The 57671-nt window shown below is 61.8% G+C and carries 56 protein-coding genes and 1 tRNA gene (2 of these 57 only partly in view); 20 read left to right on the top strand and 37 right to left on the bottom strand.

Translation table 11 applies throughout. The features are described 5' to 3' along the window. The 4 genes from AAA989_RS11890 to coxB form a co-directional block, all read right to left on the bottom strand. Positions 1-49, bottom strand: the beginning of a protein-coding gene (locus AAA989_RS11890) for a cytochrome c oxidase system small membrane protein (protein ID WP_338243834.1). It extends 77 nt beyond the left edge of the window; 49 of the gene's 126 nt are visible here — the first part of the coding sequence; it begins with the start codon at positions 47-49; its stop codon lies beyond the left edge, outside the window. After that, on the bottom strand, positions 46-960 hold the full coding sequence (locus AAA989_RS11885) for a heme o synthase (RefSeq protein ID WP_338243832.1): 915 nt from the start codon (positions 958-960) through the stop codon (positions 46-48). The genes AAA989_RS11890 and AAA989_RS11885 overlap by 4 nt, the downstream gene beginning before the upstream one ends. Positions 961-1038: 78 nt before the next feature. Continuing rightward, the gene (ctaD, locus tag AAA989_RS11880; RefSeq protein WP_338243830.1) at positions 1039-2760 is read right to left on the bottom strand and encodes a cytochrome c oxidase subunit I; all 1722 of its coding nucleotides are present in this window, start codon (positions 2758-2760) and stop codon (positions 1039-1041) included. A 41-nt stretch (positions 2761-2801) separates the two neighbouring features. Further along, positions 2802-3929 (bottom strand): cytochrome c oxidase subunit II, encoded by a 1128-nt coding sequence (gene coxB / locus AAA989_RS11875; protein WP_338243828.1) that lies wholly within the window; start codon positions 3927-3929, stop codon positions 2802-2804. A gap of 182 nt (positions 3930-4111) precedes the next feature. Between coxB and pyrE the strand changes: the two genes are divergently transcribed. From pyrE to ruvX, 8 genes are read left to right on the top strand one after another with little or no spacing between them, the layout of a single operon-like run. After that, entirely contained in the window at positions 4112-4690 is a 579-nt protein-coding gene (gene pyrE, locus AAA989_RS11870; RefSeq protein ID WP_338243826.1) for an orotate phosphoribosyltransferase, read from the top strand. Beyond that, positions 4687-5751, top strand: coding sequence for a serine hydrolase domain-containing protein (locus AAA989_RS11865; RefSeq protein WP_338243823.1), 1065 nt, complete (start codon positions 4687-4689; stop codon positions 5749-5751). The genes pyrE and AAA989_RS11865 overlap by 4 nt, the downstream gene beginning before the upstream one ends. A gap of 36 nt (positions 5752-5787) precedes the next feature. Then, entirely contained in the window at positions 5788-6528 is a 741-nt protein-coding gene (locus AAA989_RS11860; protein ID WP_338243821.1) for a pyridoxine 5'-phosphate synthase, read from the top strand. Further along, positions 6525-6938, top strand: a complete 414-nt coding sequence (gene acpS / locus AAA989_RS11855; RefSeq protein WP_338243819.1) for a holo-ACP synthase — start codon at positions 6525-6527, stop codon at positions 6936-6938. The genes AAA989_RS11860 and acpS overlap by 4 nt, the downstream gene beginning before the upstream one ends. Continuing rightward, positions 6935-7792, top strand: a complete 858-nt coding sequence (lepB, locus tag AAA989_RS11850) for a signal peptidase I (RefSeq protein WP_338243817.1) — start codon at positions 6935-6937, stop codon at positions 7790-7792. The genes acpS and lepB overlap by 4 nt, the downstream gene beginning before the upstream one ends. Before the next feature lie 5 nt (positions 7793-7797). Then, entirely contained in the window at positions 7798-8946 is a 1149-nt protein-coding gene (locus AAA989_RS11845) for an AI-2E family transporter (protein WP_338243815.1), read from the top strand. 52 nt (positions 8947-8998) lie between these two features. Next, positions 8999-10096, top strand: a complete 1098-nt coding sequence (locus AAA989_RS11840) for a DUF3089 domain-containing protein (RefSeq protein ID WP_338243813.1) — start codon at positions 8999-9001, stop codon at positions 10094-10096. Further along, positions 10072-10557, top strand: a complete 486-nt coding sequence (ruvX, locus tag AAA989_RS11835) for a Holliday junction resolvase RuvX (RefSeq protein ID WP_338243811.1) — start codon at positions 10072-10074, stop codon at positions 10555-10557. The genes AAA989_RS11840 and ruvX overlap by 25 nt, the downstream gene beginning before the upstream one ends. Positions 10558-10567: 10 nt before the next feature. On the opposite strand, the gene AAA989_RS11830 is transcribed toward ruvX, so the two are convergent. From AAA989_RS11830 to argH, 7 genes are all read right to left on the bottom strand, one after another. Further along, complete coding sequence (locus AAA989_RS11830) at positions 10568-11467, bottom strand: transposase (RefSeq protein ID WP_338243810.1); 900 nt, start codon at positions 11465-11467, stop codon at positions 10568-10570. Further along, on the bottom strand, positions 11455-12423 hold the full coding sequence (locus tag AAA989_RS11825) for a hypothetical protein (protein WP_338243808.1): 969 nt from the start codon (positions 12421-12423) through the stop codon (positions 11455-11457). The genes AAA989_RS11830 and AAA989_RS11825 overlap by 13 nt, the downstream gene beginning before the upstream one ends. 11 nt (positions 12424-12434) lie before the next feature. Next, entirely contained in the window at positions 12435-12590 is a 156-nt protein-coding gene (locus AAA989_RS11820) for a hypothetical protein (RefSeq protein ID WP_338243806.1), read from the bottom strand. 135 nt (positions 12591-12725) lie between these two features. Then, entirely contained in the window at positions 12726-13505 is a 780-nt protein-coding gene (locus tag AAA989_RS11815) for a precorrin-2 dehydrogenase/sirohydrochlorin ferrochelatase family protein (protein WP_338243804.1), read from the bottom strand. Beyond that, on the bottom strand, positions 13505-14770 hold the full coding sequence (gene lysA, locus AAA989_RS11810; protein WP_338243802.1) for a diaminopimelate decarboxylase: 1266 nt from the start codon (positions 14768-14770) through the stop codon (positions 13505-13507). Before lysA ends, AAA989_RS11815 begins: the two co-directional genes overlap by 1 nt. A 9-nt stretch (positions 14771-14779) precedes the next feature. Then, positions 14780-15022, bottom strand: coding sequence for a hypothetical protein (locus AAA989_RS11805; protein WP_338243800.1), 243 nt, complete (start codon positions 15020-15022; stop codon positions 14780-14782). Further along, positions 15019-16395, bottom strand: coding sequence for an argininosuccinate lyase (gene argH, locus AAA989_RS11800; protein WP_338245519.1), 1377 nt, complete (start codon positions 16393-16395; stop codon positions 15019-15021). Before argH ends, AAA989_RS11805 begins: the two co-directional genes overlap by 4 nt. A gap of 19 nt (positions 16396-16414) precedes the next feature. On the opposite strand from argH, the gene AAA989_RS11795 reads away from it, so the two are divergent. Next, entirely contained in the window at positions 16415-17020 is a 606-nt protein-coding gene (locus tag AAA989_RS11795; RefSeq protein ID WP_338243798.1) for a TlpA family protein disulfide reductase, read from the top strand. Here the strand turns inward: AAA989_RS11795 and AAA989_RS11790 are convergent. Then, positions 16942-18204, bottom strand: a complete 1263-nt coding sequence (locus AAA989_RS11790) for an FAD-dependent oxidoreductase (protein WP_338243797.1) — start codon at positions 18202-18204, stop codon at positions 16942-16944. The two genes, AAA989_RS11795 and AAA989_RS11790, sit on opposite strands and share 79 nt — an antisense overlap. 79 nt (positions 18205-18283) lie before the next feature. Here AAA989_RS11790 and AAA989_RS11785 point away from each other — a divergent pair. Continuing rightward, positions 18284-18359 (top strand) — tRNA-Val (locus tag AAA989_RS11785). A gap of 414 nt (positions 18360-18773) precedes the next feature. Here the strand turns inward: AAA989_RS11785 and AAA989_RS11780 are convergent. The 6 genes from AAA989_RS11780 to AAA989_RS11760 all read right to left on the bottom strand — a co-directional run bounded on the left by AAA989_RS11780 (position 18774) and on the right by AAA989_RS11760 (position 23669). Further along, positions 18774-19814 (bottom strand): sodium:calcium antiporter, encoded by a 1041-nt coding sequence (locus AAA989_RS11780; RefSeq protein ID WP_338243795.1) that lies wholly within the window; start codon positions 19812-19814, stop codon positions 18774-18776. 100 nt (positions 19815-19914) lie between these two features. Continuing rightward, complete coding sequence (locus AAA989_RS11775; RefSeq protein ID WP_338243793.1) at positions 19915-21270, bottom strand: APC family permease; 1356 nt, start codon at positions 21268-21270, stop codon at positions 19915-19917. A gap of 103 nt (positions 21271-21373) precedes the next feature. Next, positions 21374-21757 carry a CHRD domain-containing protein gene (locus AAA989_RS16430; RefSeq protein WP_353527209.1) on the bottom strand — a complete coding sequence of 128 codons (384 nt, stop codon included), beginning with the start codon at positions 21755-21757 and terminating at the stop codon, positions 21374-21376. Positions 21758-21827: 70 nt separating this feature from the next. Then, entirely contained in the window at positions 21828-22247 is a 420-nt protein-coding gene (locus AAA989_RS11770; protein ID WP_338243791.1) for a hypothetical protein, read from the bottom strand. Positions 22248-22319: 72 nt separating this feature from the next. Continuing rightward, positions 22320-22622 (bottom strand): hypothetical protein, encoded by a 303-nt coding sequence (locus tag AAA989_RS11765; protein WP_338243789.1) that lies wholly within the window; start codon positions 22620-22622, stop codon positions 22320-22322. Positions 22623-23123: 501 nt separating this feature from the next. Then, entirely contained in the window at positions 23124-23669 is a 546-nt protein-coding gene (locus AAA989_RS11760) for a recombinase family protein (protein ID WP_338243788.1), read from the bottom strand. Between the two features lie 185 nt (positions 23670-23854). Between AAA989_RS11760 and AAA989_RS11755 the strand changes: the two genes are divergently transcribed. Beyond that, positions 23855-24874 (top strand): ComEC/Rec2 family competence protein, encoded by a 1020-nt coding sequence (locus AAA989_RS11755; RefSeq protein ID WP_338243786.1) that lies wholly within the window; start codon positions 23855-23857, stop codon positions 24872-24874. Next, positions 24856-25962 (top strand): endonuclease NucS domain-containing protein, encoded by a 1107-nt coding sequence (locus AAA989_RS11750; RefSeq protein ID WP_338243784.1) that lies wholly within the window; start codon positions 24856-24858, stop codon positions 25960-25962. Before AAA989_RS11755 ends, AAA989_RS11750 begins: the two co-directional genes overlap by 19 nt. A gap of 397 nt (positions 25963-26359) precedes the next feature. Here the strand turns inward: AAA989_RS11750 and AAA989_RS11745 are convergent, their stop codons facing one another. From AAA989_RS11745 to AAA989_RS11715, 7 genes are all read right to left on the bottom strand, one after another. After that, the gene (locus tag AAA989_RS11745; RefSeq protein WP_338243782.1) at positions 26360-27544 is read right to left on the bottom strand and encodes a tyrosine-type recombinase/integrase; all 1185 of its coding nucleotides are present in this window, start codon (positions 27542-27544) and stop codon (positions 26360-26362) included. A gap of 434 nt (positions 27545-27978) precedes the next feature. Next, complete coding sequence (locus AAA989_RS11740) at positions 27979-28275, bottom strand: nitrile hydratase accessory protein (RefSeq protein WP_338243780.1); 297 nt, start codon at positions 28273-28275, stop codon at positions 27979-27981. Further along, positions 28272-28928, bottom strand: coding sequence for a nitrile hydratase subunit alpha (gene nthA, locus AAA989_RS11735; protein ID WP_338243778.1), 657 nt, complete (start codon positions 28926-28928; stop codon positions 28272-28274). The genes AAA989_RS11740 and nthA overlap by 4 nt, the downstream gene beginning before the upstream one ends. 1 nt (position 28929) lies before the next feature. Further along, on the bottom strand, positions 28930-29601 hold the full coding sequence (gene nthB / locus AAA989_RS11730; RefSeq protein ID WP_338243777.1) for a nitrile hydratase subunit beta: 672 nt from the start codon (positions 29599-29601) through the stop codon (positions 28930-28932). A 771-nt stretch (positions 29602-30372) separates the two neighbouring features. Beyond that, complete coding sequence (locus tag AAA989_RS11725; protein ID WP_338243775.1) at positions 30373-30978, bottom strand: hypothetical protein; 606 nt, start codon at positions 30976-30978, stop codon at positions 30373-30375. A gap of 508 nt (positions 30979-31486) precedes the next feature. Continuing rightward, positions 31487-32425: a 1-phosphofructokinase family hexose kinase gene (locus tag AAA989_RS11720; RefSeq protein ID WP_338243773.1), complete on the bottom strand. Its 939-nt coding sequence runs from the start codon at positions 32423-32425 to the stop codon at positions 31487-31489. A gap of 28 nt (positions 32426-32453) precedes the next feature. Next, positions 32454-35120 carry an HAD-IC family P-type ATPase gene (locus AAA989_RS11715; RefSeq protein WP_338243771.1) on the bottom strand — a complete coding sequence of 889 codons (2667 nt, stop codon included), beginning with the start codon at positions 35118-35120 and terminating at the stop codon, positions 32454-32456. A gap of 325 nt (positions 35121-35445) precedes the next feature. Between AAA989_RS11715 and otsB the strand changes: the two genes are divergently transcribed. Both otsB and AAA989_RS11705 read left to right on the top strand, forming a co-directional pair. Further along, a complete protein-coding gene (otsB, locus tag AAA989_RS11710; protein WP_338243769.1) occupies positions 35446-36978 on the top strand; it encodes a trehalose-phosphatase in 1533 nt (510 codons plus the stop codon). Beyond that, positions 36975-39389: a glycoside hydrolase family 65 protein gene (locus AAA989_RS11705; protein ID WP_338243768.1), complete on the top strand. Its 2415-nt coding sequence runs from the start codon at positions 36975-36977 to the stop codon at positions 39387-39389. Before otsB ends, AAA989_RS11705 begins: the two co-directional genes overlap by 4 nt. A 49-nt stretch (positions 39390-39438) precedes the next feature. Here AAA989_RS11705 and AAA989_RS11700 read toward each other — a convergent pair whose 3' ends face one another. Both AAA989_RS11700 and AAA989_RS11695 read right to left on the bottom strand, forming a co-directional pair. Continuing rightward, positions 39439-40920, bottom strand: a complete 1482-nt coding sequence (locus AAA989_RS11700) for an L-lactate permease (protein ID WP_338243766.1) — start codon at positions 40918-40920, stop codon at positions 39439-39441. A gap of 4 nt (positions 40921-40924) precedes the next feature. Beyond that, a complete protein-coding gene (locus AAA989_RS11695; RefSeq protein ID WP_338243764.1) occupies positions 40925-41935 on the bottom strand; it encodes a 2-hydroxyacid dehydrogenase in 1011 nt (336 codons plus the stop codon). A gap of 297 nt (positions 41936-42232) precedes the next feature. Here AAA989_RS11695 and AAA989_RS11690 point away from each other — a divergent pair, with 297 nt between their 5' ends. After that, a complete protein-coding gene (locus tag AAA989_RS11690; protein WP_338243761.1) occupies positions 42233-43726 on the top strand; it encodes a phospholipase D-like domain-containing protein in 1494 nt (497 codons plus the stop codon). Between the two features lie 68 nt (positions 43727-43794). Here AAA989_RS11690 and AAA989_RS11685 read toward each other — a convergent pair whose 3' ends face one another. Then, positions 43795-44226, bottom strand: a complete 432-nt coding sequence (locus tag AAA989_RS11685; protein WP_338243759.1) for a YidH family protein — start codon at positions 44224-44226, stop codon at positions 43795-43797. A 117-nt stretch (positions 44227-44343) separates the two neighbouring features. Here AAA989_RS11685 and AAA989_RS11680 point away from each other — a divergent pair, with 117 nt between their 5' ends. Then, entirely contained in the window at positions 44344-44712 is a 369-nt protein-coding gene (locus AAA989_RS11680; RefSeq protein ID WP_338243757.1) for a PRC-barrel domain-containing protein, read from the top strand. Between the two features lie 4 nt (positions 44713-44716). Beyond that, positions 44717-45229: a hypothetical protein gene (locus AAA989_RS11675; protein WP_338243755.1), complete on the top strand. Its 513-nt coding sequence runs from the start codon at positions 44717-44719 to the stop codon at positions 45227-45229. Between the two features lie 22 nt (positions 45230-45251). On the opposite strand, the gene AAA989_RS11670 is transcribed toward AAA989_RS11675, so the two are convergent. Then, positions 45252-46094: a hypothetical protein gene (locus AAA989_RS11670; protein WP_338243753.1), complete on the bottom strand. Its 843-nt coding sequence runs from the start codon at positions 46092-46094 to the stop codon at positions 45252-45254. An 11-nt stretch (positions 46095-46105) separates the two neighbouring features. Here AAA989_RS11670 and AAA989_RS11665 point away from each other — a divergent pair, with 11 nt between their 5' ends. Continuing rightward, a complete protein-coding gene (locus tag AAA989_RS11665) occupies positions 46106-47674 on the top strand; it encodes a L,D-transpeptidase family protein (protein ID WP_338243751.1) in 1569 nt (522 codons plus the stop codon). A 117-nt stretch (positions 47675-47791) separates the two neighbouring features. Here AAA989_RS11665 and AAA989_RS11660 read toward each other — a convergent pair whose 3' ends face one another. From AAA989_RS11660 to AAA989_RS11640, 5 genes are all read right to left on the bottom strand, one after another. Continuing rightward, complete coding sequence (locus AAA989_RS11660) at positions 47792-48844, bottom strand: acyltransferase family protein (RefSeq protein ID WP_338243749.1); 1053 nt, start codon at positions 48842-48844, stop codon at positions 47792-47794. A gap of 125 nt (positions 48845-48969) precedes the next feature. Beyond that, complete coding sequence (locus AAA989_RS11655; protein ID WP_338243747.1) at positions 48970-50349, bottom strand: SGNH/GDSL hydrolase family protein; 1380 nt, start codon at positions 50347-50349, stop codon at positions 48970-48972. After that, positions 50349-52187 carry a carbamoyltransferase family protein gene (locus tag AAA989_RS11650; protein ID WP_338243745.1) on the bottom strand — a complete coding sequence of 613 codons (1839 nt, stop codon included), beginning with the start codon at positions 52185-52187 and terminating at the stop codon, positions 50349-50351. The genes AAA989_RS11655 and AAA989_RS11650 overlap by 1 nt, the downstream gene beginning before the upstream one ends. 10 nt (positions 52188-52197) lie before the next feature. Further along, on the bottom strand, positions 52198-52347 hold the full coding sequence (locus tag AAA989_RS11645; RefSeq protein WP_338243743.1) for a DUF5989 family protein: 150 nt from the start codon (positions 52345-52347) through the stop codon (positions 52198-52200). Positions 52348-52356: 9 nt separating this feature from the next. Then, positions 52357-52794 (bottom strand): SxtJ family membrane protein, encoded by a 438-nt coding sequence (locus AAA989_RS11640; protein ID WP_338243741.1) that lies wholly within the window; start codon positions 52792-52794, stop codon positions 52357-52359. 295 nt (positions 52795-53089) lie between these two features. Between AAA989_RS11640 and AAA989_RS11635 the strand changes: the two genes are divergently transcribed. After that, a complete protein-coding gene (locus AAA989_RS11635; protein WP_338243739.1) occupies positions 53090-54070 on the top strand; it encodes an asparaginase in 981 nt (326 codons plus the stop codon). 9 nt (positions 54071-54079) lie between these two features. Here AAA989_RS11635 and AAA989_RS11630 read toward each other — a convergent pair whose 3' ends face one another. Both AAA989_RS11630 and AAA989_RS11625 read right to left on the bottom strand, forming a co-directional pair. After that, positions 54080-55078, bottom strand: a complete 999-nt coding sequence (locus AAA989_RS11630; RefSeq protein ID WP_338243737.1) for a winged helix DNA-binding protein — start codon at positions 55076-55078, stop codon at positions 54080-54082. A 78-nt stretch (positions 55079-55156) separates the two neighbouring features. Then, positions 55157-56446: an adenylosuccinate synthase gene (locus AAA989_RS11625; protein ID WP_338243735.1), complete on the bottom strand. Its 1290-nt coding sequence runs from the start codon at positions 56444-56446 to the stop codon at positions 55157-55159. A gap of 313 nt (positions 56447-56759) precedes the next feature. On the opposite strand from AAA989_RS11625, the gene AAA989_RS11620 reads away from it, so the two are divergent. Continuing rightward, positions 56760-57575 carry an aldo/keto reductase gene (locus AAA989_RS11620; RefSeq protein ID WP_338243732.1) on the top strand — a complete coding sequence of 272 codons (816 nt, stop codon included), beginning with the start codon at positions 56760-56762 and terminating at the stop codon, positions 57573-57575. A 44-nt stretch (positions 57576-57619) separates the two neighbouring features. On the opposite strand, the gene AAA989_RS11615 is transcribed toward AAA989_RS11620, so the two are convergent. Next, positions 57620-57671 carry the 3' end of an ATP phosphoribosyltransferase regulatory subunit gene (locus tag AAA989_RS11615; protein WP_338243731.1) on the bottom strand. 1061 nt of this gene lie beyond the right edge of the window, so 52 of the gene's 1113 nt are visible here — the last part of the coding sequence; its start codon lies beyond the right edge, outside the window — the gene reads right to left on this strand; its stop codon occupies positions 57620-57622.

Genomic DNA, 57671 nt, shown 5'->3' with positions numbered 1-57671 from the left:
TGCGCTGCTTGCGGCGGCGGATGAATTCCTTCTCCTCCTCGGGCGTCATGCCAGCACCAGCCGGTCGATCACGAGCGCCCCGAACAGGGCGAAGAGGTAGCCGATGGAATAGGCGAACAGACGCTTTTCGGGGCGCATGGTGTCGCCCTGCGGATCGGAGTTGCGCATGCCCACGGGCACGGAGAGCGCCACGAAAGCCAGCGAAAGCGCCGCGGCGGAAAGGCCGTAGATCGCGCCGGTACCACCGATGACCCAGGGCAGTACGCTGATGGGCAGCAGGGCGACGGCATAGGCGAGGATCTGCCGGCGGGTCGTCCGCTCGCCGCGTGCGACCGGCATCATTGGAATGCCGGCTGCCGCATAGTCGATCTTCACCCACAGGGCGAGCGCCCAGAAATGCGGCGGGGTCCACATGAAGATGATGGCGAACAGCAGCAGCGGCATCGCGGTGATCTCGCCGGTGACGGCAATCCAGCCGATCAGCGGCGGAAAGGCGCCGGCCGCGCCGCCGATGACGATGTTCTGCGGCGTGCTGGGCTTCAGCCACATGGTGTAGATCACCACGTAGAAGAATATGCTGAAGGCCAGCACGGCGGCGGCCAGCCAGTGCACGGCCAGGCCCATGATCACGACGGAGAAACCTGACAGCAGCAGGCCGAAGTCGCGGGCTTCCTCGCGCCGCAACCTGCCCTGCGGCAGCGGGCGGCCTGCCGTGCGGCGCATCTTCGCGTCGATATCGGCTTCCCACCACTGGTTGAGCGCACCCGCCCCGCCTGCGGCAAGGGTGATGCACAGAATGGCGGTGAAGCCGATCACCGGATGGATGGTGCCGGGGGCAGCCAGCATACCGCACAGCGCGGTGAAAACCACGAGCCGCATCACCTTCGGCTTCGTCAGCGCGAAGAAGTCTCGCCAGTCGGCGGGAAGCTGGGTGGCTACGGGGGCTGCGGTTGTGGTCACGTTGTCTATCTCAAGCGAAGGGGGCGTCACCGTTTCCGGCGCGCCCCCTCCCGTTGTCATGCAGGCGAGGGACGCCGGTCAGGCGGTCGCCGGTTTGTCGCTGATGTGATCGTCGTGGCTGTGGTGGTCCTCGATCACGGGCAGCGTTTCGAACTGGTGGAACGGCGGCGGGCTGGAAAGGCTCCATTCCAGCGTCGTCGCGCCCACGCCCCAGTAGTTGCCCGGGGCTTTCTTGCCGGCGACGAGCGCGTAGCCGATGTTCACGAAGAACACGAGCATCGATCCGGCCATGATCATGTAGCCGTAGGTGGCAATCTCGTTCCAGTAGGCGAAGGCAGGCGTGAAGTCCGGATAGCGGCGCGCCATGCCCTGCAGGCCCAGGAAGTGCATCGGGAAGAAGATCACGTTCACGCCGATGAAGAACAGCCAGAAGTGCACGTGGCTGAGGAACTCGGAGTGCCAGCGGCCCGACATCTTCGGGAACCAGTAGTAGAAGCCAGCGAACATCGAGAACACGGCGCCCATCGACAGAACGTAGTGGAAGTGCGCCACCACATAGTAGGTGTCGTGCAGGTTGTCGTCGATGCCGCCGTTGGCGAGCACCACGCCGGTCACGCCGCCGACGGTGAACAGGAAGATGAAGCCAAGGGCCCAGACCATGGGCGACTTGAACTCCAGCGACCCGCCCCACATCGTGGCGATCCAGCTGAAGATCTTGATGCCGGTGGGCACCGCGATCACCATGGTGGCGGCCGTGAAGTACATCTTCGTGTTCACGTCGAGGCCGACGGTATACATGTGGTGCGCCCACACGATGAAGCCGACAACGCCGATGGCGACCATGGCATAGGCCATGCCCAGGTAGCCGAACACGGGCTTGCGGCTGAAGGTCGCGACGATCTGCGAGACCATGCCGAAGCCCGGCAGGATCATGATGTAGACCTCGGGGTGACCGAAGAACCAGAACAGGTGCTGGTACAGCACGGGGTCGCCGCCACCGGCGGGATCGAAGAAGGTGGTGCCGAAGTTGCGATCGGTCAGCAGCATGGTGATGGCCGCGGCCAGAACCGGCAGCGCCAGCAGCAGCAGGAATGCGGTGACCAGCACCGACCACACGAACAGCGGCATCTTGTGCAGGGTCATGCCCGGCGCACGCATGTTGAAGATGGTGGTGATGAAGTTGGTCGCGCCCAGGATGGAGCCGGCGCCTGCAAGGTGGAGCGAGAAGATCGCGAAGTCCACGGCAGGGCCGACCGAACCGGTGGTGGAAAGCGGCGCATAGACCGTCCAGCCGACGCCCGCACCCATGCCCGTGCCGCCCGGCACGAACAGCGAGAACAGCAGCGAGAAGAAGCCCGCCACGGTCAGCCAGAAAGAGATGTTGTTCATACGCGGGAAGGCCATGTCGGGCGCGCCGATCATCAGCGGAACGAACCAGTTGCCGAAGCCGCCAATCATGGCGGGCATGACCATGAAGAACACCATGATCAGGCCGTGCGCGGTGATCAGCACGTTCCACATGTGGCCCTGCTGGTCGAACGACGAACCGTCGCCGCCCAGGAAATTCACGACGTCACCCATGACCTGCAGGCCCGGCGCGCCCAGTTCGGCACGCATGAGGCCGGAAATGGCACCGCCGATGATACCCGCGATGATCGCGAAGATCAGGTAGAGCGTGCCGATGTCCTTGTGGTTGGTCGACATGAACCAGCGGGCGAAGAAACCGGGCTTGTGATCGGCATGATCGTGCGCGCCATGATCTTCGTGGTGGGCGTCGAAACCTTCAGCGGTGGTAGCCATTTTTCAGCGAACCTTATCGTGTGTCGTCGTAATCGAAAGAATCAGGTGGTGGGCGAAGTGTCTTCGGTCGGCGGCTCGCCCGCGATGGGAGCGTCGGGCTGCGAACTGACCGGAGGACGTACACCCTCTACCACGGCACCTTCGTCCTCGGCCGGGGCGGGAGCGGCGGCAGCCGCTTCCTGAGCCTCGATCTGGGCGCGGGTCATGCCGCCGGGCTGGGCCTGCACCCAGGCGTTGTATTCGTCCAGCGGCCGCGCCTCGATGGCGATCGGCATGTAGCCGTGACGGGCGCCGCAAAGCTCCATGCACTGGCCGTAGTAGATGCCCGGCTCCTCGATCGTCAGCATCTTCTCGTTGATGCGACCGGGAACGGCATCCATCTTGAACCACAGCGAGGGAATGCCGAAGGCGTGGATAACGTCGGCGCCGAAGGTCTGCAGGCGGATCGGAACGCCCACCGGCACCACCATGCGATTGTCGACGGCAAGCTGCGGCGGCAGCCCGGCATCCAGCGCGTCGCTTTCCGGCATCATGTTCGAGATCACCTCGAACCCGCCGTTGTCGACGTATTCGTAACCCCAGTACCACTGGTAGCCGTTGGCCTTGATGGTGATCGCGTCTTCCGGCGGCGTCTGGTACTGGCGCGCCAGCAGCGTGATGGACGGAACGGCGATGACCACGAGGATCAGCACCGGGATGACCGTCCAGATCACCTCGATAAGGGTGTTGTGGCTGGTCTTCGAAGGCACGGTGTTCTTGCGCTTGTTGTAGCGGAACATCACCCACAGCAGCAGGCCGAGCACGAACAGGCTGATGATCGTGATGATCGGCAGCAGGATGGCATCGTGCATCCACAGGGCATAGTCGCCGTCGGCGGTATACTGATCCTGGAAGGTCATCGACTTCCAGATATCTTCCTCCGACGAGGTCGGCTGGCCCTTGATCATCTCCGGCCCGTAGTATTCGAAGGCAGGCGCTTCGGCATCGGTGACGAGCGTGTCAAGACCTTCTGCCGCGGCACCTTCGACCAGAGTCGTCTCGGCATCGTCCTGTGCGAAGGACGCCGAAGGCACGGTCGCCAGAGACAGGGCCGCCAACAGGGCGATGGCGAGGATGTTGAGCTTCTTGCGGGCAATTGCGCCGAAATTCATTGCGTCGATGCTTTCCATTTTTCGTCCCGGGCACTGCTGCCCACCGGCCCTGGCGGGGCCATCGTCGCCGCGCCTATACGCGCGCTTGCCCCATGCCTCAAGCGCAACTAGGGACTTTTTTCCAGCGGGCATATCCGGCCTTTGGTCCAATTGCCGCACGATACGCACAGACACCCCAGCGAAAGGCAAAAGACTCCGCCATGACCCAGGACGAAGTCCTCGAAGAATTTCGCGCCAGCGGCGCCCTCCTGGAAGGGCATTTCAAGCTGTCATCCGGCCGTCACAGCGGTCACTACCTGCAGTGCGCGCGCGTTCTCATGAACCCGCACCGCGCCGCCCGGCTGGCCGAAGCGCTGGGCGAGAAGCTGCCCGGCGACATTCTCGATTCGCTCGATGCCGTGGTCTCGCCCGCGATGGGCGGCATCATCATCGGTCACGAAATGGGCCGCGCGCTCAACCTCGATGCCATGTTCCTGGAACGGCCCGACGGGGAATTTCACCTGCGGCGCGGCTTCTCCCTGCCCGCCGGAGCCAGGGTTCTGATGGTGGAAGACGTCGTCACCACCGGCCTTTCCAGCCGGGAAGCCATCGCCGCGGTGGCACGCGAAGGCGGCGAAGTGCTGGCGGAAGTGGCGCTGGTCGACCGCTCGAACGGCTCGGTCGACCTGGGCGTGCCGTTCTTCCCGCTGATCGATATCGACTTTCCCACCTATGCCGAAGACGAAGTTCCCGAAAAGCTGGCAGCCATCCCGGTGACGAAGCCGGGTAGCCGGAAGTGACCTTTCGCAAGACCGTCGCCGCCGCGGGGGCATTGCTGGCGCTGCTGGGCGGCTGCGCATCGCTTGGCGATCGCACCGCGGACGGCGGCAATACCGGACCGCGCGCCCAGGCGGTGCTTCGCGACGCCGGCTTCACCGGCGACATCGCCATCATGCTGCCCGACAGCCCCGATACCATCTATTCCGGCACCGCCGGGCCGGAAGAAGCCACGACGCGCACCGTGGAGGGGTGGCCCTGGGCCTCCGTCACCAAGCAGGTGATTGCCGTGCTGGTGATGCGGGAGGTGGAAGACGGCCGGATCTCCCTGGGCAGCGATATGGGGCAATTCGTGCCGCGCCTTCGCGGACGCGACCTGTCCGTGGAAGACCTACTGCGGCACCGCAGCGACCTGCCCAATCCCGACAACACGCCGCTCGACGAAAGCGGCTTTCCGTCCTTCTACAGCGACGATGCCGATCCGCTTGCCTTCTGCACGGGCCAGGGCGAGGCCGCTGCCGAGGGCAGCTGGACCTACAACAACTGCGATTACATCGTCCTGGGCGCGATGCTGGAAGAGGTGAACGATTCCAGCATCGACCTGCTGCTGGCACAGGGCATCGGCCTGCAATCGGGGTGGAGCAACACCAGCTTCCTTGCGCCGGGAAGCGAGCGGGCCTTCGCCTCGCGCACCGATAGCGCCGCGCAGAGAATCGCCCGTTACGGCACCTCTGCCGCCCTGGTCGGCCCGCTGGACGACATGCTGCTGTTCGACCGCGCGCTGACGGACGGGCAACTGCTCGGCCCTGCCGCTCTGGCGCGGCTGTGGCAGGGCGACCCCGCCGCGGGATACATGGCGCTGGGGCAATGGGTGTTCGAGGCACCGCTTGCCGGGTGCGACGCGCCCGTACGCATCGTCGAGCGGCGCGGCAGCATCGGCACTTACCAGACCCGCAACGTCATCCTGCCCGATCGCGGGATCGCCATGGCCCTGGCGACCGACCAGGGGGATTTCGACTTCGGCGAGATCTGGACGGGCGCAGGGCCGCTGCACGACGTGCTGGCCGCCGTGGCTTGCGACTAGAATTGCGAAACACAATCCCCTAGACGCGCGCCCACCATGACCCACCCCCTCCGTCTCGGCGTAAACATCGATCACGTCGCCACCATCCGCAACGCGCGCGGCGGCGACCACCCCGATCCCGTGCGCGCGGCGGAGATCGTGGCGCGTTGTGGCGGAGACGGCATCACCGCCCACCTTCGCGAGGATCGCCGTCATATCCGCGACGAGGACCTGCGGCGCATCCAGGATGCGACCGACCTTCCGCTGAACCTGGAAATGGCCGCGACCGAGGAAATGCTCGCCATCGCCCTCGCCCACCGGCCGCACGCCGCATGCATCGTGCCCGAGAAGCGCGAGGAGCGCACGACCGAGGGCGGACTGGATGCAGCCGGACTGCACAACCACATCGCCCCCATCGTGGGCCGTCTGATGGATGCGGGCATCCGCGTGTCGCTGTTCATCGAGGCGAGCGAGCGCCAGCTGGACGCCGCGCTGCAGCTGGGTGCGCCCGTGGTGGAATTCCACACCGGCGAATATGCCCACGCCGGGCTGGACGGCGATTCCGCCAGGGTCGAGAAGGAACTGAAACGCATTGCCGACATGGCAGCGCTCGCCGCCAAGAACGGCATCGAACCGCACGCGGGCCACGGCCTCACCTACGAGAACGTGCAGCCCATCGCCGCCATTCCGCAGCTGGCCGAGCTCAACATCGGCCACTACCTGATCGGCGAGGCGATCTTCTGCGGACTCGAACCCGCCGTGCTGAAGATGCGCGAACTGATGGATCACGCGCGATGATCATCGGCCTGGGTTCCGACCTCTGCAACATCGAGCGCATCCAGAACTCGCTCGACCGGTTCGGCGAGCGCTTCACCAATCGCGTGTTCACCGATATCGAGAACGCCAAGGCCGCCCGCCGCCCGCACACGCAGGCGGGCACCTATGCAAAGCGGTTCGCCGCGAAGGAGGCCTATTCCAAGGCGGTGGGCACCGGCTTCAAGCGCGGCGTGTTCATGAAGGACATCGGCGTCGTCAACGCTCCCAGCGGCGCTCCCACGCTGGCGCTGACCGGCGGCGCGGCGGCGCGCCTGGCGGAATTGACGCCAACAGAGCACGAGGTCTTCATTCACGTCACTCTCACGGACGATCATCCATGGGCTCAGGCTTTCGTCATCCTCGAAGCCTACCCGAAAGCCGTCCGCGCATGAGCGACAAGACGTCGAAGACCAAAAAGCCGATCGACTGGTTCGCGGAAATCCGCGGGCTGGTGGTGATGCTGCTGGCGGTCGTGGTGTTCCACACGCTTATCGCGAAGCCGTTCTACATCCCCAGCGTCTCGATGGTGCCGAACCTGATGGTGGGAGACCGCCTGGTGGTGAGCAAGTACCCCTACGGCTGGAGCTGGGTTTCGGTGGGCTTTCCGTGGCATGTCATGCCGCGCGGCGACTGGCGCATCGCGCCCGAGACGCCCGAATACGGCGACATCGTCATCGCGGTGCCACCCCACAAAGCGGAAGATTATATCAAGCGCGTGATCGCGCTGCCCGGCGATACCATCGCGCTGGTGGAAGGACAGATCATCCTGAACGGCACGCCCATCCGCCAGGAGATGGAGCCGCCCGTGCGCCTGCCGGCCGAAAACGACAACATCTGCGGCTATGGCAGCGAGTGCCTTTCCGCCTTCCTGCCCTATCTGGTCACGCTCGAAGACGGCACGCAGGTCTACGAACCGCCGACCTACCGAGAAACCCTTCCCAACGGCGCGAGTTATCTGATCATAGATCATGAGGATCAGGGCTATGACGACATGGCGGAAATCACGGTGCCCGATGGGCACGTGTTCCTGATGGGGGATAACCGGGACCATTCCGCCGACAGCCGCGCGCCGGTATTCGCCAGCGGCCTTGGCGGCCCGGTGCCGCTGGAAGACGTCGGCGGCCGCGCCGAAATCATCACCTTCTCGCTCGACGGGCGAGCCACATGGAACCCGATAACGTGGTTCCAGGCCTTGCGCGGCGATCGCGCCTGGACCAGCCTGCGTCCCGAATTGCGGGGGGAGTGAGGGGCATGGAAGAACCGGGCGGCCCGAACGACGATGGACAGATGGGCGCAAGCCCCGCGCGGATATCGTCTCCTGAACTGCGGTTCGAGGCGTGGCGCGCGTTCACCTGGACGATGGTCGTCGGACTGATCGTCCTGGCGATCTACATCTCGCAGAGCCTGCTGGTGATCTTTGGTGCCATGGTCTTTGCCACTCTCGTCGACGGCGGCGCACGCCTGCTTGGCCGTGTGCTGCATGTCGGGCGCGCATGGCGCATCGGCATCGTTCTTCTCGCTACCGTCGCTTTCCTGGTCTGGCTTTCCATGTTCGCCGGATCGCAGATCTCGCAACAGGCCGCCGAGTTCCCCACGATCGTGGAGGAACAGACCCGGGCCATATTTACCTGGATGCGCGAACAGGGCTTCGAGATCAGCATGGATACCGTGCAGTCCATGGCCAGCCAGGCGGCCAGCGGCTTCGGCACGATCACCCGCGCAGTGGGGGGATTGCTGGGCGGCCTGACAACCGCCGTGCTGATCATCATCATCGGCGTCTACGTTGCCGCCGAACCCCGGCTTTACGAACGCGGGGTCGCATGGATGATGCCCAAGGGGCGGCGCGACGAATTCTATCAAACCGCCAGCCGCATGGGTTACACCCTGCGTCGGCTGCTGTTCGGCCGACTGGTGGGCATGGTGTTCGAGGGCGTTTTCACCTACATCATGCTGATCGGTTACGGCTTCGTCACCGGGGACCAGATACCGATGGCCGCCCTGCTTGCCATCCTTACGGGGCTGCTGGCCTTCATTCCCAACGTCGGCGCGCTGGTTTCCGGCATCCTGATGGTGCTGGTCGGCTTCTCCGGCGGCGCGCAGATGGGCATCTACACCATCGTGGTCTATCTCGCCGTGCAGAACATCGACGGCTACTTCGTCATTCCGATGATCGCCCGCAAGACGGTGGACCTTGCACCCGCGCTTGTTCTGTCGATGCAGCTGATCATGGGCATCCTTTTCGGCATCCTCGGACTGCTGCTGGCCGACCCCCTTCTCGCCATGCTGAAAGTGGCGCTGGAGGAACGGGCACGCCACAAGGACGAAGAAGACGCCAGCGAACTGGACCAGACGGCAAGGCACGCCGGCGATACGCACACCCTGGAGAACGACCCTGCGTAAGTTCCTCTACACGATCGTATTCCTCATCCTGCTGGCCCTGGCGGTCCTGCTCGTGCTGCGGCTCTATGCCAACGAGCTGACCGAGATGGCGCTGGTGCCCGACGTGGAATTCACCCAGCAGGCCGCACTGGATGACAATGCATACCAGGATCCGGCCATGTGGTTCAGCCGCCCGGGCAGGGGAGCGATCAACGATCCCGCCCGCTGGCAACCGGTGGAGAACGAGGAACTATCCATGTTGCCGCCGCGGGACACGACGGCGGACGGGGACAATCCGCCTTTCGCGGTATTCTTCGTTCATCCGACAAGTTTCCTGGAGAACGATGCCTGGAACGCGCCGCTCGATCACGAGGAATCGCAGAACCGCGCGCGGCTGATGGTGCGGGGCATGGCCAGCGCCTTCAACCAGGCGAGCGAGATCTGGGTGCCGCGCTACCGCCAGGCAACCTATGGCGCCTTCCTAACGGATGCGCCCGAGGCCGGCCGTGCGCTGGACGCCGCCTACGACGATGTCGAGGCCGCGTTCGAATTCTTCGTCGATTCGATCCCGGCCGACATGCCCATCGTCCTCGCCGGACACAGCCAGGGCGGTTACCACGTGGTGCGTCTGCTGACGGACAGGCTGAAGGGCACACCGGTTATGGATCGCCTTGCGGTGGCCTATCCCATCGGCATGCCGATCTCCACCGTGACTGACCTGCCCGAACTGGGGCTGCCCGCCTGCGCCAACGCGCAGCAGGCGGGATGCGTCGCCAGCTGGGCCAGCTTTGCCGAGCCCGCCGATCCCGGCCAGTACCTGCGTCTCTATAACGAGACGCCGGGGATCGACGGTCAGCCGCGCGGCGGCACGCCGATCCTCTGCTTCAATCCGCTGACCGGCGGCCTGAACGATGGCGCGGGCGTGGAGCGCAATCTGGGCACGCTGGTGCCGGAGGACGATCTGGCGAGCGGAGAGCTGGTGTCCGGCGCCGTGCCCGCGCGCTGCGACCCTGAAACCGGCATCCTGCTGATCGGCGATCCGCCCGAACTCGGCCAGTACGTGCTGCCGGGCAACAATTACCACGTCTACGATATCCCGCTGTTCTGGCGGAACCTGCAGGCCGATGTCGTGACCCGTGTGAAGCGATGGCAGACGACGCAGCCTTCCTGACAGAAGACGCCGCCGTCTTTCGCGATGCGCTACCCGATGGCGGGGTGCTGCTGGGGCTGGACCTTGGCACCAAGACCATCGGCACCGCGATCTGCGATGCCGGGTGGAGCTTCGCCACGGCAGGCAAGACGCTGCCCAAGGGCAAGTTCACCCGCGACAAGGCGGCGCTGGAGGAGATCTGCAACGCGCGCTCCGTGGCCGGCATCGTCATCGGCCTTCCGTTGAACATGGATGGCAGCGCCGGTCCGCGCGCGCAGGCCAGCCGCGCCTTCGCCCGCAACCTGCTGGCGCTGGATCGACCCATCCTATTGTGGGACGAGCGCTGGTCCACCACCGCCGCCGAACGCGACATGATCGCTACCGATACCAGCCGCCGCAAACGCGCCGAACGCATCGACAGCCACGCCGCCGCCGTGATCCTGCAAGGGGCGATAGACCGGCTGGCGGGCGGTATCCTCTAGCGCCGCGACGCTAGGCGGCTACCAGCGCCCGTCGCCTGCGGGTGGCCTCCATCGCGATCAGGCGGCTGCCGCTTGCCTCGGCCCGCCGCCACAATTCGTCGCGCTGCGCCGCGTCCATCACGCCTGCCTGCGCCTCCAGCGCCACCAGCCGCATACGGTCGCTGGGATGCGAGCGCGCGAAGGAGTGCGCCAGATCGCGCGCTTCCTGTCCGCCCAGCCCCACGGCCACGCGCAGGAATACCTCGCTTCCGCCAGGACTGATAACCCCGGCAATCTCGTCCTTCTCGACATCGAAACGATACTGGTCGAGCAGCCCCTGCGCCCCGCTGGCGTGCATGATGTTGATCGAGACCGAGAGGCTTTCGGGCGGCAATTGCGAATGCACGTCCAGGTGAGCGCGGTAATGCATCAGCTTGCCCGGATCGAGGGTGGAGCGCTCGATGAAGCGCAGTCCGGCCTTCTCGCCGATTGCGCCCGCCACCGAGTCGTAGTCGTACTCGTAGTAGTCGCTGGCATAGCCCGGCCCGAAATAGCCTAGCGTCAGAAAATCGAAATTGTGGTCGTGCGGCAGTTCGTAGGAGAAGGCCCCCGACCCGCTGGCGCGGAACATGTGTTCGTCACGGCTCGGCCAGAAATTGGCGCGCATGAAGTACTCGCGGCCCAGTCCCGACAGCATGACGACCTGCGGACCGTAGCTGCTCGCCACTTCTGCGGCTTTCGCGCCCTGTTTCAGTTCATCGAGCATCAGGTCGCCGAGGAAATCGCGGTTGTTGCCAAGCCGGCGCAGCCATTCGGCGGCGTGGAGCAGGCTGTCCTCCTCGTAGGGCTTGAACCCTTCGCTCTCCAGCGCGGCGAGACAATCGCCAAGGTCGCAGGACGTATCGTCGCGGTAGTCGATCACGCGGGGCATCGGTCCGCCTCCACCTGTGCAAGTTGGGGATAGGTTTCGAGCAGCTGAGCGCGCAGCGCGCCTGCCGGCGCCGACAGCGGATCGTCGGAACGGCGGGCAACCCGTCCCAGCGCAAGAAAGCCGGTGGCCGTGTCCAGCGCCAGGGCCTCTCGCAGTGCCTGCCAGCGCAGCGACGTGTCACCCTCCTTTAAGGCGACGGCAGCTATGTGCGGCGCGGCATCGTCCCTGCCCATACGGCCCAGCAGTGCGATGATCGCCTCCTGCCGGCTCGTGGCGATCTTTCCGGCGCTCTGCTGCAAGAGGCGCCCCGTCGCGGCATCGTATTCGCGGCCCGGTCGCGGATCGGCCGAAGCGCGCATCAGTCGCAGGACGACGAACCGGCCTTCGACACGGTCGATAGCGAGCGCTTCGCTGCCCAGATCGAAAGCCAGGCGGTGCCCTGGGCGAAGCGACAAGCGCTCCTCGGAAAAGCTCGCGGCATCGCCGGCGTGGTCGACGATGCGGACGATGCGCGCTTCGGCCTCTCCCGCCAGCACTGCATCGAAGCGCGTCGCATCGGAAAAGACATGGGATGGATTGTCGGTCCGGCCCGGCTCGCGGGCCTGCAGCATCAGCTGCGCCCGTCCCGACTGTGCCAGCAGCAGCGAAGTGGAGGTGCCGTCGAACCCGTTGCGAAACGGCGGATGGCCAATGGGGTTCTCACCGATCGCACGGCAATAGTGGGCGGACATGAGTCCGATCAGCCGTTCGGTCTCGCCCGTTTCGGTGAAGACGCTTTCCAGGACCGGACAGTCCTCCAACGATGCGCCCCTGCCGTAGGCCTCGAGTTCGGCCTGCATTTCGCTCGCGCCGGGTTCTGCCGCCCAGGCATCGCGCGCACGCAGCATGGCGGCCTGGGCCTGGCGTTGCGGAGCCCGGTCGCTCCGCAACGCCGCGATGTCCGGATGAACCTGCATCGCGCCCGACCTCAGATGAGGCCGCCGCTGGCCGAGCCGGTGTCGTAGACCACGGTCGCGATGACGATGATGGTATCGTCATGGCCGGGGTTGCGGACCGTACCGAAGAAGGCGGTCAGCGTGTCGAGATCGGGCAGGCTCGTCAGATCGATCTTGGGCAGTTTCATGGGTCTTGGTCTCCCTGGTCTGGGAACGACAACGCGCCGTTCCTCCGGGGACTTGTGCCGAGCCAACCGGCCTGATTTAAGTTAAATCACTGTAATCGCGCCGTTTCGACTGTGCGCGCCAGGATGGCTGCCCCGTCAGGCGCGTTTCAGGATGACCACCATGCCTTGCGGCAGCGGCCCTTCGTGGGGACCGGGAAGGCGCTGCGCATCGGCCCGCGCGCGATCGAGGATCGCATCCGGCACGCCCGGCCCGACGATCAGCGCATCGGCGCTGCCCAGCAGACGCGCATGGCGGATCGTCAGGTCCTCCGGATCGTCGGATTGCAGGGTGACGGTATGAACCGAGGGAGTCTGATCGTCTCCGGCACCGTCCAGCCACGACTCCAGCCGTGCCGCCCCGCCCTCGGCCAGCGGATCAAGCGGGCCGCCCTCGCCCAGCGCCGCGTCCAGCGCGCGTCGCCGCTCGGCCATATCCGGAAACCGTGCCTTGATCCGTGCCCGCATCGTGGACAGCGCCTGCGCCAGGGTACCAAGGTCGGTGGGAAGCAGCTTTTCCAGCCGCAGACGCAACTGCTTGGCCAGTCCTGCCGAGGCTCCGCTTGTGCCCACGGCTATGAGCACGGGATCGCGCTCCAGCAGGCTGGGCGTGGTGAAATCGCACAGGTCGGGGCGGTCCACCACGTTCACCAGCAGGCCGGCGCAGCGCAGGCGAATGGCATCGCCTTCGCACATCGCGGCATCGTCGTGCGCCACGAAAGCCAGCCGTGCGCCCTCGTCCAGCCCTTCCTGCATCGCGGTGACCACGCGGCCCCCGGCCCGCTCCACCAGCCGCCGCTTGGGCTCGGCCATCGCGCCTTCTCCCAGCACGATCACCGGCTGACCGGCAATGCGATGGAATAGCGGCAGGGATCGCATCAGCGTTTCAGGAAGTCGGGCACGCGCTCGGCATCGGCGATGTCGCCGGGCGGAATGCGGTCGGCCACGGTGGCGAACTGGCTGCCGTCCACCATCACCTCGGCCACGAAGCCGCGCGAGTTGTAGCTGCTGGCCATCGTCGCGCCATAGGCACCTGCCGTGCGGAACACGGCCAGGTCGCCGGACACCAGCGCATCGGTTTCCCGGTCCGTGGCGAAGGTATCGCCCGTCTCGCAGATCGGGCCGACGATGTTGGCCATCATCCGCTCGCCGGTTGGCTTCACCGCATCGAAATCGTGCCAGGCACCGTAGAGCGCAGGCCGCGCGAGATCGTTCATGGCCGCATCGACGATGACGAAAGGATGCCTGAGACCCCGCTTCACCCGGATCACGCGGGTCAGCAGCACACCGGCATTGCCCGCGATCACCCGCCCCGGTTCGAACATCAGCGTTACGTCCCAGCCCTTCGTGACCCGTGCCACCATCGCGCCGTAGTCTGCTGGAGAGGGCGGGACCTCTCCGGCGCGGTAGGGGACGCCCAGGCCGCCGCCCAGGTCCATGTTGGTGATCTCGTGCCCCTCGCCGCGCAGCCGGGCCATCATGTCGCCCAGCTTGCCGAACGCCGATTGCAGCGGAGAGAGATCGGAAAGTTGGCTGCCGATATGCACCGCGAGGCCGCGCATGTTCAGCCCCGGCAGCGCCGAGAGCTCGGCGAACAGCGCGGGCGCGTGGCCGATGGGAACGCCGAACTTGTTGTCGGCCTTGCCGGTGGAAATCTTGTCGTGCGTTCCGGCATCGACATCGGGGTTCACGCGCAGGGCGCACTGCGCCACGACGCCGCGCTCCGCCGCGATCTGGGCCAGTTCGCGGCCTTCCTCGCCGGATTCGATGTTGAACTGCCCGATGCCCGCATCCAGCGCATCGGCCAGCTCACGCTGCGTCTTTCCCACGCCGGAAAAGACGATGTCGGCAGCGGGCATGCCTGCCGCCAGTGCGCGCGCCATCTCTCCGCCGGAAACGACATCGGCGCCGTAGCCCTCGCGCCCCAGCAGGCTGAGCACTGCGAGGTTGGGATTGGACTTTACCGCGAAGGCAATATGCGGCGGACGCTCCAGCCCGCTCAACGCCTCGCGAAAAACGCGGGCGTGGCGTTCGAACGTGGCGCGCGAATAGACGTAGACGGGTGTACCCACCTCTTCGGCGATACGCGAAAGCGGCACGTCCTCGGCGTGAAGTTCGCCGTTCTTGATCTGGAAGAAGTCCACAGCCCGCGCCTACCTGCCTTCAGGCGGGAGATCGAAAGGATCGTCTTCCCGCTCCTCGCTCTCGCGGCGCAGTTCCACGCTGCGTTCGGGCGCGGCCTGCGGATCGAGCTCGAGCAGTTCCTCGGCAGTCAGCGGCTCCTCCGCGCCATAGGGCGCAGGCGGCAGGGTTTCCCCGGGGGCCGGCTCTAGGTCCGACATTTGCGCACATGCGCCCAGCAGCAGCGCGGCAGACAGGGCTAGCCAGCGGTTCATCGATCCATCTCCAGGGCCTTTCGCGCCTCGACCACCCGCTTGCGCACTTCTTCGGGAGCGGTGCCGCCGTGCGATGTGCGCGCCGCAACCGACGCCTCGACCGACAGCGCGGTGTAGACGCGGTCGTCGATGCGATCGTCGATTGCCTTCAGCTCGTCCAGCGCGAGTTTCTCCAGAGCGACGCCCTTGCTTTCCGCCAGCTTCACCGCCGCGCCTGTGATATGATGCGCCTCGCGAAAGGGAATGTCCGCCTCGCGCACCAGCCAGTCGGCAAGGTCGGTGGCGGTGGCATAGCCCAGTTCGGCGGCCTGCCGCATGCGATCCACCTTGAAATCCGCGCCCTCGACCATGCCCGTCATGGCGGCGAGGCACAGCCGCAGCAGACCGGCGGCTTCGAACACCGGCGGCTTGTCGTCCTGCATATCCTTCGAATAGGCGAGCGGAAGGCCCTTCATCGTCACCATCAGCGCCGTCTGGCAGCCGATGATCCGCCCGGCATGACCGCGCACCAGCTCGGCCGCGTCGGGGTTCTTCTTCTGCGGCATGATGGAGGAGCCCGTGGAAAGCGCATCCGGCATGCGGACGAACCCGAAGGGCTGGCTCGCCCAGATCACGAATTCCTCGGCCAGCCGCGACAGGTGCAGCGCGCACTGACTGGCGGCGGTGAGGTAGTCGAGCGCGAAGTCGCGATCCGAAACGGCATCGAGGCTGTTGGCCGTCGTGCCATCAAAGCCAAGCGCCTGCGCGGTCATTTCCCGGTCGATGGGAAAGCCCGTACCCGCCAGCGCCGCGCTGCCGAGCGGGCAGAGGTTCAGCCGTTCGCGGGCATCGTGGAAACGCGAGATGTCGCGCGCGGCCATCTCGTAATAGGCCATCAGGTGATGCCCCAGCGTAACCGGCTGCGCAGTCTGCAGATGGGTGAAGCCGGGCATGATGGAATCGGCATGTTCGCCGGCACGCGTCACGAGAGCGCGCTGCAGGGCCATGAGCCCGGCCATCGCCTCGTCCATGGCATCGCGCACCCAAAGGCGGAAGTCGGTCGCCACCTGATCGTTGCGGCTGCGCGCGGTGTGCAGGCGACCCGCGACCGGACCGATGATCTCGGCCAGGCGCGCCTCGGTCGTCATGTGAATGTCCTCGAGGTCCCAGTCCTCGGGCACCCCGCCCTGTTCGTACTCGTCCGCGACTTTCTCGAGGCCGTCGATGATCGTCTCGGCATCGGCGTCCGTCACGATGTCGCAGGCGGCAAGCATGGCGACATGTGCCTTGCTAGCGGCTATGTCCTGCCGCCACAGTGCCTTGTCGAACGGGATACTCGCATTGATCTCGCGCATTATGGCAGAGGGGCCCTCGGCAAAACGCCCGCCCCACATCGCATTGGAGGATCCATCCTTGGCCAAGTCGCGCCTGTTCCTGTCTAGCTTTGCCGCCCTTGCAGCGGCCTCTCTTGCGGCGTGCGATAACGGTGCGGAGGAAGCCACGCAAGAAAACGTGGCCCCGTCGCAGACAAGCGAAACTATCGAACTGACGGGAACGCTGGACCGGTCCTTCACCGGCGAAGCCGTGCCGGAGGTGACCGTGGTGAACCCTGCGGGCGAGGAACTGCTGCTTTCGGCCGTGGGTGAGCCCATGCTGCTGAACCTGTGGGCGACGTGGTGCGCACCGTGCGTGGTGGAAATGCCGCTGCTCGATGAACTCGCCGCAGACCTCGAAGGGCAGGTGCGCGTGATCACCGTGAGCGAGGACATGCGCGGCGCCGAGGTGGTCGAGCCCTTCTTCGCAGAGCGCGACCTGCCCAACCTGCCGCAGTGGCTGGATCCGGATAACGAGCTTGCCTTCACCTTTGGCGGCGGGCCGGTGCTGCCGCTTACCGTGCTCTACGATGCCCAGGGCAACGAACTGTGGCGCGTAATCGGGGCCTATGACTGGGACAGCGAGGAAGCGCGCGCGCAGATTCTGGAAGCTCTTTCCGGCGAAGCGGCGGCGAGCGATTCGTAATCGGGCGCGGACAGTCCCAGTTTCTTCAGCGGTGAACCGGCAAGACCCGACAGGGTAGCGGCCTTTACGCGCGGCATCGGCGGAATGCGCGATCCGGGGGCCATGAAGAGGTCGCGGAAAATCGCCGGCCATGGCGAATCGGACTGGAACGGTGGCGTGAACCACCAGGTCATCCACTGGTAGAGCCGAACATGGCTCGCGCGCAGTTTCAGGAAATGCGCAAGTGCGGGGCCGAGCTCTTCCGCATGTGCGATGGCGCGGGCAAGGCCGAATGCATCGAGAAGCGCCATGTTGGCCCCCTGCCCCAGCTGCGGGCTGGCAGCGTGCCAGGCATCGCCGATATGCACGATGCGCTCTCCGACGGGCTGGCTGGTTGTCCGGTGGGCGTAGCGGGCAAAGGTCAGTTGCGCGGGGTCGGTGAACTGGTCGATCAGGTGTGCACATTCCGGCCACAGGGTGCACACCTCGTCACGCCAGGGCGCGAGACTGCGATCCTGCCAGGCCTCGTGATGATCTGCCTTGAGCGACCAGAAGAACGCCGCCCGCCCCTCGCCCACGGGCAGCAGGCCCACCATCTGGCGGGCGCTGGCGTAGCGCTGTTCGAGACATCCCGGACGGAAAGGACCGCTGCCGGGCCAGGCAATGGTCGCCCAGAGCGCGCCGAATGGCAGGTACGCGGCTGGCTTGGGGACCAGGCGTGAGCCGAGCCCTGCGGCGTCGATCACGAGATCGTGCGAGGGCGAATGCTCTCCATCCCGGAAGACGAGACGGCGCTTCTCGCCTTCCAGAAGTGAATCGACCACTTCATGGCCGGTGGCGATCGCAATTCCGGCCGCCTGAACCGCTTCGTAGAGAACGCCGAACAGGTCGGCACGGTGGATGCCCAGGCCAAAGGCACCGGGAATGGCGAGGTGGCGGTATTCGGCTTCCAGCACCGGCTCGCCCTCGGTGTTAAGGCCCAGCAAGGCATCGACCGGTGCACCTTTTGCCACCGCCCTCTCCGCCAGGCCCAGCGCGGCGAGCACTGCCAGCCCCGTGGGTTGCACCATCAGGCCCGAACCGACCGGGCGCGGCGCCTCGAAGCGTTCGTACAGCGTGACGTCGTGCCCCTGTCCATGCAGGAGCAGGGCGGCGGCAAGGCCCGACATGCCGCAGCCCACGATCGCAATTTCCAACCTGCGCATGTTTCCCCTTCCCACGCAGGCCAATCTTACGCTAGGGCGCGCGCGACAAGCGACTGCCTGCGGCGGTCGGCTGGTTTCAGGGCGATTAGCTCAGTTGGTAGAGCATCTCGTTTACACCGAGAGGGTCGGCAGTTCGAGCCTGTCATCGCCCACCAGTTTTTCAATGACTTAGGTGCCTAGGCGGGCAATCGAGGCTTTACTAGCAAGCCAATAGTAAGCCACGGCGTGCCCGCAGAGCCGTGTCCCATTTGCCTTGGTTTCTCGGGCGAAAATCACTGCCAGCGAAGCCATAGAAATGACGTTGATCGGCATTTTCAGGCCATTCGGATTGGAGATCGGTCGACTGTGGGGCAGCTAAGGAGCGGACTGACAGTCGACATCCACTTACGGACCTTGCCTGGCCTCGGAGGATTGCCTGTAAGCCGACTGTCTGCCGTGCCACGGTTCACACCAAAACTGGCCCTTCTGCTAGCGACCCGATTGCGGACCTTCGCCTATTTTATCTGCGGTCAAAGACTGGGCATTGCCACGACTAGTTTAGCCCTCGATTTTGCTCCCGCGGTTATCGGCTAATTGGACGATAGGCCGGCAACGATGGCGCCCATTCCCGCAGCATAAACGACGAGGACTGCAATGCTGTCATAACCCATGCGGAGCACGTGTTTGTCTCGCCTTTCGATCAGACCGATGAGGATAAAGGTGGTAAGCAGGGCGCCAAGAAGTGCTGCCGTCATCGAGTAATCTTCGACTTGCCGCAGCACTGGTTCGCCTTGGTCGAGCAGGTCGATTAGCAAGATCAGCACGACATCGAACATGTTGCCGCCAAGTATGTCTCCGATCGCCAATTCCGCTCGGCGCATCTTCACGGCTGCTATAGCCGTGCTGAGCTCTGGCAGCGAGGTGGCGAAGGCCAACAGCGTAAGTCCCACGAGCCCAGTTCCCGTACCGGTATTTTCGGCGATCCCCTCAGCACTCAGAGTCACGAGAGTTCCGCCGGCGAGGATCAGTGAAGCCATCATGACTGTGAACAGGCCAAGCCGTGCATTGGAGGCGGACAGACGCTCAAGTTCTTCGCTTTCCGACTCCGCCTCTTCGGCCGGGACCCAGCCACTGACCGCGACTTCGCGGCTCAGTTGACGGATGCACACGATGTAGGTTGCGGCAATCATTACAGGGAAGAGACCTACGCCTCCGGGCAGTGACCAGTCGCCAAGCATCACGCCGATAGCCGCGAGGATAAGCAGGACAATGCTGACAAGCGCATTGAGGATCGTGCGCGGGCCAGGGACCATGTTCGTCAGCGCCTGCTTGCCCACAAACAGGTCGGCAAGAGCGATGACCACGACCTGGAAGGCAATGCCGCCCAACATGTTGTTGATCGCCATGCCCGGATTACCCGAGAGGGTGGCAACGGTGGTGGTGGAAATTTCGGGCAACGAGGTAATCGCGCCCAATAGCAAGACGCCGATCGTAGCTTGTCCGATGCTGGTCCGCTCGGATATTTCGTCAGCATAGCGTGCCAGTCTGGTGCCGGCAAACCAGACGATGGCGGCCCCCAAGGCGAACCAGAATGCCAGGGCCGTCAATGACAATTCAGAAAAATCAGGCACGGACACTCCCTTTTATCGTAATCCACGCCGGAAGTGTGTTGTCAGTCGTGCGACAATCCCGCGATTACCCATGCTAGCGAGCAATCCATAGTTCTCCGCATCATCGGTCAGACGATGTTCGCGCCACCCGTAAGATCACACCTCCCAAAAGCCAGCAAGCGGCTACAATCCAAGCGGGGAGGCTGACATGATAAAGTGAGAAAACGAGCCCACCACCGCAGAGAATGACGAACCCGGGCAGGTAGGGCACCAAGGGCAAACGGAAGGGTCGTTCGCGATCCGGCATGGATTTGCGTAGTTTGAGCAAGCTTATTGCTACCAGTACAAAGACTAGAATGAACATGATATCAGTACTTGCGGCAATATCCTTGATCGGCAACAAAACCACCGCCGTGAGTATGATCGCGCCGCTGACGATCAAGGCGGCAACTGGCACACCTCGGAGGTTTACCTTGTTCAGGATGCCCGGCAGGTCAGCTTTGCGTCCCATGGCGAGGGCCACTCGGGTCGAGCCGTAAATCGTCGCATTAAGGGCGCTCGCGGTGCTCGCCAGTGCTGCTATCAATAATATCTCGGTCCCATATGGCATTACCTCTCCTGCCGTTTTGACCAGTCCAAGCTCCTCGAGTGTCGCCAGGTAGTCATAAGCAGTCGTGTCGGAGGGATGGTCCACGTTCGCCAGCAAGACGGTAGCCGTCAAAACATATATCGTAACGACGGTCGCAATACTGATTCCGATAGCGCGCGGAATCATTTTGGAAGGATTCTTGGCTTCTTCGCTGCTCTGGACGATGATCTCAAAGCCCTCGAAGGCAATGAACGTCAGCCCCATCGCCGCGAAGAGCCCCAACGGACCTTCAGGAAAGAATGGCGTAAATGCTTCCGTTGGGGCGGGTTGATCAAGCATGGCGCTGACACCGAAACCGATGAATAAGGCTATGACGGCGACTTGGAGTCCGGCCATCAGGATTTGCGCCAAGCTCGAGTTCTTCGTGCTGACGAGATTAACCGCGATGAACAGGAGCAGGACTATCGCTGCCATAAGCGTCGGATCGACGCCACCGCCAATTCCAAGTTCAGAGATCAATTCCGAGGCGAAGGAACCGAAGGAAGCCGCGTAAAAGCTGCAAGCCACCAGTTGCGCGAACCAGCTGCACCAGCCCGTAAAAAAGGCCCAGCGGTTCCCTAGTGCGGGGCGAGCCCAGACATAGGCCCCGCCGGTCTTCGGCATCATCGTCGCGAGTTCAGCATAGCAACCTCCGATGATGAGTGCGATGACTCCATTCAAGAGGAATGCTAGCAATAAAGCGGGTCCGGCTTCTCCAGCAGCAATGCCGGTCAGGACGAATACACCCGCCCCCACCATTGCTCCGATGCCGAGTGCGGCGATCGAAATGAGGCCCATGCTGCGCTTGAGCGAGTGGGATTCTCGAGAAGTTCTCTCTTCTTGATTCATGGAATCAAGATCGATCCGCCGAGCATGTGACTGGCTATAGGCTCCATGCAATAGGTCTCAATTGTTCCCGGTCAGCAAACCGATGAAATCGAAATTCTTTGCTCTAGTGTGTCGGTCTCAGTTGAGCCCGCAGAGCACCTTGAGGGTCTTGGACGGTATGGACCTGGACGTAGAACAGGTTGGGATCTGCAAATATCTCATCAGCCAATGCGGCATCAGTCGGCACACAGCCTTCGCTATGTAATGGACTAGGTTCCCGCAGGGGCACGACGACGGGCCCGGTTTGATCAGGCCCCCCGCGGTGTATGTGAGCAGCAGTTGCATTCGTTATGCTTGTGACACCTAGCTCATAGCAAAGACTACTGGTGTCTCGATCAAACCAGAGAGCAAATTGCCCACTTCCGTCAGGATCACCCTGTTCTGGTTGAACGGCGGCTCCGCTTAATTCTCCAACGAGCGAAGTGCCCGTTTCAGAAATGGTGTCCATTTGCGTTTCGCTGGTTGCGCACGCAGCCAGAGCGAGAACAGGCGTGATGCAGAAAATAGTACGCAAGGCATTATTCACTTGCCGGTCTCCATGGGACAAAGTCGCCAAGAAAGACAATGCCGGTCGTGAAGCCGAGTGTCTGGTCAACGGTCCGCACGACATCCTGCTTGCAAAGCTGCCCCCCTGTGCGTTCCACCACCAAAACATCGCGACTATCCAGCGACCGCGGGTTTTCTGGTCTTGCGACGTAGACCGTTTCTCCCGCATCATAGACAACGGCGGTTTCATCGATGACCTGTAGACGATCACCAAGGGTTGCCGGGATGCAGCTTTGCGGCTCACCAGGGGTTTTGCCTTCCAGCATTTCGGCGAGGCGAGCTTCACCTTCAAGCGAAGTCCGGTCGGTCCCGGTATGCGTACAGCTTGCGGCCAGCATCATCCCAAACGTGATAATGGATTTCTTGAAGATGCCATTCTCTTGCAAATTCATGTCGGCTCCTTTCTCGAGAGGGAGCGCCCTCGATGATCTCTCGATGTCGTTCGGATAACTCGATAGGTCTTGTTACTCGGCCATGTCCGTCGTTCGCTCGATTACGTCAGTCCTGTTCTCCAGACGATCGGCCTCTTCTTCAGCATGGTCGGTTGCGATCTCGACTGCGGGAAGGTCTGCGACATCGGCTCGTCTTTCCAGAACGTCAGTGCGATCCTCGAGATTATCCAACCTAGCCTCAAGGACATCCGCGGCGTCCTCGGTGATGACATCACCACTCTCCGTGACAACTGCGCCTTCTTCGTATGGATCTTCTCCGCAACCAGCACTGAGCAAGCCAAGAGTTACGGCGGTCGTTACAGCTATGATTTTCATTTTCACCTTCTCCCCTGGAATGGTTGTGCGGAATCTATGAGTGTCCTCCGAAAAAGTTCCGCGCCGAAGTCACGCTAACAAATGTTAGGCCCCTGTTTTCGCTCGGATAATTCGGAACCCAAAGCAGTTTCGAGCCAACGCTTTCCACCTATGAGTAGCTCTAGTAGCAGGCAAGATAATGCCTGGTCTTTGAGCCGATAACCCTCATCTGTGGTCAATCGCGCATAAATGGCAGCGTCGCGTGGTCGAAAGACGGGCGTGTCGGTGTCGAGTTTTCAGAACCTGTCGCGGGCAAGACGCTCACTGACTCATTTCAGAATAGGCTGAGGGTATCGGCACCCAAGAATTATCGGATGAACTCCTACTTGGAGCAACATGAAGGCTAGTTAAGTCTCCCCGCTTAAGAAGGCTGCGGGCGCTTTCACCAATGGCGTCTGGGTCCGCTTTCCACCCACTAGCGGCCACCCTCCCCGAACCTTGACCTTGCGGAGAGCTGACAGTCTATTGTCGATCAAGGTGTCGGTATACGCTGGCGCGACCAATCCCTAGCTCCTTGGCGATTGCTGCTGGGCGCATTCCCTGTTCGTGAAGACGCCGCACCTTAGCGCTATCGATTGACGGCTTCCGACCTTTATATACGCCAGCTGCTTTGGCCTTAGCGATGCCTTCCATTTGGCGCTCCTTGCGAATGTCGGCTTCAAACGCCGCCACAGCTCCAAGGATCGCCAACATCAACCTTCCTGTAGAGCTGTCAGTGTCGACACCTCCTTGCTGCAAACAGCGGAAGGCCACGCCTTTCTGCTGTAACTGCTCGATGACATGAAACAGATCGCTTACGGATCGCGCCAGCCTGTCCAGGCGGGTTACAATAAGTGTGTCACCCTCCCGCACGAAGTCGAGTGCCTCGGCCAGTTGGATACGAGCCTTCGCAGATAGGCCGGATTTCTTCTCGGCGAAGACCTTTTCGCATCCTGCTTCCTTCAAAGCCTCACGTTGAATGTCCAGACTTTGGCCAACCGAACTTACCCGCGCATATCCCACCAACATCACAAACTCCGTCTCATTAGGGTCTAGAGGTTGCGCACCTAGGTCGTCTTAGTTTTTCGGTCAACCCTATTGAGACGCTTCTGGCGTCTCATGCCATCGTCTCGGTCGGGTTTACCTTATTGAGACACCCGCAGACAAGCCTTCTTGAGCGAAACGTCGGCGGCTTGCTGTCACGAAGCCTGTCGTTGTCCCATCTCGATAGCGATCATGTGAACGGCGTTGACCGCCTGCTATTGTCGACGCGGGTCAATGAGGTGGTTTTGCCTTATCTCAACGATCTCGACCGCCTTATTGCTGCTGCCCTTGATGATGCCAGCGGAGCGTTGTCGGGGGACTTCCTAACTTTCCTGAATGACCCTGAAGCTTGGTTCGGTGCACGCGGCGTTGCGCAAGTGACCTATATCATGCCTCGCGATGATGATGACGAAGGAGGCGGGCCCGAAGTACCGCGCTTTGACGGGGGTGGCGAGGGACCAATAATGAGCAAGTGGTCTCATGCCGACAGGGAGGATGCCCAATCAGCGACAGATCGTAACGCAGTCCGCAGAAGGCCTGTCGTTCAAAAATTCGATACCAGTGCGACGCTCTATCTTTCCGCTGCGAGCGCCATGCTTGACTGGTTGCTCCTCCCGTATGCTCACCGCCCTTCCGATTTGAGGCTGAAGGCATTCCGGACGGCGATGTACCGCAAGTTTGGCCCGAAGTATCGCCTACGCCTAAAGGCCATGCTCAACGATGTTGAGGTGCGAAAGCAGGTCCGAGAGTGTTACGATCTTATCTGGTCAGACCATAATCTAGTTTCGATGGCGCTATATGCCGGACCATCCGATTCCTCTGAGTGGAGTGGTGAGTGTTGGCATCCGCCCGGCTGGTGGCGTGACGCGGATCGGGTAGTCGGTTGGCTCGGGACCGGCGACATGCATCTGAACGTCGCGCGCCGACGCAATGCGATGCTTCGACATTACCAGAACGTCCTAGATGAAGTGAACGTTCTGATGCTGCCGCACCACGGATCGCATCGGAATTTTCATGCGTCGCTACCGTCGATGATGCCCAGTTCGACACAGTGTGTCGCAGCCGCTGGCCCAAACGGATACGGCCATCCGAATCGCGGCGTGCGCGACCTTGTTCAATCGGCAGGCCGCGAGTTTGTGCATGTGACTGATCGGGGCCAGTCTGTCCTGCAATGGAGGCACAGAGTTTAATGCCCCAACGTACCGCACTATGGACCGTCTCCGATCAGCCGTCCTCGCTTCCTGAAGCGACATTCCCCTCCGAGCGCCTGCTTGAGGATATGATCATTGCTGCCCCGCGTATTCTCTCCGACGAATGGATGCTTATCGGGCGTCAGGAGCGGACAGTGACAGGAAGGCTCGACCTTCTGGCCGTTGCCCCAGATGGTGCGCTCGTTCTCATCGAACTCAAGCGCGATCGGACGCCCCGGGAGGTGGTAGCTCAGGCGCTAGACTATGCATGCTGGGTCGAAGATCTGGAAGCTGATGACATCGCCGCGATCTATGATCGCTTCGCACCGGGCCGGGACCTGGCGGCCGATTTTCGAGTTCGCTTCGGACAAGCTCTGGATGAGGACGAACTGAACCAAAGCCATCAAGTGGTCATCGTCGCAACGCATCTCGACGAGAGCAGTGAGAGGATCGTGCGCTATCTCGGTGACAAGGGGATCGCCATCAATGTTCTTTGCTTTCAGGTGTTCGATCACGGCGGGCAGCACCTGCTGAGCAGAACTTGGCTCGTCGATCCGGTCCAGACGCAGGTTAGCGCTTCTACGCCGACTTCGCATGGGGCTCGAGAACGCGAGCCTTGGAATGGGCAGTTCTATGCATGTTTTGGACACAGCGAGTCACGCGATTGGTCTGAAGGACGCAAGTATGGCTTCATCAGTGGAGGCGGCGGTACGTGGTATAGCAACACGCTCAACTTGCTCTCGCCAGGCGACCAAGTCTGGGTGAAGGCGCCTGGCTACGGATTCGTGGGAGTGGGCGAAGTTATCGGTCCACGCGAGCCGATTACCGAGTTCAAAATTGAAGGTGACGGTGTGGAGCGTCCCGCGGCGGAGATCTTACGTGGTGGTACATACCATCGAGAGGCGATCGACGACCCAGAACGAATGGAGTATTTCGTTCCTATCAAATGGCTACATTCCGTACCAATCGAAGCGGCTGTCAACGAAATCGGCATGTTCGGAAACCAGAACACGGTCTGCAAGCCAACCACGCCAAAATGGCGGACCACGGTCGATAGACTGCGAGAGCGCTGGAAGGTGCAGGGTTGAGGCAAGTCCGCTCTTAAATTGAGTGTTTCGCTCAGTGATTAGAACCGAGCTCAAGCCTCCGATCCGGCGCCGCTTCATGGCCCCCTCCCCTTTGTACGACGGGGTTTAATCCAACCTAATTCGCACCGTACTAGGGCTTGACCTCTACCTAATCCGATCTCGTTGCAATCCCGTACTTTTTGAATTTCGAGAATGGGAGAATTGCGACATTTTTGCATGTTTAGAACGAAGGGGACCATTCCCGCTGCTACTCAATTTGACTGGATCTTGCCTTTCGCGCTCTCCCGTTCTGAAAAGTCAGATTTTCTCAGTTCACGCGCCAAATATATCACTTTCGAACCGATCTGCACCGTAGTCACTTCTGGGCTTTTAAAAGGATCTAACTTTCAGTCGTTGTCTACACTTGGCCCAAAGACGCAACATGCTCGTTCCAGGCCAGCAGAGCGGCCCGCTTCTCCTCGAGGTAGTCATACCTCTGATAACGCTGACCTGCCCCAAGCATTTTTGTGCGACCTTGCACTACCTCAATCATGTCAGAACCGATGCCCAGACGTTGTAGCCCTGTTGCGACCGTGCGACGAAGGTTATGGAGGGTCCAATCAGGCAGCTGTGAACCGCTAAGCTCTGTAATCTTTGCATCCAATTTTTTCTTAAGCTTGCTATGATTGCCGAGCGGGTTCTCGCCGCTCACGCTGAAAACGTAATCGCCCAAACGTGGCGTTTCTCCCAACAGCTCAACCATGCTGGCCGACAAGGGTATGAGATTATTCCGGCCAGATTTGGTCCGCTCCTTCGGAACTTCGATTACCGCTCGCTCCAGATCGACTTCCTTCCATCGCAGACCACCAATTTCCCCACGTCGTTGCCCGGTAAGGATCAGCATCTTCACCAAGCCACTGTACGGATGAGTTTGCATTTCATTCGCTGCCTCCCATACTTGGGCCAGTTCAGCGTCATCCAACACTCGCTCTCGTCCAGCAGATGGCTTGGGACGTGGCACACGATCCATTGGACTGCGTTCGATGTCGCCTCTATCTTCCGCCCAACGAAACATCTTTCCGACAACCTCCGCTGCCTTTCGGGCAGTCGCCTGCTGATCCCACAGCTTATCAATGAACGCCGTGCAATCGGCCTTCGTAATTTCGCGAATATCCCGCTTCCCAAAGTACGGCTTTGCGTGCCGATCAATTACCGACTGAGCGCGCTTGTACGAGCCCTGCCAGTTCTCTTTCAGGTATCGGTCAGCAAATCGGTCGACATAAGCGTTGAACGAATAGTCAGCTGTCTCATTCCTCCGCCGCCGCTTCTCAGCGTTGGGATCAAAGTTCTGACTCGCTAGCAACAGCTTTTGAGAAGCTTCCTTCCTGGCGGTGTCGGCGGTCCATGGCGCGCCGTGCCGCCCGATTGTGTACTGTTCAGACTTCCTACGCCCAGGTAGGCGATAGCGAACTAGATAAGTTTTCCGCCCTTTGGGTGTCACCTTCACTCCAAAGCCCTTCAGACTTTCATCCCACCAGAAGGCGTCCTTCTCACCTGCTTCAAGGCCATCTACGGCAGTCTTGTTGATCCGGATCTCCGCCATCTCGCGCCTCTTTCTAGTAAGCCAATAGTAAGCCACTTCTAGGCAACGCCGTCCAACAGCGGAATAGGGCATCTGCTTGAGGCTGTTGAAAAACAACCGTTATATGAGACTACGGGCAACGCGAGGATGCCCCAAGAAACCTAGAGCATCTCGTTTACACCGAGAGGGTCGGCAGTTCGAGCCTGTCATCGCCCACCAGTTTCAGACTGCGGAAGAGCGCGGTTTTCAGCCAATGAACGACAGTTTAGAAAACCAGGCCAAGGCGCCCAGCTGGAGCTGTGTACACACCGTGTATTTGCAGACCTCTCCACGAGCTGCGCCCTAGATCCGCGCAAGTGTCTCCGCTCACGCCCTCTTCCAAGATATTGAGGCCAAGTTCCTGTTTTCCGAAAGCGGACATTCTCCGTGGCTAGGTCGAGCCTATGCCCGCGCGATTAATCGTCCAATAGACGCTTATCTGCCAACACGGCTTCCAGTGCTACAAGCCAGCTTTCAAAGTAGCCTCGCGTTGGTTTTAGCGGATTTTCCCTTTCCGCCTCGGCAACAGCCGCGATCAGTTCTTTTTGAAAGTCAGCCCAGGCGAACCGCCCTTGTTCTGCAAGGCTGACTGCCATTGCGAAAGCACGCCTTTCCCAATCGTCATGGAAAACCAGTTCGCCGCTCTTTCGCGGAAGTGCTGGCTGGCCCTGCATTTCTGCGATTTCCGGCTTAGCGACTCTCTCCTTACTCACGCTGGCTCAATCTTCCTGACACCGATCATGGCGTCTCGATGGACAAGTTGCGCAAGTTCCTGTTCCGTCAAGTCTTCAGTTCCTGCAGGCCTCTCCGGAAGGACGAGATACCGCATTTCGGAACTGCTGTCCCACACCCTTACCTCGACATCGTCACCGATCTCTGTCCCAAAGTCGGTGAGAACACTCCTCGGATCTACGACCACCCGCGATCTATAGGCGGCATCCTTGTACCATGCCGGTGGCAGTCCGAGCACCGGCCAAGGATAGCAGGAGCACAAGGTGCACACGACGAGGTTGTGGACCTCGGGCGTATTTTCGCAAACGACCAGATGTTCGCCCTGAAGTCCGCCGAAGCCGAGTTCGGCAATGGCAGCGCTGCCGTCCTGCAGGAGGCGTTGTTTAAAATCGGGATCGGTCCAAGCCTTGGCGACCACCTTGGCGCCATTCAGGGGGCCAAGGTCATTCTCATAGATATCGATCACCCGATCGAGCGCGCCCTTGTCGAACAAGCCCTTCTCGATCAGTAGCGCTTCGATCCGGGCAACCTTTTGTTCGAGTGCTTTATTCTCTTCTGCGCTGCGCTCGTTGGTGTGATAGGGGTTGGGCGGCGCAGCGTGTGCATGGCCATGGTCGTGATGATCGTTGCTCATATCAGGCAACTCCTTCGTCCGGCTCCTGGAGATAGGACTCCCAGAGATCAAGGTAGACACAATCGCGCCGGGACACATTATCGCCCCACAGGTCCTTTGCCTCGAAACGAACGGTGTAAAGCGGTTGGGGACATTCGCCTCGATCGTGAGCGGCAGTATCGGGGAAGGCGTGGCACTCGCGATAAGCGACAATCGTGCCCGGCTTTCCCCTTGCGTACCGCGGCAGGCGCGTGTGCCCCTTGACCTCCATGTTCCTGGCAAGGACACGAGCACCCACAGCAAATGCGGGTGGTTGCTCGCAAGGCCGGATCGCTGGCATGCCGACGCGTACGAGGTCTTCAATCATGGTCGCATCGGGGGGCGGATGCGGGAGTTTCGCAGGGCCATCGGCTATTCCACTCTCGAGTTCTTCAGCCGAGACGTAACCGAGTTCCTCGCATAGCGTCACAATTCCATGCAGCCAGTGTTCGTAATAGCTAGTCGTAAGGTAGTGGATTGCATCCATCCTCTCGATCACATGGCGCGCTCTGTCCACCGGCCCGACGAAGGCAAGGCCAGCCATGTTCATCCCGAAGACACGACGCTCCCAATCATGATGGAATACCGGCTCGTCGGGCTCCGACCTGACAGCCCCGAAATTCGTGATGCCGCCAAGGTCGTGGATGCCGTCCATTGCCGCCCTCCTTCCCCCGCCAGATCAAACGGTTTGATCAACTTGCAGGCTGAATGTGTCGCATTGCCGCCAGCTTAGCTGAACAATCGAAACCAGCAAGTTTCGCGCCGGTCCGCTGAAGCGCGGGGCGGATCACCGAACGTCGCAACCTCTCAGCATTCAATCTCTTCCGTCATCGACCAAGCTCGCCGGAAGGAGAGATTCATCCTCGTTTGCAGCAGCTGCGCACAGAAAGTACGGGTGCCCCGCGCAAATTGAAGAACCCCTAGTTACTAACGCCGCAGTCGCCCCCCGCGGCACATTCCCAAATTGCCTGATTGGCGGCATCGATGTCGCCTGCATCGCCGCCATACGATATATTGCCCTGTGTCGAATAGTTCGTTTCCTGGATAAACGTCTCGTCCTGATTGCGGGCAGCTGCGGCCCCGATAGCTCCGATGGCAATTGGCACCCCCAATGAGAGGCCTCGCGCTATCGCGGGCCCAAGGGGTGGACCTACACCATGCTCTCTAGAGACGAGCTCAACCTCGTCCGCCTGAGTCACGTCATAGGTGCTGACGACGGTGACACTCGGTGCGCCGCCTTGCGGGTCTCCGGCAATGGTGACGACGTCCTGCAAGACCGCACCGTTCACCAATGTATAAGGCGAAAGAACGTGATTGGCAGGCGTGGCGCATCCTATCGATAATAGAGCTGTCCCGGACACAGCGGCTACTCGCAGTAAGAGCATCGATCTAATCCTTTCAGCGTGCTCGTCGGTCCCCTTGAAACTCAATTACTCGGCGTGCACTCAGCACCGTCGCCGCAAATCACAGTCACAGCATCGATGTCTGCGTCCCCTGCAGCTTCGTTTTCTGCATTCTGGTAAGAAATGCGTATTTCATCGGCCAATTGCGAAAGACCGCTTCGTCCCGAAAGTTCTGCATTCGCAGGCCTTATGATGCGAACAGATCTGAAAGAGGCGTCTTCCCCGAAATTCCCAAAGAAAGAGTCCATGCTGCTCTCTCTCCAGGCCGCAAATTCGTCGATGGTAGCAAAGACAAGCAGGCCGCTGACTTCACCTGTCTCCCCATCCTCCAACCCAAGCCTGGCGACATTGGGTTGGGTCGCAGACTGCGTGGCCGCAGAAAGCATGCCAGACGAAAGCGTGGTGTTTTGCATTTCGAAACGCATGAGGATCGCAGCCTCTTGCTGGATGGATGCGGCAGCGTCGGGTGAGGCATGGTGCATGCACCCGGCCGAGAGCAAAACTGCAAGAGCCGTCACGGAAGCGCGCATCAAAATCACGACAAAGAACTCGGTAAATTCAGCAGTTGGAATGAATCTAACGGAGGTGCAGAAGAGCGGTTCCCCATGCCTTTTGAGCCAGAAACCCAAGCATGCGCCTTGCCAACATCTATTGGCTAATCGCAAAAATACCGATTGTTGGCGCATGTCTTTGCATCGCTCCCTCAGCGTCCGCAATTAGGCGCCAAGTTGTCCGGCCTTTGTGTGCGGTTCACATGACCGCTGGCCTTGATGCCTTTCGCTTGGTTCAGGTCCCCACCAATTCCCCGCATATGAAAGTGCTTGGGTCGTTCGGCTTATCACGCTCCGGCAGTTTCAACCGGCCTGTTGCGTCAAATCACGCGCCCTTTCCAACTTCGCTGACGCTAGCGGGCGCGTGTCATCAGGCTGCCTGCATCTCGCGATAGCTCTCGCTTGTTATCATCATGATCCAGATGATCCTGGCATTCTCGTTAGCCCGGGCCACCACGGCAACCCTGGGCTTCTTGCGCGCCAGCAGCTCTGTCAGCGGGCGTCGCTTCGCGCTGCTTCAATGGGCATGGCACGACCGTCGTCGCGCCCACCACATGCTCAGGCATGCTGATCCCGCACGAGCAACCTATCGAGGCGCGAGCAGGACTGCTTCCGAGTATAGCAGGTGTATGTCTTCTGGTCGGGCAAGGTCCGTCCCTTGCGTTCGCACCGCTGCGGCTCCGGCTGCAAGCCCGAAACGGAAAGCATCGCCAAGGTCGTTATTGGCGGCGAGCGCATGGAGAGTTGCCGCCAGAAAGCTGTCGCCGGCTCCCACGGCACTTGCGGCCTTTACCCGGATTGCCGGAAGTCGCAGATTGCCGGAGGCATTCGCCAGCAGAGCGCCATCGCTGCCCATCGTGACCGCCACGTGTTCGGCCTGGCCGCTCTGCACGATCCCTTGCGCCGCCTCGGCTATTGCGTGCTCGTCGACCAGCTCATGACCGACAAGGGCGCTCAGTTCACTGATGCTAGGCTTCACCAGATAAACACCGCCGCCCGCCAGCCCCTGCGCCAGCGCGGCCCCCGAACTGTCCAGCACCATGCGGATATCGCGTTCAGCGGCGGCTGCTGCGACCATGGCGTAGAAATCCTGCGGAACGCCTCGCGGCAATGAACCGCTGGCCACGAGGTAATCGCAATCCGCCTGCGCCAGCAGATCGAGGCAGCGCTGCCACTCGGCCGGCTGGATGACAGGGCCGTCGGTGACGAAGCGATATTGCTCTTCGGTGGTGTTCTCGAAGATGGAGGTGCTGACCCGCGTTTCACCCTCGATCGAAACACGGGTGCGGACGATCTGGTGCAGGTCCAGCAACTCATCCAGCGCTGCCCCGGCCGCTCCTCCCGCCAGGTAGAAGCATCGGGCATTGCCGCCCAGGCGTACAAACACCCGCGCGACATTGATGCCGCCGCCGCCGGGATCGTGGCGTTCGTGGCTGCCTCTGATCTTGTGGGTGGAATGCACACTGTCGACTTCGAAGGAAATGTCGATAGTGGGGTTCATCGTCAGGGTTGCGATGCTACTCATACGTTCGCCTCTGCTGTCATGTTTGCGTTCACTGGCCGCGCCTATGCTGGATACGCGAGACGATTGCCTTCTCAACCTCCAGCACCAGAAACAGGGCTGCGCCGATGGCGATGATAAGCGCCCCTTCGGCTAGGCTGAGTGGTCGCGTGTCGAAGACACGCTGCAGGAACGGCAGATAGGTGAAAGAAAGTTGTGCCACGATCACCGTGGCCAGCGCAATCAGCACCGGCTTGGTGCCGAGTGCGCCCTTCAGCGTTATCGAGCGCATATGGATGAAGCGCACGTTGAAGAGGTAAAATACCTCCGCCACTACCAGCATGTTGACCGTCATCGTACGCGCCTTCTCCACGCTGGCGCCAGCATTCTGCACACCGAAGAAGACCAGCAACACCACGGTTGCGAACAATGCCGAGACGAGCAAGACACGCCACAGCAGCAGTCCGGTCAGCAAGGGCGCATCACGCTTGCGCGGCGGCCTTTCCATAACGCCCGGCTCGGCCGGCTCGAATGCCAGGACCAGCCCCAGCGTTACCGCAGTGACGAGGTTGATCCACAGGATCTGCGTCGCGGTCAGCGGCAATGCAAAACCTGCCAGTATGGCGAGAATAACGACGATCGCCTCGCCTCCATTGGTCGGCAGCGTCCAGGCAATAACCTTGGTGATATTGTCGTAGACGGTGCGGCCTTCACGCACGGCGGCAACGATCGAGGCGAAATTGTCGTCCAACAAGACCATTTCCGAAGCCTCGCGCGCGGCTTCGGTCCCGCTGTTGCCCATTGCCGTGCCGATATCGGCCTGCTTGAGCGAGGGGGCATCGTTGACTCCGTCGCCGGTCATCGCGACGATCTGTCCGAGGGCCTGCAGCGCGCGCACGATCCGCAGCTTGTGTTCCGGGCTGGCGCGCGCGAATACCGAGACGTCCGAAACGCGGCGGGTAAGCTCTTCGTCGTCCAACTCTTCGATCTGTGAGCCGGTCAGGGCTTGCGGATCGTCGGCCAGGTCAAGTTGGCGGGCAATCGCCCGCGCTGTCGCGGCATGATCGCCAGTGATCATCTTGATCGCGATGCCGGCGGAGCGGCACTCGGCAATGGCCAATTTTGCCTCCTCCCTCGGCGGATCGATGAAGCCCATCAGCCCCAGCATTGTCGCTCCGCAGAGGTCTTGGTGCGTCAGCCGATCGAGCTGCACTTCCGGCTCCAGCATGGCAAAGCCCAGCAGGCGCTCGCCGTTGTTCGCCGATCGTTCGACGAGGGCCTGCCAGTCGACGGCGGCCGCATTGCAGCAAAGCGACAGCACCGCTTCGGGCGCACCCTTGACGAAGATCACGCGCCTGCCGTCGGGCGCCCGGTGCAGCGTGGCCATGTAGCGGTAGGAGGCGTCAAACGGGAGCTCGTCCAGCCGTGGCCAATCGCGCTTCAGTCTATCGCTCTCGATCTCGCCCTTGGCGGCGAGCGCAAGCAGCGCGCCTTCCATCGGATCGCCGGAAACGCCCCACTCGCCATGCTCTTGTACCAGCTGCGCATCGTTGCATAACACGCCGCAGCGAACCAGATCGTCGGTATCTCCGGCCTTCTCCAGCGCCCCGTCAGCAGGAGTCACCTCGCCATCGGGCGCATAACCGATGCCGCTGACACCATATTCGCGTTCGGGGGTCAGCAAACGCACCACCATCATCTCGTTGCGAGTCAGCGTCCCGGTCTTGTCGCTGCAGATCACGCTGGTGGCGCCAAGCGATTCCACCGCCGGCAGCTTGCGGATCACCGCCCGGCGGCCGGCCATTCGCTGCACGCCGATGGCGAGCGTTATTGTGATTACCGCAGGCAGACCCTCCGGGATCGCCCCCACGGCCACGGCAACCACCGCGATCAAGGCATCGACCCACGGATAATCGCGCACGAAGACCGCGAAAGCGAATAGACCTGCGCCAAAGGCAAGGATCACCAGTGCGAGCAGGCGGGCGAAGGTGTTGATCTGCTGCAGGAGCGGGGTGACCAGCTGCGGCACATCGAGGAGCATGCCGCTGATCCTGCCGATTTCGGTCCTACTGCCGGTCTCCACGACCAGCCCGGTCCCCTGCCCGCGCGCGACCAGCGTGCCCGAAAACGCCATGGAGGCGCGATCGCCCAGCGCCGCGTCCTCGCGTACCGGTTCCTCCTGCTTCTCGGCGGCAACCGACTCGCCGGTGAGCGCCGCTTCTTCCACCGCGAGGCCTCGCGCGCGCAGGATACGCAAATCCGCAGGCACGCGATCGCCCGCTTCGATCAGCACGACGTCGCCAGGTACAAGGCCCGCCACCTCGATCTCGCGCCTTTCGCCGTCGCGCAGTACATTTGCATGGGGTGAAATGAGGCCGTGCATGCCGCTCAGCGCCTTCTCCGCCCGCCCCTCTTGGACAAATCCGACGAGCGCATTGACCAGCACGACCAGCAGGATGACCACGGCATCGACTGCATGGTCGAGCAGGAAGGCCGCCACGGCAGCGGCCAGCAGGAAGTAAATCAGCGGATTGTTGAACTGTCCAAGGAACCGCACCAGCGGAGAGACGGGCTTCGCTTCGGGCAGGCTATTGGGTCCGTGCTCGGCCAGCCGCTTTTCGGCAGTCTCATTGGTCAGACCTTCACGATCCGAAGCAAGCGCGCGGAGAGCTTCTTCGGCTTCGCGAGGATGCCAGATATCGCTCGTTTGCGTCGTCATGCAGCATTCTCCGCTCGTTCGGCTTTCCCGGCCAGCCCATGACGCGATCGAAGCAAGGTTTTTCGCGACGCGCGCCGGATTGGCCCCCGTGCTCCTGTCGAGTAGCGGGCGAATGCCCCTGCGCACAGCCGGAAGAACATCGGCGTGGAGCGGCTTCCCGTGGAACTCCTGCCGCCGCGCCAGTGTTCCATTTCAAATATGCTAGACCAGCAATGCCCGCAATCGGGCTAACCGAAACGGGAGATTCGGCATCCAACAGCACGACACCCCTACATCGATGGACAGTGATACCGTTCCGTCCGCCTTGGCAAGGTTCAGGGCAATCGTGCTCGACCTCGACGGTGTAGTTACCGATACTGCAGATCTCCACGCGGCAAGCTGGAAGCGACTGTTCGACGAGTTCCTGCAGCGCTGGAACGAACGAACGGGTTCCGCACAGGCTCCATTCGATATCGGAGCCGATTATCGGCAGCATGTCGATGGCAAGCCGCGCTACGCGGGCGTCCAGGCGTTCCTCTCCTCCCGCGAAATCGAGCTACCTTACGGCAGTCCGGAAGATCCGCCGGAGCGGGAGACCGTGAGCGGCCTGGGGAATCGCAAGAACGCAATTTTCAACGAGACGCTGGCAAGCGACGGCGTCGAGGTGTTCGAAAGCTCGGTGAAACTGATCCGGCGGCTTCGTGCGGCGGGGTTGCGAACGGGGCTGGTCACGTCCAGCAAGAACGGGATGGCGGTCCTCGAAGCGGCGGGAATCGCCGATCTGTTCGACTTGATCGTCGATGGCGTGAAGGCCGAACGGCTGAAGTTGAAGGGCAAGCCCGATCCCGACACCTTTGCGCAAGCTGCCGCAGAACTGGGGCTGGAACCGCGCGATGCGGTGGCGGTGGAGGATGCGCTTTCGGGCGTCGAAGCTGCCAAGCGCGCCAATTATGGCCTGGTGATCGGGGTGGACCGCAACGGTCAGGCAGCCGCGCTGCGCGAACATGGGGCGGACGTCGTGGTGAAGGATTTGGGAGAACTCGATATCGCCGCTTTCGCGCAATGCCCCGATCTTCCCGACGCAGGCAAGCACTTCGCGGAAATCGCGCGCGAGCTCGAAGGGCGGTCGCCAGCGGTCTTCCTCGATTACGACGGCACGCTCACGCCGATCGTCGACAGCCCAGAGCTCGCGGTCCTTGACGACGATATACGCTCCACAATTCGCCGGCTTGCCGGGCTCTGCACCGTCGCAATCATCAGCGGCCGCGACCGCGCCGATGTGGCGCGGCTCGTGGGGCTTGATGAACTGATCTATGCCGGCAGCCACGGTTTCGACATCGGCGGGCCCGGCGGCCTGGAAAAGCAGCACGAGCGGGCAAAGGAGTTTCTCACGCCTCTGGATAGAGCGGAAGCCCGGCTGAGCAACGCCCTGGCGTCGATCAAAGGCGCCATTGTCGAACGCAAGCGGTTTGCCATTGCCGTGCATTATCGCCTGGTCGATCCGGCCAGGGCGGCCGATGTCGAAGCGGCGGTCGATCGGACGGTCGCAGACGGGGCGATCGAAGACGCGGGGCCAATGCTGCGCAAGACAGGCGGGAAGAAAGTTTTCGAGATCAGGCCCGATGTTGCCTGGGACAAGGGCCGCGCCGTCCTCTGGCTGCTCGAAACGCTGGATCTCGACCGGCCCGATATCCTGCCGATCTATATCGGTGATGACGAAACGGATGAGGATGCCTTCCGCGCATTGCGCGACCGCGGTCTGGGGATCATGGTGGGGGACGTGCCGCAAAATAGCGCCGCCAAGTGTGTCCTGGGCGCCCCGACCGATGTCGCCGAGCTTCTGGGGAAGCTCATCCAGCTTCTCGAGGACAAAAAATGAACGACTGGAAGCTATGTTATGACGATTTCGACCCCCACGACGAAGGTCTGCGAGAAGCGCTTTGCACACTTGGAAACGGCTATTTCGCCACGAGGGGAGCCGCCGAGGAATCTGAGGCGGGCGAGTTTCATTATCCCGGCACCTACCTGGCAGGCGGGTATAATCGCCTGACCACGGACCTTGCAGGCCGCTCAATCGAGAACGAGGACCTGGTTAATCTGCCCAACTGGTTACCGCTGACTTTCCGCCCCGAAGGCGGCGACTGGCTGAACCTGCTTGCGACGGAGATCCTGTCCTATCGGCAGGAACTCGATATGCAGCATGGCCTGCTGCGGCGGATGATGCGCGTGAAGGACCGACAGGGGCGGATAACCGCGATCGAGACCACCCGGCTTGTTCACATGCACGAGCCTCATCTGGCAGCCATAGCGTGGGAGATCCGGCCTGAGAATTGGTCCGGTGAGGTAACGATCCGCTCCGCTCTGGACGGGCGCGTGGTCAATTCCGGGGTGGAGCGTTATCGGCAGCTTGCCAGCAGGCATTTTTCCACCCTGACTGCCGAGCAGGTCGGTGAAGAAAGCATCGCCCTTCTGGCGGAGACCAGCCGATCGCATTTACGCATTGCGCAGGTGGCGCGCACCCGGGCGTTTGCCGGCAGCCAGCCGCTTCGGATCGAGCGTTCGCTGGTCGCGGAACCGGATTTTATCGCGCAGGATCTGGTGGTGGCGCTTACGGCCGACCAGCCGCTCAGGGTCGAGAAAGTCGTGGCGATGTATTCCTCGCGTGATCGTGCGATTTCGGATCCGCTCGGGGCAGCCTGCATCTGCATCGCCGGGGCGGGAGATTTCGCGGAGCTGCTCGAGAGCCACAAGCGGGCTTGGTCGCAATTGTGGTGGCACGGCGATCTGGTGTTGAAGGCGCGGCACCGCACGCAGATGATCCTGCGGCTACACATCTTCCACCTGCTCCAGACCGTCTCGCCACATACGGGCGATCTCGATGTAGGCGTGCCCGCCCGCGGCCTGCACGGCGAAGCCTATCGGGGGCACATTTTCTGGGACGAACTGTTCATTTTCCCGTTTCTCACCCTTCGGCTGCCGCAGATCACTCGCGCGCTGCTGCTTTACCGATATCGCCGCTTGCCCGAAGCGCGCCGGCTTGCGCGCGCCGCTGGCTTTTGCGGGGCGATGTATCCTTGGCAAAGCGGCAGCACCGGGCGCGAGGAAACCCAGGTCGTGCACCTCAATCCGAAATCCGGACGCTGGCTTTCGGACAATTCGCAGCTGCAGCGTCACGTCAACGCCGCCATCGCCTACAATGTCTGGCGATATTACGATGCGACCCGCGATGAGGAATTCCTGAATTTCCATGGTGCCGAAATGCTGTGCGAGATCGCCCGGTTCTGGGCCAGCATCGCGCGATGGAACCCGAAGCGCGAGCGGTACGACATTCGCGGCGTCATGGGACCGGACGAATTCCACGACGCCTATCCGGAAGCCGAACAGGCGGGTCTGGATAACAATGCCTATACCAACGTGATGGCCAGCTGGGTGCTGCAACGCGCGCTTACCGCGCTCGACCGGGTAGAGCCGGTGCGGCGCAGTCAGTTGTGCGAGACGCTGTCCCTTGGCGACACGGAACTCGAGGCGTGGGACGAGATCAGCCGCAAGCTGTTCGTGCCCTTCCATGACGGAATACCGAGCCAGTTCGAAGGCTACGAGCACCTGGAGGAGTTCGACTGGGAAGGATATCGCGAAAAATACGGCGACATCCACAGGCTCGACCGGATTCTCGAGGCCGAAGGCGACAGCGTCAACCGATACAAGGCTTCCAAGCAAGCCGATGTCCTCATGCTGTTCTATCTCTTCTCGATCGAAGAACTGCACGAACAGCTCGAACGGCTGGGCTATTCAATCGATGACGATACGGTTTCCAGAACGGTCGATTACTACCGGCAGCGAACGTCCGATGGATCGACGCTGAGCCGGGTGGTACATTCATGGGTGCTGGCACGAATTGACCGGTCGCAGTCGTGGACGCTGCTTAGGGAAGCACTCGAGAGCGATGTCGCCGACACGCAGGGCGGTACCACCGCCGAAGGCATCCACCTTGGCGCGATGGCGGGCACCGTCGATTTGGTGCAGCGCGGCCAGACCGGGCTGGAGATCAGGGAGGCGTTCTTTCGCCTCGACCCGCACCTTTCGGAAGATATGCAGGACCTCAGTTTGCGGCTGCGCTATCGGGGCCACTGGCTCGAACTCGAGTTCGGCTGCGAGACGTTGACCATGACCGCGCCCGACGGATGGTCCGGCCCCGAAAGCATCATGATCGGGAACGATACGTTCGCGTTCGGAGCCGGCGCAAAGCTCGATCTGCAATGTCGCGACGGCAGCTGGTCTAGCGTTGAATAGTGGCCGGGAGCGATCGCCGGGTCTGACGCTCGCGGAGATTTGGCAGCTTTCAGCTCAGGGTAGCCACGGCGTATAGCAGCAGGCCGCCAAATCCAGCATAAACAATGCAGACCGGCAGCGTGACCTTAAGTACCGAACCCTCGCGCCCGACCAGGCCGACGGTCGCGGCACCGGCCACGATATTGTGCGGGGCGATCACATTTCCGATGGCTGAGCCGAAACCTTGTCCGGCCAGCCCCAGCAATGGTGAAAGCGCAGTTGCCCTTGCTGCTGTCAGCTGAAAGTCGGCGAGCAGGATATTGGAAGCCGTGGCCGAACCAGTGACGAAGGACCCCAGCGCGCCGACCAGCGGCACCGCCAGCGGCCATTGCGATCCCAGCAATCCTGCCGCTCCTCCCGCGAGCAATGTGATCATTCCGCTGTGAACCATCACTCTCGCCAGCAACAATACCGCCAATAGTGCTAGGGCCACCTGCGGAAGGCGGGCCGCCGCACTTGCTAGCGAGGGGACCAAATGTCCGGGCTCGCCGCGTCGGGCCAGGGCCGCGCCCCCGAGGGCAAGCATCAGCATCGTCCCCGGATGGTAGAGCGGGGCGACCGTACCACCAAATTCCCCGGCCATGCTCCAGTCCAGCGTGTAACCCTGCAGCGCCACCGAGATGGGGGGAATAGTGCGCGTGGCCAGGATGATCGCGAGCACCAGCGCATAAGGCAGCGCAGCACGAAGAACCGCCTTGCCGTCGACCTCTTTCGCTCCCGGTCGAGCCGGCCATCGCCACCGGGCAAAGCAGATGAACAGCAGGCCGCCGATCAGCGCACCGCCGAGCGCCGGCAATTCCGGCCCGGCCAACCATGCCAGAGCGAGTGCCGGGATCAGAAAGAGCAGGGCCGCTACCGGCGCCGCTGCCCATGCGGCGCCAGCAGGCAGCCGCGCCAGGCGGAATACGAGGAATGCCAGCGCCCATCCAAAGGCGGCATGCAGCATCATGATTGTCGCTGACAGGAGACGAGGCTCGCTCGGTAGAGCCTCCAGCAATGGCACCATCGGGGTTCCGACCGCACCGAACGAGACTGCGGCGGCGTGACCGATCAGGGCCAGCAGCAGCGACCGATGCGGTGAAAAACCCAGCGACACCAGCATCGGTGCGACCAGCGCTATCGGGGTTCCGAACCCCGCCGCCCCTTCCAGCAGCAGGGCAAAGAACCATGCCAGCATCAGCGCCTGCACTTCGCGCCGGTCGGAAACCGATGCCAGCCATACCCCGATCTGCTGCGAGGCACCGGAGCGGGTCTGGAATTCATACAAGGCAAGCGCCGGAAACACGATCCACAGGATTGTTGCCGCGGAAAAGCCCGCCTCCAGCAACGGACCGGAAAGCGAGGCCGGATCGGTGCCGTAATCGAATACAAGTATTGCTAGCGCCACCGCCGTCGTCGCTCCGGCCATGCCCGCCTGCGCTGCGGTCCAGCCCAGACCGATCATCCCGATCAGCAAGATCAGGATCGGCAGCAAGGCAAGCAGCGGCATCATGCGATCATGCCAGCATTTCAACCGATACCGCGTGATTGGTCTGGCCCGTGGCGGCAAATTGCGAGATGTTACCGATCGTCGTCTCGGCGATCGCGCTTAGCGCTTCATGCGTCAGAAACGCCTGATGACCGGTGATCAGCACATTTGGGAAGGTCAACAGACGGGCAAAAACATCGTCCTGAATGACCGTGCTAGAAAGGTTCTCGAAGAACAGGTCCCCCTCTTCTTCGTAGACATCCAGCCCGACATGGCCGATCTTCCCACTCTTGAGGCCCCGGATCAGGCTGCGCGCCTCCACCAGTGCTCCGCGACCGGTATTGATGATCATCACCCCCGGCTTCATCGTGGCGATTGCTTCGGCGTCCACCAGATGATGTGTTGCCGGGGTCAGCGGACAATGGAGAGACACGATGTCGGCCTGGGCGAACAGATCGGGCAGATCGGCATATTCCGCGCCGGCTTCAACGAACTCGGCAGAGTGATGGGGATCGAAGCCCAGCACGCGGCAGCCGAAGCCCCGCATGATGCGCGCCACACAATTGCCTATCTTGCCGGTGCCCACGATCCCGATGGTCCGGTCTTTGAGATCGAATCCTACCAGCCCGTCGAGGGCGAAATTCCCTTCCCGCACCCGCGCATAAGCCTTGTGAATCTTGCGGTTCAACGAGAGGATGAGAGCGATCGTATGTTCCGCGACAGCCTCGGGCGAGTAGGCCGGAACACGCGCTATGGCGATGTCGAGATCCCGCGCGGCAACAAGATCGACATTGTTGAAGCCAGCGCATCGCAAGGCCACCAACCGAATCCCGCAATCCTTGAGATACGTCAACACTTCGCGGTCGAGCGTATCGTTGACGAAGGCACAGATCGCATCGCATTGTCCGCTCAGGGCCGCTGTCTCGGCACTTAGCCGCATCTCGAGAAACCGCAGCTCATGGGAGCTATCCTGCGCAGCATTCGCCCGCTCAAGGTACGTCTGATCATAAGGCTTGGTGCTGTATACCGCTACTTTCATGTCCGTACTCCACGTCTGGGCCCGCTTTACGATCGGAGGCTTGTTCATCAATGGTGTGCGACGAAAAGGCTCGAATGACAGATATCGGGGCGCAAAGCGGCCATGGTCCAAACGACCGCTATCGGGGCGTTAGCAGCTTGTTCGCTTCTGGGCGAAGTCGGTAACAAGAGGACAGTCAGCTTGCGGGGAGACTTACTTCCCCGCAAAATCCAACAGCTGATGTTCGGCTAACGAGCCGATTGCGGACATTCGGGAGAAACCTTTGAAGGTTGTCAGCCTGTCGATTAACGTTGGGCCATGAGAGAACCAATTCTCGAGGAAGGAAATACTTGCTGGCGCAAGGTTCGCGCCGACAAGGTGTCCTTTATCGTGGATGCTGCCGATTATTTTGCTGCTGCAAAGGAAGCGATCCTGCAGGCACGTCACAGCGTTTATCTGATCGGCTGGGAGTTTGATCTCGAAATTCGTCTGCGCCCCGACGTGGATGACCCCGAGGTGCCAGACCAACTACGTCAGTTTCTCCAGTTCGTCGTCGAGAACCGTCCTGAGCTGGAAATATTCGTTCTCCAATGGCGCGGTGCGATGCTCTTCAACATTGCGCGCCAATTGGGTTCCTATCTGCTGCTGAAGGCAAGAGCCAAACCCCAGATCCACTTCCGCCTTGATAGCGAACATCCTGCAGGAGCCTGCCACCATCAGAAGATTGTCGTGATCGATGACGCCATCGCCTTTTGCGGAGGGATCGATATGACTTCGGGGCGATGGGACACACGGTCCCATCTAAGCGCCGACCATAGGGATGGTTTGCCATGGCACGACATGACCTGGGCTCTGGACGGAGAGGTTGCGAGAAGCCTGGGAGAGCTTGCTCGCTGGCGGTGGAAGAATGCAACCGGTGATGAGCTCCCCATCCCTCCACGGTGTCACGCAATTTGGCCCGAGCAGCTTGCGCCAGACCTCTACGATGCAGTGGTTGGCATCGCTCGAACCAGCCCCGGTTATGGAGACAATCCACGGATTGAAGAAATCGAAAAGCTCTGGTGTGCGGCAATTCGGTCAGCAGAGCGAACGATCTATATTGAAAACCAGTTCCTCTCATCCGGGAAGATCAGCCATGCGATAAAGTCGAAACTGGAAGAGGAAGGTGGACCGGAGATCGTTATCATCCTGCCTTTCTCGGCAGAAAGTTGGTTGGAAAGCGAAGCCATGGACTCCCGGCGGTCCTTCATTCTGGATGATCTCCGCAAATCCGACCGCGAGGATCGCCTGGGCGTCTATCATCCCGTCAACGCGAATGGTGAGCCCATTTACGTTCACGCCAAGTTGCTCCTCGTGGACGACAGTTTCGTGAGGGTCGGTTCTTCAAACATGGCAAGCCGCTCATTGGCGGCCGATAGCGAGTGCGATCTGGCAATGGAGGCTGTCGATCAGCCGGAGCTGAAAGATATCCTAGTGAATTTCCGCACCCGTCTCCTGGCGGAGCACTTGGGTGTGCCGGTCGAGACGATAGAGGCGGAGTTAGAGAGCACCGAGGGAAGTGTCCGCAAAGTCATCGAGAGACTGCGCAAGACGAATGGCAGGAGTCTGCGGGTTCTTGAAGCTAGCGAATTGAATGAAAGCGAAAAGGCGCTGGCGGAGAGCCGCCTGATGGACCCTGAAGAACCGATCAATGCATGGCGACGAGTTGCAGGATTTGCGAAGCGAGAAGTCCGTCGCAAACGAGTACTCGCGACTCTTGGCGGGCTCGCCATAGGGGGGTTGGTGGCCCGGCAATTCATCCGGCGGCCATGACGATCGGACATCGCGAAGACAGCCCGCCCAAGTTCCGTGCAGTCTCGCATATACCGGGAACCCCGCTCCTAGGGGCCGCTTCTGAGCACCCAGAGCCCGACGATCAATATCCCTGAAGCGATCGCTACAGACCAGCTCAGTGCGCCTATCCAGTGCTTTCGAACAGTCTCCACCTCATGAGCGGACAGATTCTCGAAAGACTTTCCGGCCCGCCGCCCGGCCATGAGCGCGATCCCGGCCGCCAAGACAAGGAAGGCGCTGGCAATGCCGCGAGCAAGCCAAGGCGGCTCGAAATCGCCAAAAAAGACATGGAATGCGATCGCCAACCCGATCGCCCCAAAAGCGGTGCGAAGGGCTCCGAAAAATGTTCTTTCCGTTGCCTGAGCCGTGCGGTCCTCGGCAAGATCAGTTCGCTTCTCTGACTCGCCATCTTCGCTTTCCGGTTCGTTTTTCCGCATATTCGAGCCGCCGATAATCGCCTCCGAAACAAACTCCACCACCCTTTACGACCTTGTCGTGGCACCATCCAGTCCTCCGCTCATTGATCGAATGAGGAGTTGTCCTCCCGAACGATGCGATAGCTCCTCCTAACCAAGTCGAACGACAGGAGAAGGAGCATGCCTGACGATAAGCCCAGAGATCATTCAGTAATTGCAAGTGACCGCGTGGAAGGCACAACCGTTTTCGGAAAGGACGGCGACAAGATCGGCACCGTCCGTCGCATCATGATCGACAAGATCACCGGCCAGGCCCGCGATGTCGAAATCTCGGTTGGCACCTTCTTCGGCATGGGCGGCGAACTTCACAGCCTTCCTTGGGAGAAGCTCAATTATGATACTCTTCTCGACGGGTACAAACTGGACGTCACCGAGGATGAACTGCGTAATGCGCCCACTCACTCAGAAAGCGACCGCGATCGGCAGTATGATCCGGACTACCAACGTGAAGTCTACACTTACTGGGTCGTGACTCCATATTGGCAATAGTCACATGCTCGTTTCCTTGAGGGTGCGACGTTCAGTCCTCCCCCTGCTCTTGCTCCTTGCGGCTTGTGGCAAGGACAGTGAGGCAATCGACGAGCCTGTAGAGATCTCGGACCTGACCGGGCTCTATCTGGGCGATGGCCAGGGCGCGGAACAAGACCGCATGTGCATGCTCCGCGCTCCTTCCGGCCCGGTATGGTTCGGCATCGTTACCGTCGCCTCTGACGGCGCGGCTTGCAGCGGCCTCGGAAAAGCGGCCAAGAGGAATGGAAGCGTCCTTCTGACAATGTCTGGCGAGGGGGATTGCGAAATACTTGCCACGATTTCTGGCGGAGAACTCGAATTTCCCAACAGCTTGCCTGAAGGCTGCGCCTACTATTGTGGCCCCGACGCAAGTCTGGCCGGGGCGTGGTTTGAGAAAACCGGCGTTACACAAGAAGCGGCAAGGGAGGCGACCGATCTGGTCGGTGATCCGCTCTGCACGGTGCCGGGAACGGCGAATATCGTCGAAGAGGAATAGGTTCCCCGAGGTTTAGGTTGCTTCAAGCGAAGCGATTGCAGGGCGAAGTCGCCCCCCTTCCGTCCGGTCCCCAACGGCGAAAGCCGCTGCTATCCACGTGGAAGCGCAGCCCGGAATAGAATCCGAGCCCGGTTCGGTATTCCTCCCCCCGTGCTGCGTGGATCGTGCAGAGCCGGGCAATCATGTCGCGGCGCTCGATTTCCTCGTCGGTGGGAACCAGGTCCATGGCGAAAAACATTCGATGCGCGGAACCCGGACGTCCCCCCGAACAACTGTTCAGATCCTCGTTCCTGTAGGCGGAGAGCGCTTCTACGTTGCCTATCGCGGGCAGCACCTCGTCATCCACAAAAGAGAGCGTGTTGACGATGTTCTGCCATTGCTGGACGGGAGCGACCTCGAACCTGTCTGCGCTGCATTCGCGCCACGATGACGAGGTCCGCACCAGTTGCCACAGGGGCAGAACATCCTTCACTTCTCGGTCGAGCAGGAAAGTGCGGAAGGCTCGCACGTTGTCGCGGTTCTGCGCCGACTGCGCGAGCCAGGCGAGATAGTCGGCCTTTGCCTGCCCCGGCGCAGTGCTCTGGGCTGTCGCGGGTGATGCAAGCAAGGCAAACGCGCACCCAGCGCCCACCAGAAGGCGACTTAGTATTCCAGCTGCAGTTTTCCTCGTCAAAACGATCACCCGTTCCCTTATCCGTGAAAGATAGGAACGCACCCGGCCTGTTGAATGGTTTTTCCGATCAATCGCGCGCTGATAGCGTTGGATTGATCTCCAGACGCAAATTCCTGTCGTAGCAAGGCCCAGCGGAAATCCGGGATCGGCAGTCTGTTCTGCCCGTTGGATCAATAAGATAGCGATATTCAAGCGAGTTACACATGAACACCATTCGGACGATCGCCTTGCTGGCGACGGTGGCTCTCATTCCGGGATGCGGGAACGAAAGCTCCGGCAGTGACGGAGCAGCCGCACGGTCGGGCCAGGAAATTGGACATTCCGACAGCGCCGACCTCGTCGATCCGGAGGCGGTGAGCCAGCAGGACCTGCAGCGCATCGTCTCAAGCGATCGTGTGCGACAATTCTATGAAGGCAGGGACTGGGAACCGGCCTGGACCCCCGAGAATGTAGGCGGGCTAGTGCAAACCTTGCGCAATGCCGGTCGACACGGTTTGAAACCTGTCGAATACATCGGCCCGGTGGAGGGGGCAGGCAACCCTGCCGCGCGCGAAGTTGCGCTTACCGCGGCGGCACTCGACCTCGGCGATGCGCTGGGCGACGGAAAGGCTGATCCGACTGAGCTGTTTTCAGTTTACACCATTCCGCGCCCCGAGCTTGATCTGATCGGCGGTCTGAGCGCAGCTGTGGCGGATAACAATGCCGGCGAATGGCTGGAAAGCCTCGCGCCGCCGAATGCCGAGTATCGCGCGCTGTCCGAAGCCTATCTTCGTTATGCGCGCGAGGCAGCCGAGGGCGCTGGCCAGTCCATCGATAGCGGCGATCTGATCCGCGAGGGAGACACCGATCCACGGGTGCCCCAGATCGCGCAGGTCCTCCGTTCCAACGGTTACCTCAAAGGCGGAACCGGTGGGGATGAAAGCAATCTGTACACTCCCGCCATCTCTCAAGCCGTCGAGCGGTTCCAAGGCGACTTCGGTATCGCCCAGGACGGCATAGTGGGCCCCAGCACACTGGAGGTTCTCAATACCGGTGCCGAGGAAAGGTCGCGCATTCTCGCGGTCAACCTCGAGCGGCTGCGCTGGCTCCAGCGCGACCGTCCTGCCACCCGCATCGACGTGAATATCGCTGCTGCGCAACTCGATTATTACCGTGATGGCGAACTGCGCGATCAACGCGTGGTGGTGGTGGGGCAGCCCGGTTGGGAGACGCCACAACTGGGCTCCCCCTTCTACAGGTTCGTTGCCAATCCGACCTGGACTATACCGCGATCAATCCAGGAAGAGGAGATCGCGCCACGCGGTCCCGGCTATTTGCAACGCAACAACATGATCCGACGCAATGGCTGGATCGTGCAGTTGCCCGGCCCCGAAAATGCGCTCGGGATCGTCAAGTTCGATCTGCAGAACGATCACGCAATCTACCTGCACGACACGCCCGCCAAGTCGCTCCTCGACCGGAACCAGCGCCACCTCAGCCATGGTTGCATCAGGGTCGAGAACGCCCCTCAATTTGCCCGGATGATGGCCGAGGATGTCGGCGTGCTGTCGGAATATAGAGAGGCGCAGGAGACCGGCGAGGAGACCTCCGTCGACCTTCCGCGCAACATCCCGGTGCGATTACTTTATCACACCGCTTTCCTCTCTCCCGCGGGCGACATACGGTTCCGCACCGATGCCTATGGCTGGGACGAACGCGTGGCCGAAGCGTTGGGCTACGAGCCCCGCCGATCTCCAACGCTGCAGACGCATATTCAAGATTTAGGCCCCTAAGACCTTAGTTTTCCCCCTTGGCTGCGTTCTGTCATGTTCGCTTTCCCAGCCCAGAAGCAGCCATGAGCGCGGCGCAACGGCCCTCCCATGTGATCCCGCAATTCTCGCGCCGGCACTTCACGAAGGGACGCGGCGCTCAACGACGGACCTGAGCATCGAGCGGAGCGCCTTTTGTGATGGCCGTTCAAGATGAGTATAGGCCGCCCAAGCCGCCAGGCTCGAAACCGCCAAGGTGGCCGGAAACCCGAGCTGGGCAGGCATCAAGCCGTTGATGATTGCAAGTTTGACGAAGGTCAGAACGATCAGGTGGAGCAGATATAACGAATACGAGATCTTGCCGAACCAGCGCAGGATGTGATGCCTGAAAATGACGAGCGGTCCCACGGCGAACACGGTCAGGACAAGCACGAGAAGCGGATAGCCAACGGTGATCGGATCGAGATATTGCGCGGCCATCGGAATACCGAGCTCCCGCCTCACGCCGGGGATCGCGAAAACGGCCGACACAAGTACAATCCACCCCAGGAAGCTGAGAAGCCTGCTTTCTCCGATCGCGGCGAATTCCTCGCGCAGGGACGGATAATGAATTCCCAGCAGGGATCCTGCCAGGAAGATATGGAGCCAGGCGAAGATCGAGGCTTTCAGCCCGACGCCGAAGAAATCCAGGGCGAGATAACCGACTAGCTGAAACGAAAGCAGGGCCGCGGCGATCGTCAGGGATTGCGATCTGATCGCGAAGATCCAGACGATCACGAACAGGAAATAGAAGTGGATCTCGACAGGTATAGTCCACAGCGTGCTACTTCCCCTGATCATCGCGATGTTCTGCACGATCGCCAGAGGGCCGTCGGAATTCAGAAGAACGAAATCGAACGCGTAAAAGCTGATGATGGCGATGAAGACCGTGAAGTAATACAGAGGCAAGACCCGCGTGCCCCGGTTTACCGCATAATCCCAGAGAGCCTTTCCGGTCAGGTCCTTCTGGCCATACAGGTATCCCATCAGGAAACCGCTGAGACCGAAGAAGACTATGACACCCATCTTGCCGAGGCCATTGCCAAGGATCGGGGGCAGGAGGCCATGGTTCGCGCTATGGGATATGACAACCAGCAGAGCGGCAAAGCCCCTCAGTCCGTCAAGTGCAGTCAGATGCGATTTTTCGTGATCCATTGCCGGGACTGCCATTCGCGATAACTGTTATAGTATCAGCAGCTTACCGACTTTTTTTCAACTTGCCTTGTATGTTTCGCCCCTCCTCTGAACCAGTCGCTCCCTCGGGACTGCGGGCCCGCCTTCTAGTTGTCTTCCAGCGCCGAGATTCTCGCCTCGAGCACACGTGCCGCCACTGCCGCTCCGGCCGGGCTGAAATGGCCGTCGGCCGCGAACAGGTCGTTCGGATTCTCGGCATCGGCGAAGGCTTCGGCAAGATCGACGACCTCGATGCCATGCGCCTCGGCAGCGTTCAGGACGTCGTTTCGCAACTCGTCATACAGGAACGACTTGTCGAGCAATCCGCGATACCGGGTTCCCTGCGGAATGTAGACAAGGACGAACCGTCCGCCCCAGCTCTCGGTCAATGCCTTGGCTCGCCCGAGTATCTCCGAGTAGATGGGCTGGTCGTTGGTAATCCTCGGATAGTCGAGGCCCAGCGATCCCCAGACCTGGTTCAACGCCAGGATGTTACGGACGAAAGAGGATCTGGCCACCACGTCTCCCGCGGACGTTTCCTCCGCCCACAGTTCGTCGATGACATTTCCTGCAAGCTCGATCTGCTCTGAGGAAAGGCGGGGCTGGCCGAAATCCGCTCCGGGCGTCAGTGCCTCGGCAAGCCAGGGGGTCGCGGCCTCGCGGCGCAGGTTCTGCCAGTCGTTTCCTTCGAAGAACGCCATCACCACCCAGTCCGGCTGGAATTGCGTGCCGTAGCGGCCGATCAGGGCGTACTCGTACAGCGGCCCTCCGCCGCGCATTCCGATGGCTGCTGTCTGGGGCCGCAGATCGCGCATCTTTCCGCCGAAGGTATCGGGCCTTGGCTGGCAGTGACCTTCGACGAAAGAATCGCCGACGATCATGATCTCCAGCGGAGCGTCGTAAATGCCGTCATCGTTGTTGAAGCCAAAGCGGTCGGCGGTGTAATACAGCAGTTCCCCCTCCTGGGAGCACAGGACGACTTCTTCTCCGGGGATGCCCCCGAGCACGGCCTGCTCAAGCCGATCGACCTCCATCGCGCCCGACAACATCTTGCTGGTGTACATCGGCGGAATGCCGGAATGCCCACGGACGACCTCCTCGCTCTCGCCGGAACCTGTTCCCAGAGTCGAGGCAACACTGAGCATCGCCATTACAAGGCGGGCATTGAGCACGAATTCCACAATCAGGAGCGCGATCAGGACTGCCGTGGCTCCAAGCCCCAAATTCGCGCCCTTGCGAGGGGGGAGAAGCAAAGCGCCGATGACGAAAGCGGCGGCGATGAGCCCTGGCGCCGCGATGTATCGCAGGAAGCGCGGGAGATCGGCTCCGTAAGCCGAAAAGTTCAGCAGGGCATAGGCCAGCACTGCCAGACAATAGGTTGCCGGAATGAGGCACAGCAGCACGGCCAGCGCCCTGCTCGGCGATGGCTTGTCAGCCTCGGTATGCGCACGAGCGGCAGCCGATTCCCCAGTTCGCGGGTTGCGCATCAGTCGAGGGCGAATTCGTTCTGGTAATCGCGCGCAAGGGCGGGATCCTGCTGATCCTTCCGCATCACGCAGTTGCCGACAGCGAGAAAATCGAGCCCGGTGCCCATGAAGCAGTGAAACGCATCTTCTGGGGTACACACGATCGGTTCACCGCGCACGTTGAAGCTCGTGTTGATCAACACGGGACAGTCTGTGCGCTTCTCGAATGCGGACAGGAGTTCCCAATAGCGCGGATTCGTTTCCCGGTGCACCGTCTGGATACGCGCCGAGTAATCGACATGCGTGATCGCGGGGATTTTCGAACGCACGATATTCAGCTTGTCGATGCCGAAAAGGTTATCCTCTTCCTCGGTCATCTTGCGGCGGCGGTCGCCTGCGACGTCGCCGACGATCAGCATGTAGGGGCTGTCCCCGTCGTGCTCGAACCACTCGGACACGCTCTCCCGCTTCACCGAAGGGGCAAAGGGCCTGAAGCTCTCGCGGTACTTCACCTTGAGGTTCAGAGTCTTCTGCATCGTCGGGGAACGCGGATCGCCGAGGATCGATCTTCCGCCCAGGGCGCGCGGACCGAATTCCATGCGGCCCTGCATCCAGCCCACCGCTTTTCCTTCGGTCAACGCGTCCGCAGTCCGCTCGATCATCGCCTTCTCGTCGACGGCATCGAAGCGTGCGCCTGCCGACCGGAGCCGGTCCTCGATGTCCGCCTGTTCGAACGAGGGACCGAGATAGGAGCCGGACATGGTGTCTCGTCCATCCTGTCGAACCGTTCGTGCCTCACCGTGGAACTGGTGCCAGGCGGCCAGCGCAGCTCCCAGCGCGCCCCCGGCATCGCCGGCGGCAGGTTGTATCCAGATGCGATCGAATATGCCGGCGCGAAGCAGCTTGCCATTGGCAACGCAGTTGAGAGCGACGCCTCCCGCGAGACACAGGTTGCGTTCCCCCGTCTCGTCGCGGATCGATCTTGCGAGCCGCAGGACGATCAGTTCGGTAACTGCCTGGATCGACGCGGCCAGATCCATCTCGCGCTGCGTAAGCTGTTCTTCCGGCTTGCGAGGGGCGCCGCCGAACAGGCGATCGAAAGCCGGCGAGGTCATCGTCAGGCCTGTGACGTAGTTGAAGTATTCCTGGTTGAGGAAAAACGTACCGTCCGCGTGCACGTGAATCAGGTTGTCGAGTATCTTGTCGACAAACCGCGGCTGGCCATAGGGCGCGAGCCCCATGACTTTGTATTCGCCCGAGTTGACGCGGAAGCCGGTGTAATACGTGAAGGCGGAATAAAGCAGTCCCAGCGAATGCGGGAAGTGCAGTTCCTTGAGTATCTCCAGCTGGTTCCCCTTGCCGACCCCAAGGGACGTCGTGCACCATTCGCCAACCCCGTCCATCGTCAGGACGGCGGCACTTTCGAACGGGGACGGGAAGAACGCGCTCGCCGCGTGCGACTGGTGATGCTCGGTGAACAGCAAAGAACCGTCCCAGCTCTTCTTTCCGCACAACTTGCCAAGCTCGTCGCGCAGCATCTTCTTCTGGAACAGCTTTTCCTTGATCCAGATCGGGATTGCCATGCGGAAGGACTGGAAGCCTCGAGGCACGGTGGCGAAGTAGGATTCAAGCAGCCGTTCGAATTTCGGAAAAGGCTTCTCGTAAAAGACGACGTGATCGATGTCGTCGAGAGTGCACCCGGCCTGCGCGAGGCAGTACTGGATCGCTTCCCGCGGAAAACGCGGATCGTGCTTTCGCCGGGTGAAGCGTTCCTCCTGGGCCGCGGCGACGATCTCGCCGTCCTCGACAAGCGCGGCGGCGCTGTCGTGATAGAAGGCCGAAATGCCAAGTATCCGCATCGATCCGCTTTCAGAAGATCGTGTAGATGAAGGGGGCGACAGCCGTACCTTGCGTCAGGACGATCAACAGTCCGAAAAGCAGCATGATGGCCAAGATCGGCGCCAGCCAGAGCTTCTTGCGCGCCTTCAGAAATGTCCAGAGTTCTCTAGCAAGTTCCATGTGCGTTCCTCAAAACTGGTTTTCCATGCTTCGGGCATCGGGATCGCTCGGTGTTCGAGAGATCCAGTAGGATTCGTTGGCGGCGGGGCGCTTCATCCTGAGAGCATCCCGGCCGAAAAGCTTCATTCCGAGGCCGATCGGGACGAACAGGAACAGGTAGATCAGCCCCATGATCAGGGGGTTTACGATGCTGGCGAGGAGCAGCCCCAGTTTCGCCCATGCCACATTCAGCAGGTGGAGCGAGGATGGCCACACGATTCCCAGCAGGACGAGCAAGGCACCGGGCACGCCCAGCACGAGCGTGCTCGTGGTGCCGGCCTCGAATGCTAACAGGCGGACGAGCATGATCGCGAGAAGAATACCGCCGACCGTAAGGCCGAAAGCCCTGTCTGACGGGCCCTGGACTTCCTGGTGATCCTCAAACGTATCGTGGGCCGTTTTGGCCATCTCGCCCCTCCCCATCGCTCCGGACGGTCAGTGCCCCCGGATGCGTCATAACCGCTATCGCAAGCTGCAATGGCGCCAAGGTAATGATGATCTCCCAGATGCTTGCGCACAATTGTCTTTATGGAATCCGGAGGGGCTAAGTGGGTGTAACCCTAAAGTATGCCGATGCGCGTGTCCGCCAGGTGTGACAGCCTTAAGTGAAGTCGGCAGGCATGCCCGTCATCGCCTGTCAGCGGGTCGCATCGGGGACGATCCGCGCTGGCTTTGCCGCTGCGGCCCCGCTAACGCCCGCGCGATGCCCAGCCCTTCCCTCCTTGTCCTTGCCACCGGCGGCACCATTGCCGGGGAGGCCGGTTCGGCCACTCGTCGTGACTATCGGCCGGGCCAGATTGATATCGCCACCTTCCTGCAGGATGTGGCCGCGCTGGAACTGCCCGCACGGCTGGAAGGGCGGCAGGTCGCCAACATCGATTCGGCCAATATCGGCCCCGCCATCTGGCGCGACCTGCACCAGGGGATTTCCGCCGCGATCGCCGATCCTGACTGCGACGGCATCATCATCACCCACGGCACCGATACCGCGGAGGAAACTGCCTTCCTTCTCGACCTGACCCTGCCACCCACGAAGCCTGTCATCCTTGTCGGCGCGATGCGCGCGGCGGATGCGGTGGGGAGCGACGGGCTCAGGAACTTCGCCAATGCCGTAAAGGTGGCCGCCCATGCCGAGGCGCCCGGTCGCGGCGTGCTGCTGGTGATGGGAGACCAGGTGCTTTCTGCGCGCGATGCCCGCAAGGCGCGCACCACCGGCTCCAACGCGTTCGAGAGCTTTCCGCGTGGGGCTGCGGCGCTGGCCACGCCCGCTTCGCTCGACTGGCTGCAACCGCAGTGGCGCCTCGGCGAGTCGGCGCGGTGGAACTTCCCCGAGGAATTCCCGCGCGTGCCGATCCTGCATTGCTATGCCGGACAGACCGCCGACAGCGTGACCAGGCTGGTGGAGGACGGCGCCAGAGGCATCGTGCTGGCAGGCCTTGGCGATGGCAACGCGCCCGACGTCGTGCGAAGCGCGCTGGCGGACGCAGCGCGGCAGGGCATCGTGGTGGTCCGCTCCACGCGAGTGGACGAAGGTCTTGTAGATCGCGAACCGGAGGACGATGCCAACGGCTTCGTCGCATCCCGCGCGCTGGGGCCAGCCAAGGCGCGTATCCTGTGCCAGGTGCTGATCGCCAATGGCGTGACCGATCCCGAACGGGTCCAGAACGCCTTCAACAACCGTTAGACCGACTCCCTAGACGAGCGCCTTCGCATCCTGCCCGAGTTCGGCGAAATAGCGCGCCATGCCGTCGGCCGCCTTGTCCGACAGGCGGATGAAGGCGCGACGGCGGTCGGTATCGTCCTCCACCCGTTCGAACAGGCCGGACTCCGTCATCTGACCGATCCAGCGCAGCGCGGTGGTGGGCGGCACGCCCGAGGCGATGCACAGGGACGTGACGGAGACGCGCTGGTGCTCGGTTCGGGCCGCCGTCAGGTCCAGCAGCATGTCCCATGCGGGATCGGCGAACAGTTCGCCGTCGAGGAAGCGCGCCCGCAGCTTGCGCGCGGAAATGATCTTGCGCACCAGGGTAGCGCTGGGAAGCGGGGCGCGGCTCTGGCGGCGGGGCGCCTGCACCGGCTGGCGCTCCATTCCGGACGCGCAGTAGCTATCGACGGGGCTTTCAAACCGGAATGCACTGTCGTCATCGGCCATGGCGTCCTGCGCCCAGCTGCCGCGATCCAGCTTGTCCAGCCGCTCGGCAATCTTGCCCACCTGTTCAGTCAGGCGCAGCAGCGCCAGGCGGTCGGTCTCGGACAGTTCGCGCAGGCGCAGGTTCGGCACCTCGGCCAACATCCGGCCCAGCGCCACCACCCGGTCCGCCCTCGTGGGGTCGACGAGAATTTGGGCGTTCGATTCCGCGCAGGCACCGAACACGTCCTCCAGCCCGGCGACGGAAGTGGAAACGATCAGCCGCGCCCCCGAATGCGCCGCCCGGCTATCCAGCCGCGCCAGCGCCGCCAGCGAAGCGACATCGGGCCGGGGGCAATCGACCAGCACCAGGTCTCCCAGCGCGCGCGCATCTCCCGCCAGCAACTGATCCAGCGTCCCGCTTTCCCGCGTCGCAAAACCGGCCGCGCCGACGTCTTCCGCCAGCAGATCGCGCACGTCCCCGGCATCGGCGAAAATCGAGACGGCGAGCGGCAATCCGGCCGCGTCGGCAGCCATCTCGTAAGCGAAATCGATATCGGCCATCCTTGCGCTCCCCTCGCGAATCGTGATGGGAACACAAGTAGAACAAACAGGGCCTAAGTCAAGAAACCTCGCTTAGGATCAATCGGCAAAGGGATCGCGCACCAGGATCGTGTCCTCGCGTTCCGGACTGGTGGAAACGCTGGCCACCGGACATTCGATCAGTTCCTCGATGCGGCGGATGTACTTGATCGCCTGTGCGGGAAGCTCTGCCCAGCTGCGCGCGCCCACGGTGGTGCCTTCCCAGCCCTCGAACTCCTCGTAGATCGGTTCGACGGCGGCTTGTTCGGCGGCGTGGGCGGGCAGGTAGTCGAGCACCTTGTCGCCCAGCCGGTAACCGGTGCAGATGCGGATCGTCTCGAACCCGTCGAGAACGTCGATCTTGGTCAGCGCGATCCCGGTAACGCCCGAGAGCGCGCAGGTCTGACGCACGAGCACGGCATCAAACCAGCCGCAGCGACGCTTGCGCGAGGTGACGGTGCCGAATTCGTGGCCGCGTTCGCCCAGCTTGCGGCCGACCTCGTCCTCCAGTTCGGTGGGAAAGGGGCCGCTGCCCACGCGGGTGGTATAGGCCTTCACGATACCCAGCACGAAGCCCGCCGCATTCGGGCCAAGCCCGCTGCCGCTCGCCACGGTGCCGCTGACGGTGTTGGAGCTGGTGACGAAGGGATAGGTGCCGTGATCCACGTCCAGCAGCACGCCCTGCGCGCCTTCGAACAGGATCTTCGCGCCCGACTTGCGCACTTCGTTAAGGCGCTTCCACACCGGCTGGGCGAACTGCAGCACGAAAGGCGCGATCTCGCGCAGTTCGGCCAGCAGTTTCTCGCGGTCGACGCCGCCCTGCCCGAAACCGGCGCGCAGCGCATCGTGGTGCGCGCACAGTCGATCGAGCTGCGGTTCCAGCGAATCGAGATGCGCCAGGTCGCACACGCGGATGGCGCGGCGGCCCACCTTGTCCTCATAAGCAGGGCCGATGCCGCGCCCGGTGGTGCCGATCTTGCCCTTGCCCGCCGCCGTCTCGCGCAGGCCATCAAGGTCACGGTGGAGCGGCAGGATCAGCGGGCAGTTGTCGGCAATGCCGAAGTTCTCCGGCGTAATGGCAACGCCCTGCCCTTCCAGCTTGGCGATCTCGTCACGCAGGGCCCACGGGTCCAGCACCACGCCGTTGCCGATCAGGCTGAGCGTTCCGGTGACAATGCCGCTGGGCAGCAGCGAGAGCTTGTAGGTCTGATCGCCCACCACCAGCGTGTGGCCTGCGTTGTGCCCGCCCTGGAAACGCACCACGGCATCGGCACGGGCGGCCAGCCAGTCCACGATCTTGCCCTTGCCTTCATCGCCCCACTGGGCGCCGATCACGGTGACGTTGGCCAATGCGGTAGATCCTTTTAACGAAAAGCCCGCCGCGCCCTAGGCAAAGCGGGGCGAAAGGGCAACTGGCGAGGTTGACGAAGTTGACCTCGTGACGATTGCCGAAAACCGCCTATTCCTCAACAAATACAGAAGATTGCACTTCCTTTGCGAAGTCGACGCATTCACGCGAGGGGAAGAATTATCCGGCCTTTCCATCCACTCGCACTGCCTCCAGCGCTCTCCTGCAGGACAGTCGCGGGTCGTGACGAAAGTCCATGTGCGAATGACGGAAAGATCGGCGCGCGACCTCGTTGGGAAAGCAAAGGAGACTTGCATGACCGACTATCCCACCCTCACCCTGAACGACGACCGGCAGATTCCGCAGCTGGGCTTCGGCACTTTCAAGCTGGATGACGGCGAGGCGACCAAGGCCGTGAGCACCGCGCTGGATGTCGGCTATTGGCTGGTGGACACCGCCGCTGTCTACGAGAACGAAAGCGGCGTCGGCAAAGGCATCGGCGACTGGAGCGACATCTTCCTACAGACCAAGATCTGGAACGATCGGCAGGGCTACGACGAAACACTCGAAGCGATGGACAAGAGCCTGCAGCGGCTAGGACGCGAGCACGTGGACATGCTGCTGATCCACTGGCCGTGCCCGGACGAGGGCAAGTTCGTGGACACCTGGAAGGCCTTCATCGAACTGCGCGACGCGGGAAAGGCGAAGTCGATCGGCGTATCCAATTTCCGCGAGGATGACCTGAAGCGCGTGGTGGATGAAACGGGCGTGGTGCCCGCGCTCAACCAGATCGAACTGCACCCCTCTTTCCAGCAGCGCGAATTGCGCAAGGTGCACGAGGAGATGGGCATCGTGACCCAAAGCTGGTCACCCCTGGGCCAGGGCGAGGGCATTGAAGCCGGCCCCGTCCAGCGCATTGCCGAGGAAACCGGCAAGCCCGCCTCTGCGGTAATCCTCGCCTGGCATCTGCAACATGGCCTCGCGCCGATACCCAAGGCGAGCAGCCGCGATCATATCGAGGCGAACTTTGCCGCGCTTTCGCTGACTCTGTCGGACCAGCAGATGGACGCCATCGATGCGCTCGACAGCGCCAAGGGGCGGATGGGGCCAGACCCCTCGGAGTTTTGCTGAAAACCTGAGCCCCGGCGGCAACGGGCCTAGGCGGGGCGGAGGGACTAGAGCGCCTTCGCCTCGCCATTTTCCAGGGTGTGCGAACAGCCCAGTGCG

This window comes from Aurantiacibacter hainanensis (genome assembly GCF_036321025.1).
Taxonomy (GTDB): Bacteria; Pseudomonadota; Alphaproteobacteria; order Sphingomonadales; family Sphingomonadaceae; genus Alteraurantiacibacter; species Alteraurantiacibacter hainanensis.
This window is presented reverse-complemented; position numbering and strand designations above follow the sequence as displayed.

Coding starts and splice junctions, on each gene's coding strand:
- AAA989_RS11770 (WP_338243791.1), bottom strand. CDS start 22,247: ATGAATTTGCAAGAGAATGGCATCTTCAAGAAATCCATTATCACGTTT.
- AAA989_RS11705 (WP_338243768.1), top strand. CDS start 36,975: ATGAACGACTGGAAGCTATGTTATGACGATTTCGACCCCCACGACGAA.
- AAA989_RS11720 (WP_338243773.1), bottom strand. CDS start 32,425: ATGAGTAGCATCGCAACCCTGACGATGAACCCCACTATCGACATTTCC.
- AAA989_RS11765 (WP_338243789.1), bottom strand. CDS start 22,622: ATGAAAATCATAGCTGTAACGACCGCCGTAACTCTTGGCTTGCTCAGT.
- AAA989_RS11845 (WP_338243815.1), top strand. CDS start 7,798: ATGGAAGAACCGGGCGGCCCGAACGACGATGGACAGATGGGCGCAAGC.
- ruvX (WP_338243811.1), top strand. CDS start 10,072: ATGGCAGACGACGCAGCCTTCCTGACAGAAGACGCCGCCGTCTTTCGC.
- AAA989_RS11650 (WP_338243745.1), bottom strand. CDS start 52,187: ATGCGGATACTTGGCATTTCGGCCTTCTATCACGACAGCGCCGCCGCG.
- AAA989_RS11660 (WP_338243749.1), bottom strand. CDS start 48,844: ATGGATCACGAAAAATCGCATCTGACTGCACTTGACGGACTGAGGGGC.
- nthB (WP_338243777.1), bottom strand. CDS start 29,601: ATGGACGGCATCCACGACCTTGGCGGCATCACGAATTTCGGGGCTGTC.
- AAA989_RS11760 (WP_338243788.1), bottom strand. CDS start 23,669: ATGTTGGTGGGATATGCGCGGGTAAGTTCGGTTGGCCAAAGTCTGGAC.
- AAA989_RS11655 (WP_338243747.1), bottom strand. CDS start 50,349: ATGCGCAACCCGCGAACTGGGGAATCGGCTGCCGCTCGTGCGCATACC.
- AAA989_RS11700 (WP_338243766.1), bottom strand. CDS start 40,920: ATGATGCCGCTGCTTGCCTTGCTGCCGATCCTGATCTTGCTGATCGGG.
- AAA989_RS11805 (WP_338243800.1), bottom strand. CDS start 15,022: ATGAACCGCTGGCTAGCCCTGTCTGCCGCGCTGCTGCTGGGCGCATGT.
- coxB (WP_338243828.1), bottom strand. CDS start 3,929: ATGGAAAGCATCGACGCAATGAATTTCGGCGCAATTGCCCGCAAGAAG.
- AAA989_RS11860 (WP_338243821.1), top strand. CDS start 5,788: ATGACCCACCCCCTCCGTCTCGGCGTAAACATCGATCACGTCGCCACC.
- nthA (WP_338243778.1), bottom strand. CDS start 28,928: ATGAGCAACGATCATCACGACCATGGCCATGCACACGCTGCGCCGCCC.
- argH (WP_338245519.1), bottom strand. CDS start 16,395: ATGTGGGGCGGGCGTTTTGCCGAGGGCCCCTCTGCCATAATGCGCGAG.
- AAA989_RS11635 (WP_338243739.1), top strand. CDS start 53,090: ATGCCCAGCCCTTCCCTCCTTGTCCTTGCCACCGGCGGCACCATTGCC.
- lepB (WP_338243817.1), top strand. CDS start 6,935: ATGAGCGACAAGACGTCGAAGACCAAAAAGCCGATCGACTGGTTCGCG.
- AAA989_RS11815 (WP_338243804.1), bottom strand. CDS start 13,505: ATGCGATCCCTGCCGCTATTCCATCGCATTGCCGGTCAGCCGGTGATC.
- AAA989_RS11750 (WP_338243784.1), top strand. CDS start 24,856: ATGGAGGCACAGAGTTTAATGCCCCAACGTACCGCACTATGGACCGTC.
- acpS (WP_338243819.1), top strand. CDS start 6,525: ATGATCATCGGCCTGGGTTCCGACCTCTGCAACATCGAGCGCATCCAG.
- AAA989_RS11690 (WP_338243761.1), top strand. CDS start 42,233: ATGAGAGAACCAATTCTCGAGGAAGGAAATACTTGCTGGCGCAAGGTT.
- AAA989_RS11680 (WP_338243757.1), top strand. CDS start 44,344: ATGCCTGACGATAAGCCCAGAGATCATTCAGTAATTGCAAGTGACCGC.
- AAA989_RS11675 (WP_338243755.1), top strand. CDS start 44,717: ATGCTCGTTTCCTTGAGGGTGCGACGTTCAGTCCTCCCCCTGCTCTTG.
- AAA989_RS11645 (WP_338243743.1), bottom strand. CDS start 52,347: ATGGAACTTGCTAGAGAACTCTGGACATTTCTGAAGGCGCGCAAGAAG.
- AAA989_RS11790 (WP_338243797.1), bottom strand. CDS start 18,204: ATGCGCAGGTTGGAAATTGCGATCGTGGGCTGCGGCATGTCGGGCCTT.
- AAA989_RS11715 (WP_338243771.1), bottom strand. CDS start 35,120: ATGACGACGCAAACGAGCGATATCTGGCATCCTCGCGAAGCCGAAGAA.
- ctaD (WP_338243830.1), bottom strand. CDS start 2,760: ATGGCTACCACCGCTGAAGGTTTCGACGCCCACCACGAAGATCATGGC.
- AAA989_RS11640 (WP_338243741.1), bottom strand. CDS start 52,794: ATGGCCAAAACGGCCCACGATACGTTTGAGGATCACCAGGAAGTCCAG.
- AAA989_RS16430 (WP_353527209.1), bottom strand. CDS start 21,757: ATGGACACCATTTCTGAAACGGGCACTTCGCTCGTTGGAGAATTAAGC.
- AAA989_RS11745 (WP_338243782.1), bottom strand. CDS start 27,544: ATGGCGGAGATCCGGATCAACAAGACTGCCGTAGATGGCCTTGAAGCA.
- AAA989_RS11630 (WP_338243737.1), bottom strand. CDS start 55,078: ATGGCCGATATCGATTTCGCTTACGAGATGGCTGCCGACGCGGCCGGA.
- AAA989_RS11775 (WP_338243793.1), bottom strand. CDS start 21,270: ATGAATCAAGAAGAGAGAACTTCTCGAGAATCCCACTCGCTCAAGCGC.
- AAA989_RS11695 (WP_338243764.1), bottom strand. CDS start 41,935: ATGAAAGTAGCGGTATACAGCACCAAGCCTTATGATCAGACGTACCTT.
- AAA989_RS11825 (WP_338243808.1), bottom strand. CDS start 12,423: ATGCAGGTTCATCCGGACATCGCGGCGTTGCGGAGCGACCGGGCTCCG.
- AAA989_RS11830 (WP_338243810.1), bottom strand. CDS start 11,467: ATGCCCCGCGTGATCGACTACCGCGACGATACGTCCTGCGACCTTGGC.
- AAA989_RS11665 (WP_338243751.1), top strand. CDS start 46,106: ATGAACACCATTCGGACGATCGCCTTGCTGGCGACGGTGGCTCTCATT.
- AAA989_RS11620 (WP_338243732.1), top strand. CDS start 56,760: ATGACCGACTATCCCACCCTCACCCTGAACGACGACCGGCAGATTCCG.
- AAA989_RS11820 (WP_338243806.1), bottom strand. CDS start 12,590: ATGAAACTGCCCAAGATCGATCTGACGAGCCTGCCCGATCTCGACACG.
- pyrE (WP_338243826.1), top strand. CDS start 4,112: ATGACCCAGGACGAAGTCCTCGAAGAATTTCGCGCCAGCGGCGCCCTC.